Source organism: Bacteroides sp. AM07-18 (assembly GCF_003602695.1).
GTDB classification, from domain to species: Bacteria; Bacteroidota; Bacteroidia; order Bacteroidales; family Bacteroidaceae; genus Bacteroides; species Bacteroides uniformis.
In genome coordinates, this window is record NZ_QTLM01000002.1 from 173014 (window position 1) to 228624 (window position 55611).

Below are 55611 nucleotides of genomic sequence, written 5' to 3' on the forward strand. Positions count from 1 at the left end.
TTCAGAACAACACTGATAAGGATTTAGGATTCAACATCTTTGAAGAACGGCAGAACACGTCTAATGAAAGCGTGGTGAATTCTTTTTCATCTATATTTGATGCGGAGCTACGGTTCAATGACAAGTGGAAGCTGACTTCCCAGTTTGGCTATCAGTTGGAAAAGACTTCCAGAGAAGAAATAGCGGACTGGGAAAGCTATGCCATGCGCTATTACTATAAGTTGAGCGAATACTCCCAGGGCGGAGAAACCAAACACTTCCTGCCCGAAGGAGGTATGCAGAAGTCTTATGAAAACTCCAATTCACAGATTACTTGGAAGGCGATGGGAGAATATCGCGACAGTTTCAATGATATTCATGAACTGGAAGTGATGGCGGGTACCGAGCTGCGCAAGACCTGGTATGAAACCTTGTTTTCGGCAGGGTATGGCTTCGACCGCAAGACGTTGACGACCAAACCGGTGATTTTCCCCAACGAAAGTTACGCCACGTCTTTCCCGCTCCATCAGACGACGTATAAGGAGAATGCTTATGTATCTTTCTACTCTACGGCCTCCTACTCTTTATTGAATCGCTACACGGTGGGAGGAAGTATCCGTTTTGACGGTTCCGATCTTTTCGGTGTGGATAAGAAGTACCGCTATCTTCCTCTTTATTCTGTCAGTGCCTTGTGGCGTCTGTCGCAAGAACCGTTTATGCAGCAGGCCAAGTGGGTGGATAACCTGGTGTTCCGTGCATCTTACGGTCTGCAGGGAAATATTGACAAGAATACTTCTCCGTTCCTGCTGGGTACATATCGGTCGGAGAGTATTTTGCCCGGAGTATCGGAAGATGTAATTATCATTAATTCCGCTCCCAACAAGAAGTTGCGTTGGGAAAAGACGCAGTCTGTCAATGCCGGCTTTGATTTTTCTGTATTGAACCAGGCTATCAATCTGAGCGTGGACTATTATTACCGTAAGGGTACCGATTTGATAGCTTTGCGCATGCTTCCTCTGGAGACGGGCTTTACTTCGATGAACGTCAACTGGGCAAGTATGGAGAACAAAGGTGTGGAAATCAGCTTGTCTACCCGTAACATAACGACAAAGAACTTCTCCTGGTACACAAATTTCAATTTTGCCTATAACGGTAATAAGGTATTGCAGGAAAACATACCGGAGCAGCAGACCACTCCGGGACGTGAAGGCTATCCCGTAGGGGCAATTTTCGCACTGAAGACTGCGGGAGTGAATAAGGAAACCGGTAATATGATGTTCTATAATCCGGAGGGAGAGAAAGTGACCTTGAAGGAGCTTTACCGCCTGAAGGACGAGTGGGGGATAGGTATTGCCTCTTCCGATGTAACTGCAGCCGAAGAGAGAACCTTTTATTCGTATATCGGGAGTAGCGATGCTCCTTATACGGGAGGTTTGATTAATACCTTCAGCTATAAAAACTGGGAGCTGAATGTCAATTTCTCTTTGACGTTTGGCGGGTATGTACGTACGCAACCCTCTTATGACATCATCAATCCGGATTATGGCAAGAACTATAATGCGGATGTGCTGAACCGCTGGACTCCGGAAAACCCGAATGCGGAGCTTCCGGCATTTATGCTGAGTGCTTCCAACCCGGAAGAGTACTCCTGGTATGATTCTAAAACCATCTGGAGAGATTTGGATATCTGGGTGAAGAAGCTGAACTACGTACGTTTGCAGAATCTGCGTCTGGGTTACCGTATCCCTGAGCTCCTGACAAAGCGTTTGGGAATGAACTCGGCAACGGTATCTATTGAAGGACGCAATCTCTTCGTGTTTGGTTCGGGATATAATAACTACATGGATCCGGAGTCGATGTACAATCCTTATGCAACTCCCGTACCCAAGTCGGTTACATTCAGTTTGAACTTGAATTTCTAACTTCAAAAGCAGAAAGAAAATGAAGAAAACAATAAGTCTGATGATAATGGCCTGCATGCTTCTGCTTGCGGCATGCGACAACTATCTGGATATACAGCCTACCGGTAGTGTCATTCCCAATTCTTTGGCTGAGTATAGAGCGTTGCTTGCCCGTTCTTATAAGGACGTGAGTAAATTCAGTGACCGGGGAATGGCTTGTTTCCGTTCCGACGAGATGCAGGTTCGGGATAATGAATATGACCAAAATTATTATATGGATATAGAGCGCTGGAACGACCTTGCTCCCAATGCCTATACCTCATCGTTTGAATGGGCCAAGTATTACAATGTGCTTTTTATTGCCAATCACGTTATTGAGAGCAGAAGTGATATTAAGGAAGGCACTGAGGAAGAGATAAATCAGCTTGTAGGAGAAGCGTATATGCTCCGTGCTTATGTACATTTCTTATTGGTAAATCTTTATGGACAGCCCTATACTAAGGAGGGAGCTTTGGATACCAAATCGGTACCGCTGAAATTGGATACGGATTTAGAGAAAGTCCTGAAACGCAATACGGTGGAAGAAGTTTATACTTCCATCCAAGCAGATATTGACGAGGCACGCAAGCTGGTCATGAAGGCAGAATGGGAACAGAGATATTCATATCGTTTCAATGCGGCTTCGGTAGAGGCGTTTCAATCACGCGTATCCCTTTATAAGGGCGAGTGGCAGGCGGCTTGGGATGCTGCTGAGGCAGTGCTTGCCGTGAAGTCTGTATTGGTAGATTTGAATGATGCCGCTGCAACTCTTCCTAACAGTTATAATTCCGTGGAAAATATTACTCCACTGGAGACACCTCTGAGCAGTACAATCAATGGGGCTGCTCTGGCTACTCCGGTTTTTCTCTCCCTTTATGCTGAGAACGACCTTCGGCTGGACAAATATTTTGCTGAAACGGATGAAAAAGGTTTCCGGAAGAATAAGAAGGCGGGAAGCAATAACTACTTGTGTACTTTCCGTGTGGGTGAAATATATCTGACGGCTGCTGAGGCTGCTGCCCGACTTGGAGAACTGTCTCAAGCACGTACTCGCCTGCTGGAACTGATGCGGAAACGTTATGCACCGGAGGCCTACGAAGCGAAATCCGTTGTTGTCAATGCCATGGATAAGGAAGCGTTGGTACAGGAAATATTAGATGAACGTGCCCGTGAACTTGCTTTTGAAGGACATCGCTGGTTTGACCTTCGTCGTTCCACCCGTCCGCGTTTGGAGAAAGTGCTTGATGGTACGCGTTATGTACTCGAAGAGAATGATGCCCGCTATACATTGGCCATTCCGAAAGAAGCCATAGAAGCCAATCCGGGATTGCTGAACTGATAAAGATAAAACTCCCCGATTCTGTATTGACGAGAATCGGGGAGTTTTGTCTTTATGTGGATTGGATATGTATTTTTTACGTACCTTTGCACCGTTTTTTGTAATAGACAGTATAAGATGATACAGAATCAGAGACCTCCTATCCGTAGAATTGCTTTTCCTATTCTTATAGCATTGAGTATTTCGCATTGTTTGAACGATATGCTGCAATCGGTTATTTCGGCAGTATACCCTTTGTTCAAGGAGGATTTATCCTTGAGTTTTGCCCAGATTGGTCTGATTACGTTGGTGTATCAGATGTCGGCGTCCGTGTTTCAGCCTCTAATGGGATTGTTCTTTGATAAGCGCCCCATTGCCTGGTCATTGCCGATAGGTATGGGCTTTACTTTGGTCGGTATCATGAATCTGGCTTTTGCTACTAATCTGTATTGGTTGCTGGCTTCGGTATTCATTGTGGGTATCGGTTCGTCTGTACTCCATCCGGAGGCGTCACGTATTACTTTTCTGGCTTCCGGCGGAAAACGCGGACTGGCGCAGTCTCTATTTCAGGTGGGCGGGAATTTGGGTGGCTCGCTTGGACCGTTACTGGTGGCTTTGCTGGTAGCTCCTTACGGGAGGCATCACATTGCCTTGTTCATGGTTTTTGCCTTGATTGCCATCGTGGTGATGATTCCTATATGTCGTTGGTTCCGTTCCTACTTGAACCACATCAAGAAACGCCCGATGCTTGTGGCAGGAAAGATAGAACGCCCTCTTTCCTCAAAGATGACGGTGTTTGCCATAAGTATTCTGCTGATACTTATCTTCTCCAAATATATCTATATGGCAAGTTTGACGAGCTACTATACATTCTATCTGATCCATAAATTTGGTGTTACTGTTCAGGCTTCACAGCTTTTCTTGTTTGTCTTCCTGGTAGCCACTGCCATCGGAACATTGGTGGGAGGTCCCGTAGGTGACAGGGTAGGACGTAAATATGTCATCTGGGCTTCCATTCTTGGAACGGCTCCATTTAGTATGATGATGCCTCACGTAGGGCTTGCATGGACAGTAGTGCTGAGCTTCTGTGTCGGTCTGATGCTTTCTTCCGCTTTTCCTGCCATATTGCTGTACGCCCAGGAATTGCTACCCAATAAGCTGGGTTTGATTTCCGGGTTGTTTTTTGGTTTCGCTTTTGGAATTGCCGGTATCGCTTCGGCTGTATTGGGAGGTATGGCAGATAAGTATGGTATAGAGGCTGTTTATAATGTATGTGCCTTTATGCCTTTACTGGGGTTGGTGGCTTGCCTTCTGCCTAATTTGAAAAAGAGATAGAGATTTTTTATTCCCATTGTCAGCCATACGGAGAGAACGAAAGGTGCGGTCAATGTAATAATTCCCCAATTCATTCCCACAATTTGCAATACAACAGAGAGTAAAACGGAACATGCAGCCCATATACAGCTCATCCAGCTTTTACCTCCTAAAGCAAGGGCACACAATACGCCATTATATCCCATCAGACCCATATTCAAAGCTTCGGAATCCACTCCCAATAATGTGGCTAGGAGGAGGGGGAGAAGTGCTCCCAATATGGTATATACTGCTGCATTCCGGGAATTCACGAGAATGCCTGCAAGGAAAAATAGTCCGGTCATCATGTTTCCTTGAAACATCACCTGGCCTATGCCCATACTGAAACATTGTAAGTAATTTATGGAGGAAGAAGCGGGTGTTTCTGTATCAGAGACGAGTAGCATGTCAGGCATCAGCCAACTGCACAATCCCAGCAGCATCCATACAGAAAGGATAAAAGGGGTAGTGAATCCGGGCAACACGCGTTGCATGTTGAAAAACCGTGCAATGTAGGTAGATGCACACGAGGCAATAGCCATCAGCATCAAGGAACTTACAGTCAGAAGCATAAAGACCCCTACGGCTATTCCTACCAGTGTACCGTTAAAACCATATAATCCATTTTTTATATCATCACGGTCATATCCTGAGATACGGCCTGTCGATGTACTTATTATGTTGCCACTTACAGCCAATAGGCCCATTTGCCATGAATTCAAAAAGATTCCAATTAACATCAATAATCCGGACAATGCATTGTTTTGGAACATGACTTGCCCTATGCCACGTCCTAAAATAAGTAATGACTTGCGTGTAAAAGCTTCTTTCATGAGTTGTCGAATGAAAATGGACTATATGTAAATTTATAGCTCGTTAATGCGTACAAAAAAAACGATTAGACTAATCTAACCGTTTTAATTTTTGTGGAGCGTATGAGACTCGAACTCATCACCTCGACACTGCCAGTGTCGCGCTCTAGCCAGATGAGCTAACGCCCCGTTGCCAACGTTTGCAGGCTTGCTTTCGTTTTTGATGGTGCAAATATAATGCATTATTCTGAAATAATTGCTATGTTTGCGAAAGAATTTGAAAAAATAAGTTATGCTGATATATAATACCACTTATCATGTAGAGGAAGGAGAAGACAAAAACTTCCTGATATGGATGCAGGAACACTATCTTCCTGAGGTAGAAAAGAACGGAACATTGTATGCTCCACGTATAGCCCGTATCTTGAGTCATATTGAGGAAGGAAGCATCTGCTATTCTGTTCAGTTTGAGGTAGAAAACTCTGCCAAACTGCATCGTTGGCATCAAGAGCAAGGAGTGAAACTGAACGAGGAATTACTGAATATCTTTAAAGATAAAGTGATTGGCTTTCCTACATTGATGGAGGTGATAGTGTGATACAACCGGTCAAAGAGAAAATAATATTGGGTATAGACCCTGGTACCACCATTATGGGGTATGGAGTATTGCGTGTGGCAGGTGTCAAGCCGGAAATGATAGCCATGGGAATTATCGACCTCCGCAAATTTGGAGACCACTATCTGAAGTTACGTCATATTCATGAACGGGTACTGAGTATCATAGAGAGTTATTTGCCTGACGAGCTCGCTATTGAGGCCCCTTTCTTCGGAAAGAATGTACAGTCCATGTTGAAGTTGGGGCGTGCGCAAGGCGTAGCAATGGCAGCTGCTTTGAGCAGGGATATTCCCATTACGGAATATGCTCCTTTAAAAATAAAGATGGCCATCACCGGAAACGGACAGGCATCCAAGGAACAGGTGGCGGACATGTTGCAGCGTATGCTGCATTTTCCTAAAGAGGATATGCCTACTTTTATGGATGCAACGGACGGGCTTGCTGCTGCCTATTGTCACTTTCTGCAGATGGGGCGTCCCACGGTGGAGAAAGGCTATCATGGCTGGAAAGACTTTATTGCCAAAAATCCGGATAAGGTGAAGAAGTGATAAGAATTGAAATGTAGAATCTAAAAATAATATCATGAAATTGAATGAACTTGCTATCATTGGAGTGGCTGCAACGACGGTTGTAAGCTGCACTCCCGCGAAGACGGAGTATGCTTCGTACGAACTTTACCCTGTCCGTTCGGGTAGTCTGACAGAGATGGAATATACACCTGCTGCCACGCAATTCACATTGTGGGCACCTACGGCGGATGAAGTTCGCCTGATGTTGTTCGAAGCAGGAGACGGAGGGCATGCCTATGAAACTATTTCAATGGAATCCTCTGAAGAAGGAACTTGGAAAACTAAAGTTGAAAAGGACTTGATAGGTAAATTCTACACATTCAATGTGAAAATCAATGATAAGTGGTTGGGGGACACTCCGGGTATCAATGCCAAAGCTGTAGGGGTGAATGGAAAGCGTGCCGCCATCATCGACATGAAATCCACGGACCCCGAAGGATGGGCAGATGATAAACGTCCGGCATTGGCCTCTCCTGCCGATGTGATTCTTTATGAAATGCACCATCGTGATATGTCCATCGACCCGTCGTCGGGTATTGAGCATAAAGGAAAGTTCCTGGCATTGACAGAACAAGGAACGGTAAGTCCCGACAAGCTGGCAACCGGCATTGACCATCTGAAAGAATTGGGAGTGACACATGTACATCTCCTTCCGTCTTATGACTATGCCTCCGTTGATGAGACAAGGCTGGACGAGAACAAGTATAATTGGGGATATGATCCGCAGAACTACAATGTGCCTGACGGCTCTTATTCTACCGACCCCTACAAACCGGATGTTCGTATCCGGGAATTCAAGCAGATGGTGCAGGCTCTGCACAAAGCAGGTATCCGTGTTGTTCTGGATGTGGTGTATAACCATACTTTCAATACATCCGACAGTAATTTTGAACGTACAGTGCCGGGATACTTTTACCGTCAGCGACCGGACGGAACGTATGCAGACGGTTCGGCTTGTGGCAATGAAACTGCCAGCAACCGTCCGATGATGCGTAAATACATGATAGAGTCTGTATTACATTGGATTAATGAATATCACATTGACGGATTCCGTTTTGACTTGATGGGTATCCATGACATCGAGACAATGAACGAAATCCGTAAGGCGGCAACGTCTGTAGATCCGACTATATTTATATATGGTGAAGGATGGGCGGCATCGGCTCCACAGATGGCGGAAGATTCTCTGGCAATGAAAGCCAATACTTATAAGATGCCGGGTGTTGCTGCTTTCTCTGACGAAATGCGTGATGCTTTGCGCGGTCCGTTCAATGACAATCATCAAGGTGCTTTCCTTGCCGGATTGCCGGGAGGAGAGGAGAGCATAAAGTTTGGTATTGTAGGAGCCATCAGGCATCCGCAAGTAAATAATGACTCTGTGAATTATAGTAAGGCTCCGTGGGCGGAACAACCTACACAGATGATCAGCTATGTTTCCTGCCATGATGATATGTGCTTGGTGGATAGGCTGAAAGCAAGTATCCCGGGTATTACTCCCGTAGAATTGGCAAAGCTTGACAAACTGGCGCAAACAGCCGTATTCACTTCCCAAGGTGTACCGTTTATTTATGCCGGTGAGGAAGTGATGCGTGACAAGAAGGGAGTACACAATAGTTTTGAGAGTCCCGATTCCATCAATGCGATTGATTGGAGACGAAAGGCGGAGCATGCAGATGTATTTGCTTATTATAAAGGTTTGATACAGCTTCGTAAGAAGCATCCGGCTTTCCGTATGGGTGATGCGGATTTGGTGCGTAAGCATTTGGAATTTCTACCGGTTGACGGCAGCAATGTGGTGGTTTACCGTCTGAAAGAAAATGCCAACGGTGATGCATGGGGAGATATTATAGTAGTCTTGAATGCCCGTAAGGAGCCTGCCAAACTTACCGTACCCGAAGGTAAATATACAGTGGTCTGCAAGGATGGCTTTATCAATGAACAAGGTTTGGGCACACTGTACGGCCCCGAAGTTGTTGTTCCGGCCCAATCGGCACTGATTATGTATAAATGATGATTGGATGATGCAGCAACATACAATACACATAGCGGGGGGCGTAGTACGCAACCCGCTTGTTCGTTTGACAGAGCCTGTCACTCTTGATTTCCTGGCAGGAGAACACATTGCCATTGTAGGACCGAACGGAGCCGGAAAGAGCCTCCTGGTGGATATGCTGACGGGAAAGTATCCTTTGCGTGATGGTGAGCTTACCTATGATTTCTCTCCCTCCCTCACGAAAACTGCCTATGACAATATCAAATACATTGCCTTCCGTGATACTTACGGTTCTGCCGATGCCAATTATTACTATCAACAGCGTTGGAATGCCCACGACCAAGAGGATGCTCCGCTAGTACGCGAAGTGCTGGGAGAGGTAAAAGACGATGCCTTGAGACGGCAGCTATTTGAACTTTTCAGCATAGAGCCGATGCTTGACAAAAAAATCATTCTTCTCAGCAGTGGGGAGCTGCGCAAGTTTCAGTTGACTAAAGCTTTACTGACTGTTCCCCGAATTCTTATCATGGACAATCCTTTCATAGGGCTGGATGCGCCTACCCGTGAACTGCTTTTTAATTTGCTGGATCGGCTTACCCGGCTGGGCGAGTTGCAGATTGTCCTTGTGCTTTCCATGTTGGATGACATACCTTCATTTGTTACACACGTTGTGCCGGTAGAGGAGATGAAGGTGGGCGAAAAGATGGAACGTGAGGAGTATGTGCAGGCATTCTGTGCGGGCAATCAGATGCGTATTCAGGAAGAGGCCGGAGCGTTGGAGGAATTGCAGCGGCGTATTCTCGATTTGCCCTACGAACATGCGAATTTCACTTCGGACGAAGTGGTGAAATTGAACGGGGTTAGCATCCGTTACGATGACCGTACCATTCTGAAGGAGCTGGATTGGACAGTGATGCGTGGTGAGAAGTGGGCGCTGAGTGGCGAGAACGGTGCTGGCAAGTCTACCTTGCTTAGTTTGGTTTGTGCGGATAATCCGCAGTCATACGCCTGCGATATCAGTCTTTTCGGACGGAAGCGCGGAACGGGGGAGAGTATTTGGGAAATCAAGAAACACATCGGTTATGTCAGTCCGGAAATGCATCGTGCTTATCTGAAGAATCTGCCTGCCATAGAGATTGTCGCTTCCGGTCTGCACGACAGCATCGGATTGTATAAACGTCCTCATGCCGAACAGATGTCGGTATGCGAGTGGTGGATGGATATTTTCGGTATTGCAGCCTTGAAAGACAAGCCTTTTCTGCAACTCTCCAGTGGAGAACAGCGTCTGGCATTATTGGCTCGTGCTTTTGTCAAGGACCCGGAACTGCTGATATTGGATGAACCGCTTCATGGACTCGATACATACAACCGCCGTCGGGTCAAGAAGATAATAGAGGCATTCTGCCATCGTCGGGATAAAACGATGATTATGGTAACCCACTATGAGAATGAATTGCCGCAAACAATTACTAACCGTTTATTCTTGAAGCGAAACCGCTGACCGAATAATATTGCGTCAGGGAAAGATAATAAAGGACTAGCGGGAACCATTTATGATGTAAATCGTTATATTTGTAATATCAACCATCTAAACATTTATATCATGAAGTTTTTTATTGATACGGCAAATTTGGAACAGATTCGGGAGGCCTATGACTTGGGCGTACTCGACGGAGTTACCACTAATCCTTCGCTTATGGCAAAAGAAGGTATCAAAGGAGTGGAGAACCAGCGTAAGCACTATGTGGACATCTGTAATATTGTGCAAGGCGATGTAAGTGCCGAGGTGATAGCCACCGACTATGAAGGCATGATTAAAGAGGGTGAAGAATTGGCAGCCTTGAATCCGCATATCGTAGTGAAGGTGCCTTGCATTGCAGAAGGTATCAAGGCCGTTAAATACTTCTCGGGCAAAGGTATCCGTACAAATTGTACTCTGGTATTTTCTGTCGGTCAGGCATTGCTTGCAGCCAAGGCAGGTGCAACGTATGTTTCTCCGTTTGTGGGGCGTCTCGATGATATCTGTGAGGATGGCATTGCATTGGTTGCGAAGATTGTAGAGATGTACCGTTATTATGGATATACCACCCAGGTACTTGCCGCCTCTATCCGTCATACGGCACATATCATGCAGTGTATAGAGGTGGGTGCTGATGTGGCTACTTGTCCGCTTTCGGCCATTAAGGGTTTACTTAATCATCCGCTGACCGATTCCGGTCTGAGGAAGTTCCTTGAAGATTACAAACGCGTGAACGGATAAACTTAAAATATCCTATAAGCCTATCTTTCAATGTAATTATTGACTAATATTGGTGAGAAATAGAATAAAAAGATTTATTTTTGCGCCTTATATTTAGATATACAATAAGGCACCGATGAAAGATAGGCTCATAGGATTTATTAAGACATACTGCTTGTTTGTCTGCATTTTTGTGTTGCAAAAACCACTGTTTATGCTGTTTTACAAATCGCTGTACCCGGATGCCTCGTGTGCGGACTGGTTCAGTGTCATTTGGCATGGGTTACCTTTAGACCTATCTCTGGCTGGTTATCTGACAGCTATTCCCGGTTTTCTTTTCATAACCTCTGTATGGACACTTTCTAAATCCCTTCATCGCATCTGGTGCGGCTATTTCCTCTTCATTTCTGTTCTTCTATCCATTATTTTTACTGTAGATTTAGGATTATACGAGTATTGGGGATTTCGTTTGGATGCCACACCGTTGTTCTATTTCTTTTCTTCTCCTAAAGAAGCAGTGGCCAGCGTCAGTATCTGGATGGTGCTGGGGGGAATTGTTGCAATGGCTGTTTATGCTGTCGTGCTGTATGCTGTTTTCTACGGCATCTTGTTGCAGAAGAAACTGTTGCTGCAGATGAAACTGCCTTATCGTCGCCTGAAGGTGTCAGGTATATTGTTGCTGATGACGGGGCTGCTGTTTATTCCTATCCGTGGAGGCTTTACAGTATCTACCATGAATGTGGGGAAAGTCTATTTCAGTGCCGAGCAGCGTCTGAACCATGCAGCTATCAACCCTGCATTCAGTCTGATGGAATCTCTTGCCAAGCAGAAGGACTTTAGCAAGCAATACCGTTTTATGGAAGCTGCGGAGGCCGACCGGCTTTTTAAAGACATGCTTGAACCCGCAGTTGCCGGTGGTCAAACGGAAGAGACGGATTCTGTGCGGCAATCTGCCGATTCGCTGCATACTTTATTCAATACTCAGCGTCCCGATGTACTCTTTGTGATTCTTGAGAGTTTTTCCTCTAGGTTGATGACAGCTTTGGGAGGTGAGCCGAATATTGCCATTCATCTGGATAGCTTGAGTAAGGAAGGGGTGCTCTTTACGAACTTCTACGCCAACAGTTTTCGTACGGACCGTGGACTGGTGGCTATCTTGAGTGGCTATCCTGCCCAGCCCACTACGAGTATTATGAAGTATCCCCGTAAAACGCAGTCCATTCCTGCCATTGCAGGCAGCTTGCGGAAGGCGGGTTATGGTACCAAGTATTATTATGGCGGTGATGCCGACTTTACCAATATGCGTTCCTACCTGATGTCATCGGGCTTTGAAGATATTGTTTCCGACCAGGACTTTCCCGTAACGGAACGTTTAAGTAAGTGGGGGGCGCACGACCATCTCGTATTCAACCGTCTGCTGGAAGACTTGAAAACCGAAGCTGCCGAAGGAACTACAGAAGAGAAAACTCCTTATTTCCGTGTCTTGCAGACCTCCAGCAGCCACGAGCCTTTTGAAGTACCTTTCCGTCGTCTGGAGAATGACCGGCTGAACGCCTTTGCCTATACGGATAGTTGTGCAGGCGATTTTGTAAGACAGTTCCGTGAGCTCCCCCAGTGGAAGAATACGGTGATTGTGTTTGTTCCAGACCACTTGGGAGCTTATCCCGAACATATCGACAATTTGTCGGTAGAACGCTACCGGATACCTCTGTTGATGGTGGGCGGTGCCATCCGAGAGCCGAGGCGCATTGACGTCTATGGCTCGCAACATGACATTGCAGCCACGTTGCTGGCCCAATTGGCGCTGCCCCATGAAGAGTTTGTTTTCAGTAAAGATATGCTTAATCCCGCTTCCCCTCATTTCGCGTTCTTTACCGTACCCGATGCTTTCGGTATGGTGACAGCGGACAACCAGGTGATATTCAATTGCCAGGCAGGTGCTGTGGTAGTGGATGAGGGCACGGCAAAGGGAAAGAACTTGCCGTTGGGCAAAGCCTATCTGCAGAAATTGTATGACGATATAGCAAAAAGATAAAGGAAGATAATTAAAGTATAAGAGTATAAAGTATGACAGCACTTATGGATGTCTTGCAAGGGGCGATAGATATAGACACAAACATATTCCTTTTCATCAATGGGATGCACAACACCTTTTTCGATTACTTTATGAGTGCCTACAGCGGTAAGTGGGTCTGGGTGCCGATGTATGCTGCCATTTGGTATGTGATGCTGCGCAACTTCCATTGGAAAGTGACTTTGTTCTGCATGGTCGGTCTGGCACTCGTAATTACCATTGCCGACCAGACGGGGGCAACATTGATACGCCCGTATGTGGAACGCCTTCGTCCCGCCAATCTGGAAAATCCCATATCCGACATGGTGCATATCGTAAACGGACATCGAGGAGGGCGTTATGGATTCCCCTCCTGTCATGCTGCCAATACTTTTGGTCTGGCATTCTTTGTCTGGTTTCTTTTCCGTAAACGATGGCTCACTGTGTTTATGATGGGATGGGCGTTGCTGACCTGCTATTCACGTGTCTACTTGGGAGTGCATTATCCGGGCGATCTCATCGCGGGAACATTGGTTGGATTGATTGCCGCATACATTGTATATCGCCTTTTCCTGAAAGTCAGCGGGTATAAGACCATGAAGAAAGTCCCCCATATTTATGCTCCCATATTGGTGGGCGGATTGACGATAGTTGGGATATTGATATATTCCACGGTGATGATATTGCAGGCTCAGAACTGATGATTTATCGTCACCATTGCTTCCCTCGGACGTATATTTAGTCGTGAAGTGTAGCTTTGCGTGGTGGAATACGTTGTGTAAGCATACTCTTTTTTGTTGAACAGGTTGTTGAGGCTTGCTTCCAATCTCCATTTTTTTCTTTTATAGATAAGGGATGCATCTGCGAACACGGTGTTGAGATGTGCGTCCCCTCCTAAGTCATTCCGGTAATGCTCGCCGGATAGCCGTAGGTCTACCTGCCCGATACTGAATGTGAGATGTAGCCGTTGTACGAAGTCCAGTAACGGGGTGAGACGGGTATCACTTCCTATCTTACTGCCGCCATAGCCTAATGTGGCATGATATTCCGCTTCAAAAACATCTGCGGGAGACCAGATTATTTTAGGCTCTGCTTTCAGATAATCATAACGATAGGTCTGCAGAAGACTTTGCCGGTTACCCTCGCTGTCAGCCAGGCGGGTAAGCTGTTCGCCATTGCTGCGACTGAGTAGTAGGGTGAGTGAGGTTTTCAAATGCCAGTCGTATATACCTTTGGAGAAAGTACTGCTGAGATTCCAGCTATCGTTATGGTTCGGTAGTTCACGACGAGTGTAGACAATGGCATTTTCGGAAACACTCTGTTCGAAAAGAGTATTCCGGTTGCTGCGGCTGTAGGTTAGTGCGGCAGTGATGAAAAATTCCTGTACAGTGTTTTTGTACTCTCCGTAGAGATTGTAGGTTTGCGTGAGGCTGGTAGGGAAAAGTCCGTTGCCGTCTCGCCAGGTGCGGTAATCAGTTTGGTAGAGTCCCGGATACAAGTCGGAGAAGTCTTCTGCCGAGCGTTTCAGACTGCCATAAAGGGAGAACGTCCAATGATAATCCAGTTTATAGCGCAAATACATGGACGGATTGAAGAACAGGAACGAACGCTGTTGTGAGAAATACCGATCTGCTTTCAGAGGAAGCGAAAGTGTAGCCAGCCATTTTCCACGTTCCAGCTGGAAGTAGGGGGTAATATGCAATGACAGATGCGAAGCATTGAAATCATTGGGCTGTCTTGTCGGAGTATATTTCAGGGTAGCCCGTTCTCCTTGTATTCCTGCCTTATATTGTTGGGTAAATCCATCATACTTTCGTAGATATGCGGCACTGTTATCTGTGTAGAAGTTGTGCTGGTTGAATTTACTTTTTCCTTCTTCGAGTAGTAAGGATGCAGGCTGGTAAGCATACTGTGTCGTCGAACGAAATTCCCAGGTTCCGCTTTCCCGGTTTCGGATAAGATTGAAGTAGTTTCCGGCACTTAGCTGTGACGTTTGCAGAGTTTGTCCCAGTTCCTCCGAACGTCCGCGATTTATTTCTCCGTCTACGGTGAAGCGGTTGGATATATAATTCCGGCTGCTGTTGTCTTCATAACGCAGTTCCAGATTAGCGATGTCACTTCTCAGACGATAATGGTAGGTTTCGTCTATTTGTATGGTATCTGTCGGTTGATAATAGATTTGGGTATTTCCCCGTTGCTGTTGGATTAGCTCATGAGTATATCCGGCTTGCAGGCGTAAGCTGCGGTCATCATTCCATTTGTACATACGGTTGCCGTTCAGGGTGTGGGTTTCATTGAATAATAAGCGATTCTTGTCTAATGGTGCGCTGATGCCCGGCTGGGAGAGAAAACCGGAAAGCGGAACTTGTTGCTGGCCATTTCCGGTCAGTTTGGTTTGCTCGTTGCTGAGGTCCTTGCCATTGTTATTCGTCTTGTAATTATAGACACTCTGTTTTCCTTTACCCAGTTGAAGGGCATTCAGTCTGCCTTCCCACAGGATTTTGTTGTTCTCACTCCATCCGGTTCCCAGAGTACCGTTTGCTATCCATTGATCGCGTGCTTTCGGGTCGAGTTTCAGGTTCAATGCCACCTCATCGGAATTGATTTTTCCTTTCAAGGCCTTTACTGACTGATAGTTCTCCATGATTTCCGCACTCTTTACGGCTTTGGCGCTCAGATTGTTGTTGATTTGGTTATAACGTCCGCCTGTCACGTCCATTCCTTCCACAAAGTAGTGGTCGATGGCTTTCCCTTTATACTTAACCTGTCCGTTTTCATCTACATCCACGCCCGGAAGTTTCTTCAATACATCCTTTATGTGCACATCTTTAGATGAAGCAAACTGTGCCAAGTCATATCTCACCGTATCTTTTCGGGTATTGATACGTCCGGGACGTATTTGTACTTCTTTTAATACGATAGCTTCCGGTTGTAGGCTGAGATTCAGGATTCCTGCCGCATTGATATTCCGCATTTCTCTCTTATAGCCTAACAAAGAAATATTGAGTTGCAGCATTCCGCTATGCTTCCACGGCAAAGAAAATTGTCCTTTGGCATCGGTCAATGCATAGTCTATCGTTGTGTGTCCGCGTAATACACTAATCATTACAGCTTCCAGCGGTTGATTGGTTTCTGCATCTGTTATCTTGCCGCTCAACGTCTGGGCGTAGGTAGGCGACAAGAAACTAAAGAGAAACAGGAAAAATAGAATGATAGTTTTTTTATTCATACACTGCAATAATTGATTGTTTGGCAATTGAAGTTTGTTGAAATTTTTATACGATTATGGTGATTTCGTAATTTGTTGATTATCAATGCGTAAAAAGAGGATGTTTAAGTATACGACTGAATGGCATTCACTATACGACTGAATAGGGTTCAGTATACGACTGAAATGCATTCAGTATGCGATAGATTTCACGAATGCTTACGGGTGTGGAGAAATATTATCGTTCCAGTGGATTATAAGGAACGTTTTTCGGGTTCTTGGTTGCATTGCCGTGTTCATCACTAACCTTAACGGTGACGTTCGGCATGCTTCCGGTGATAAATCCTACCGGATCGGCATAATAACGTTCGTGCACTTTGTTGTATGCTTTGCGGTTCATCGGTTCGTGCTTCTTTCCGTCGAAAAGTATCGGCCGATATGTGTGGCATTGCTCTACACCTGTGGCAGTGAATGAATAATGCCCTTCACTGTCTTCGGCTTTCAGTATCAGTCCGGGCAGTCCGCAAAGCTTCCATGGACCTTCGCTTATGGGTATTTCTGCAGTAAACCATGCCGTCCATGTACGGCCTTTTAATTGACATTCGGCTTTGCTGCAAAGGTAGGAGAGGACACTATCGTTTTCTGCCAGTATCTTCCACTGCGGACGTTCATCCGTTTCTTCGCAACGCAGGCGGGATATGCCTGCCACTTCATCGAGAGTCGTTACTTTTCCGGCAGGATAACCTCTGAAGGTTCGTTCGCTCAGTTTGCTTGTTCCGTATTGTTTCAGATGTTCATTAATCGTTTCCTGCGAGGCTTTATTGGCGAAGTCTACTGCCAGTACAGAGTCGCAAACATACTTGGTGTAACTGTAGAACTTAGAGAGATTTTTACCGACTTCCAGCATCATGGTTTCTTCCGTAACATTTTCCGGCTTTTCCGTATTACTGATACAGCGCGTTTCATATTGCACAAGGATTTGTGCTTCACCGATGGTATCATTCTGTATTTTCGTTCCATCAGAAACGATGATTTGTGCCTTCGCTTGTGATGCGAACAATATAGCGAGACACAGATTGAGGAAAATAATTCTTGCACTCATAGTTTTTACATTTTTAGAGGTTTTACATATTGCTTCCAGCGATTATTGTACTGCAAAACTATGCGGATTTTGCTTCAGAAGAGGCTGAAAGTTATTACTGAAATATTACTCAATGCATAATATCTGCCTCGCACGTACCTATATTTGCAAGCTAACTTCTACCTTTGCCGGTACTAAATGAAAGTCTTTCTAAGTGAGACTAAAAAAGAACAATTATGGAACAACGGATTAAGATCGTTTGGATATTCTCCATCGCATCGATACTGCTTATTACCTGCGGACAGGTCTACTGGTTGCGTAATCAGTATCAGTATATGAATGATGAACAAATCAATGGTATTTATGATTGCATCTTGCAGACCACCCAACAGTATGACTCTATCCGTACTCCCCAACCCAAAAAGGTGCTTAGCAATACCAATATGTTCTTCTATCACCTGAGCAAATCCATTGATTTGGAAAAGCGGACCACTATCGACGAATTAATTTTGGGTGTTCTGAAAGGGCGGGACTTGGAGAGCTTGGGCCAAAAGAATATAGAAACTCTCAAAATAGAGCAGCAGGACTCTGCCAGTACAGATGATAAAGAGAGAGAGGCAAAGCGTAGGAAATGGGCATTGGCGTTAGACACCCTTTTGCCGGAAGAGCGGCTCATTGCGAAGGATTCATTCAAAATCAATATGTCCGATAAAGATGCTCCTAATTTGAACTCTATTATTAATCTTTATCGTTTGGAGTTGGATGTGCCTTTTGCGTTGCAGCAATTTGATTCCTTGCTTGCCATACGTTTGGACGAACAAACGTTTACTACGCATCTGGTGGTTTCCGAAGATTCCATTTACCAGTGGAATGCGGAACTGAAACGGCAAGGTACATTGTTCAATCCATATATAGAAGTAATGTATCCTTATAATCCCCTGAAACGCCAGTTTGTGCTTGTTTCCGTGAAGGTTTCACCTCATGTGGTACTTGTGCGTATGGGTTGGCAGTTAGTGGGCAGTACATGTCTGATATTTCTGCTGGGGCTTTGTCTGCTGTTTCAGATAAAAACCATCTTGAAGCAACGGCGGATAGACGAACTGCGAAAAAGCTTTGTAAACACTATGATACATGAACTGAAACGTCCCGTCCAGGCTCTGAAAATGTGTATCGCCTTTCTCAATGACAAGTCTATGCGAACAGATGAGAAAGCGATGGATGAAGTGATTCACGATTCCATGTCCGAGCTGGATAACTTGTCGGCCTATCTTTCAAAACTACGTGATATGACGCGTGCCGATGATGAATACACGCAGCTTTCCGTCCGTACATTTGATATAAAGACGAGTTTGGAAAAGCTTGTCCGGCTTTACCATGTTCCTGAGGGTAAGGATGTTGCTATTGAAACCCATTTCAGTTCGGAGACTCTGGTAACGGCAGACCCGGTGCATGTTTCTAATATTATCAGTAATTTGATAGAGAACGCCGTAAAGTATTCGGGCAAGTCTGTGCATATTGTTGTAGATTGCCTTTTGCAGGATCACCAATTGACGATACGGGTGTCTGATGATGGCATCGGCATTCCGGTTTCCGAACAGAACCGTGTATTCGATAAGTTCTATCGGGGCAGTAATCTTCCCGACCGTTCGTTGCCCGGCATTGGTCTGGGGTTGAGCTATGTAAAGTTGCTGGTAGAGGCGCATCATGGAAGCATTTCTTTAAATAGTCAGGCAGGCAAGGGAACAATGATTGAAATTAATATTCCTCAATAAGTCCGTGCTAACCCGCATAATCCCTACTCTAAAATAACCAATGATATGAAAGCCTTGAAAATACTTTTTGCCGATGATGATTTGAAATATTCAATGCTGCTGAAGCGCTTTCTTGAGAAGGAAGGCTATGAAGTGACTTATGCCGGAAACGGGAAAATTGCTCTGGAACAATTTCCGCTCATAAAGCCTGATTTGGTATTGCTCGATATCAATATGCCCGGTTACAATGGCTTTGAAGTGGCTGAACGCATCCGCGAGATGGATAAACACGTCCTGATCTTTTTCCTTTCCGACCGTAGCGATAAGGCCGACCGCCTGCAAGGATTCCAACTGAAGGCGAACGATTATCTTGCCAAACCTTTCTATCCGGAAGAGCTGACAGCGCGTATCCGCGAGCGTTTCACTTCGCAGTTGTCCGGCGTGGCGGAGGATGAGATGTATGCTTTCGGCCATTCCGTATTCAATTACAGTACGAACGAGATTCGTACGGGAAATAGTAAGGTGCTGATTACTTCCCGTCAAGCCGATATCCTTCGCTTGCTTGCGCTGAATGTGAATAAGACTGTCAGTCGCGATACGTTGCTGGATGCTGTGTGGGGCACTGCCTCGTATGCCAACTCCCTTGCCTTGAATGTACAGATGTCCTATCTGCGGCGGTCGCTAAAAAACGACCCGAGCGTGAGGATTGAGTCGTTGATGAAAAAAGGGTATATGCTTGCCGTTCTCTGAAAACATCTTTATCTTTGGATTGTTATACAAACAAGACACTTCAAAAAAAAGAGAGCTTATGATGAGTTTAGGAGGATGGATGAATAAAGTCCTGATAGGTTGGGGGATAGACCCGAAGTTTGCCGATATGTTTGACGAGACGATTATTGCACTGCTGATGGTGGGGCTTTCGATAGGGTTGGACTATTTGTGCCAGGCAATCTTCGTTGGCGGTATGAAGCATTATACCCGGCGCTCTCCCCATCAGTGGAATACGTTGCTGATGAAACGCAGGGTGATACACCATTTGATACATATTCTGCCGGGAATCCTCATCTACTACCTGCTGCCCATGGCCTTTGTGCGTGGAAAGGAGATGCTTGAGTTCTCACAAAAGGTGTGTGCTGTCTATATCATTGTGGCGGTGCTGCTTACTATCAACGGCTTGTTGCTGGTGATGCTCGATGTTTATAACATGAAGGACAAGCAGAAGAACCGTCCGCTGAAAGGCTTCGTGCAGGTATTGCAAGTGCTACTGTTTTTTATCGGAGGCATCATAGTGGTTTCAGTGCTGATAGGCAAGTCTCCTATGACCTTGTTTGCCGGTCTGGGCGCATCTGCGGCTGTACTGATGCTGGTATTTAAGGACAGCATTCTGGGGTTTGTAGCCGGCGTGCAGCTCTCTGCTAACGACATGTTGCGGATAGGGGACTGGATAGCGCTGCCGGGTGGCGTTGCCAATGGAGTTGTAGAGGAGATTACGCTGAACACGGTCAAGATACGCAACTGGGACGAAACCATCTCGACCGTACCGCCGTATACCCTGGTGAACAACTCCTTCCAGAACTGGCGCGGCATGCAGGAAAGTGGCGGGCGACGGGTAAACAAGAATATCTTTCTGGATATGACTACCTTGAAGTTCTGCACTCCGGAAATGCTGGATAATATCCGCAAGGAAGTCCCCTTGATGGCCGACTATCAGCCTGCAGAAGGAGAGGTGCCAACCAATGCGCAGCTCTATCGTATCTACATCGAACGCTATTTGTGCAGCCTGCCGGTGGTGAACCAGGAGATGGACTTGATTATCAGCCAGAAGGAACCCACGACGTATGGGGTACCCATCCAGGTATATTTCTTCTCTCGCAACAAGGTATGGAAAGAGTACGAGCGCATTCAGTCCGACATCTTCGACCACTTGCTGGTGATGGTACAGAAGTTTGACTTGAAACTGTATCAGTATTCCGACTAATATATCAACCGGAACTCCGCATATACAGGCAAGTGGTCGCTGTATCCTCCTTGATACTTCATCCCGTAGTAGGTGCGGAAGGGTTGCTGCCCTCCGTATTTCTTGTCTCTTGTCAGTAGGAAGGGCAGGCAGAATACGTCTGCCTTTGCTTCCTCTGTATATAGCGGTGCGTGTTCTTGCAGCAACGTACCCGATACGATGATGTGGTCCAGCAGTCCCCATTCTCCTTGATACTTGTAGCTGCCGAAGTGCTTGCGTGTCTTGGTTTTTCTTGCCAGTAGATGGTAAAGTTTTTGTGGATGTAGAGAGTCTTGCAATGTTGACGGTGCTGCTGCCTCCAACACCTCCTTTACCGATTTATTCTCCGGATAATCGTTGAAATCCCCTAAAAGGACTATTTGCGGATGTTGGCGTATCGTGTATAGGCTGTCTATGGCATGCTTCACCTTTCGGGCAGCCAGTAGCCGGTAGGGTTCAGACTCTCTTGCCCCTCCCGAACGGGATGGGAAGTGAGCTACCAGTACATCAAGCGTATCCCGGTTCAGCAACAATCCGCTGACGTGAAGAATGTCCCGTGTGGGACGGCTATTCTTCCGGGGCTTGTCTACGGGGAGGCTCTGATAGGAAAGCAGTTTGAAAAGATTACGTTGATAAAGCAGCGCTACGTCGATGCCGCGTTCGTCGGGAGATTGTGTCATCACATACCGGTAGTCTGCTTCGCGCAAGGCAGAGTAGCGGGTAAGGTCGCGCATCACACTGTCATTCTCCACCTCACACAAGGCAACAAGGGCGGGCGGCGTCCATCCTCCGGTGGCGATGATGACGCGGGCTATATTATCCAGTTTCTTTCTGTATTTAGAGTAGTTCCAATGCCGGGTGGCATCCGGCAGGAACTCGTAATCATTCTTTAGTGTGTCATGTCGGAAGTCGAATAGGTTTTCTACATTGTAGCTTACTATCCGAAACGTGAGGGTATCTCTTCCTTCTTGCCCGTACAGACTGATGTACGGGCAGAGAAGGAAGAGTATAACTCCTATCTTATGGATAACGTTCATACAAACTATTTCCGTTCCCCTTTAAGGAACGCGGGATATTTATTTCACCGGAATGTGCTTCAGTATATCCAGCAGATGGTCCCAGAACTTCTGTACGGTAGGAATCAGCATCCGTTCGTCGGGAGAGTGCACACCCTGCAGGGTAGGTCCGAAGGAAATCATGTCCAGTGCCGGGTATTTGTCAAGGAACAGTCCGCATTCCAGACCTGCATGGATAGCTTTTACCTTGGCATCTACACCGAACAAACGTTTGTAGGACTCAACAGCCACTTCCAGGATTTCTGAATGCGGGTTGGGCTTCCAGCCCGGATATCCGTCGCCGAAAGATACGGCTGCTCCACCCATTTCGAATACAGTACGCACCATATTGGCAATGTCTTGTTTGGAGGAGGCGGTAGAGCTGCGCTGGCTGGTCTCGATACGGATGATATGGCCGGATTTCATCTTTACGGAGGCCAGATTGGTGGAGGTTTCCACCAGCCCCGGAATGTCTTGGCTCATGGCATACACACCGTGAGGTGCGGCATAGATGGTTTGCAGCAAGCGCTTGGCGGTATCTTTGTCAATGGCTTTGGGACGGGCTGCTTCCGATTCGAGCACGAATTGGAGGTCCGGGTCAACGACGGCATATTCTGCCTCCACTTCGGCGGCAAAGACATTCAAGTCTGTGCGCAGGGCATGCTTGTCGGCATCGGGTATGGCAATTACCGCGTGTGCTTCGCGGGCAATGGCGTTGCGCAGGTTACCACCGTCTATTTCGCAAAGGTACATGTCGTACTTCTGGGATGCCTGGCTCAGGAAGCGGTTCAGCAGCTTGTTGGCATTGCCGCGCCCCAGGTGTATGTCGCCGCCGGAGTGTCCGCCTTTCAGCCCCTTTATCTGCACTTTGCAGCAGAAATATCCTGCCGGTACGTCCACTTCCCGGTAGGTGAATTCGGCAACGGAATCTATACCGCCTGCACAGCCGATGAAGAGCTCGCCTTCATCTTCGGAATCGAGGTTCAACAGAATGTCTCCGTTCATGAAGCCTTCTTTCAGGGCGAAGGCACCGGTCAGTCCGGTCTCCTCGTCCACGGTGAAGAGGCATTCGATAGGACCGTGCTCGATGCTGTCGTCGGCAAGGATAGCCAGTTCGGTGGCTACACCGATGCCGTTGTCGGCTCCCAAGGTTGTACCTTTGGCTTTCAGCCATTCACCGTCAATTTCGGTTTCGATAGGGTCGGTCAGGAAGTCGTGCTTCACGTCGTTGTTCTTTTCACATACCATGTCGATGTGCGATTGAAGTACGACAGTCTTGCGGTTTTCCATACCCGGAGTAGCGGGTTTCTTTATCAGAACGTTTCCGGCTTCGTCCACCTTCGTTTCCAACTTATGTTTTTCTCCGAATGCTTTTAAGTAAGCAATGATTTTCTCTTCCTTCTTCGAAGGGCGCGGCACTTGGCAGATTTCCTCAAAATAGTGAAATACACCAGCCGGTTTCAAGTCTTTTTTTTCCATAATTATCTGAATTAGCGGCTGCCTTACATGTGTTTATGCAGCCTTCATTATCAATTGTCAAATATCAATTCTCCATTAAATTAACCACTTATTGCTAAATATGGTTAAATTGATTGACTATTTTATTCCCCTTTCTCTTTTTTTAGAGTAAAAAAGGCGAGTTAGTCCAACCAAAGCCCTATATTTGCACCCACAAAAATAGTAAAAACACTATTTTCATGTAACAAAATTAATGGAAATGCTTGATACAATATTGATAACTCTGTTAATAGTTGCTATTTGCATTGTTTTATTGGGTGTAAAGGTCTTTTTTGTGAAAGGCGGCAGGTTCCCTAACGGGCATGTCAGTGGCAATAAGGCAATGCGCGATAGAGGTATCGGCTGTGCGCAGTCGCAGGACAGAGAAGCACAACGCAAATCCCGTTTTTCCATTGATGAACTGGAAAAAGCCTTAAACGATAGTATGAACTAATTTTAAAAAACAATATTTATCAATTATGAAGAGATTAAACTACCTCATGAACGGTCTGGCAGCTCTCGCACTGATCGTTTTATTTGCTCAATGTGCCGGCAATACTGATAAACAGACAACAAACGCTCCTGCACAAGCCGGCGGATTATCGGAAATGAAGATTGCTTATGTTGAAATAGATACGCTTTTGGCAAAATACAACTATTGCATAGACTTGAATGAGGCTATGGTGAAGAAGGGCGAGAATGTCCGTCTGACATTGAACCAGAAAGCCAGCGAACTGGAGAAGCAGAAGCAGGAATTCCAGACAAAGTATCAGAACAACGCTTATCTTTCTCAGGAGAGAGCGCAGCAGGAATACAACCGCATCGCAAAGTTGGAGCAGGATTTGCAGAACCTGAGCAACAAGCTGCAGTCTGAACTGATGAGTGAGAATGAAAAGAACAGCCTGCAACTGCGTGATTCTATCAACGCTTTCTTGAAGGAGTACAATAAGACAAAAGGTTACAGCATGATTATCAGCAATACGGGTTTTGACAATCTGCTCTATGCAGACAGTGTCTACAACATCACTCGTGAGATTCTGGATGGTCTGAATGCAAGATACTCTTCTCCGGTGAAGAAATAATATTTATCCTATGATATAAAAAAGGATGTACCGAAAGGTACATCCTTTTTTTATAGGTCTCTCCCCCGACCCCTCCCCCGTAGGGAGGGGAGTTTTGAAGTTGCTCTTGTTTGTATTTTGTAGGACTATCTCTGTCCCCCTCCCTACGGGGGAGGGGCTAGGGGAGAGGCTTTTAATGCTCCGATTGTACGCTTTACCCGCTCCGCAGTAGTGACGGTATGTGTATATTCATCAATATGTACCGTTCCTCCCATAGAGACGGCGGAATTATGATAGAGCATGGAGCTCTCGATATTTTCCCTGGCGGAGAAATGAAATTCGCGGATACCGGTTTCTCGGGCAATGTGGGCTATGTTGGCTTCATTCACCCCACAGCCTGCCAATAGGATGATTCGGTCTGATGCTTGTTGTTGGAGCTCTTTCAAAAGGGGAATGCCTTGCTCTGCTGTAGATTGCTGTCCGGAAGTTAGGATGCGGTTGCATCCTAATGCGATAATATCTTCTATTGCTTTTTGTGGATTTCTGCATACATCGAAAGCACGGTGGAAGGTGACGGACATCCCTTGTGAGGCTTTCATAAGCTGCTCCATCAATGGAATGTCTACATCTCCTTCTGCCGTCAGGCAACCGAACACGACTCCGTCAGCGCCTAGGCGGCGGGCATTCTCTATGTCTTTCAGCATGATGCGCTGTTCGGTGGAGGAGTAAAGGAAGTCTCCTCCACGGGGACGGACAATGATATGCAATTTGGTCTGCTGCAATACTTCCCGTGCGATGAGGATATCGCCGTATGAGGGGGTTGTCCCTCCCTCGGGGATGCCTGCGCATAGTTCCACCCGGTCTGCTCCACCGGCTTGTGCGGCAATACAACTCTCTACGGAGTTGGCACAAACTTCAAACTGATAATCTTTCATTTTGTAAAGTTATGGTTGTGGTGCAAAAATAAGAAAAGGGTGAATACGAATTCACCCTTTTCTGCATTTATTTTCTTTTCTGATGTTACTTTGCGTAGCTCACCGCACGTGTCTCACGGATAACGGTAATTTTCACTTGACCCGGATAAGTCATTTCGTCCTGAATCTTCTTGGCGATTTCACCGGAAAGGTTCTCCGTCTGTTTGTCGTCAATCTTGTCTGCACCGACAATGACACGCAGCTCACGGCCTGCCTGGATGGCATATGTCTTTGTCACTCCCGGATAGGACATGGCCAGTTGCTCAAGGTCGTTCAGGCGCTTGATGTAGGCTTCTACGATTTCGCGGCGTGCTCCCGGGCGTGCTCCTGAAATGGCATCGCATACTTGTACGATGGGGGCCAGCAGGCTGGTCATTTCCACTTCGTCGTGGTGGGCACCGATGGCGTTGCAGATGTCCGGCTTTTCCTTGAACTTTTCTGCCAGCTTCATACCATAGAGTGCATGCGGCAATTCCGGTTCCTCATCGGGTACTTTACCTATATCATGCAGCAGTCCGGCACGTTTTGCTTTCTTCGGGTTGAGTCCCAGCTCTGATGCCATCACAGCGCAAAGATTGGCTGTCTCGCGTGCATGCTGCAAAAGGTTCTGGCCGTATGAAGAACGGTATTTCATCTTACCGATAATGCGGATAAGTTCCGGATGCAGACCGTGGATGCCCAGGTCGATAGTAGTGCGTTTACCGGTTTCGATGATTTCCTCTTCTACCTGCTTGCGTACTTTGGCAACTACCTCTTCGATACGTGCCGGGTGGATACGTCCGTCTGTTACCAACTGGTGCAATGCCAGACGTGCAATCTCACGGCGAACCGGGTCGAAAGCTGACAATACGATAGCTTCCGGAGTATCGTCTACCACAATTTCCACACCGGTGGCAGCTTCCAGGGCGCGGATGTTGCGGCCTTCGCGACCGATGATACGTCCCTTTATTTCATCTGATTCGATGTGGAATACGGTTACTGAGTTTTCAATGGCTGTTTCCGTAGCCACGCGCTGGATGCTCTGTATCACGATGCGCTTGGCCTCTTTGCTTGCCGTCAGCTTGGCGTCGTCCATGATGTCGTTAATGTAGGACTGGGCCTGCGTTTTGGCTTCTTCCTTTAGGGATTCTACCATGCGCTCTTTGGCTTCTTCGGCAGAAAGTCCGGAGATAGCTTCCAGTTTTTCTATTTCCTGGCGCTGCATGTGCTCCAGTTCTTCTTTCTTCTTGTCTACGATGGACAGCTGGGCTTCCAGATTTTCTTTCACGGCTTCTGCTTCCATCTTCTTGCGCTGGATTTCTTCCTGGCGTTGGTTCAGTACCAATTCACGTTGTTTCAGCTTGTTTTCTGCCTGCTGTATCTTTTGGTTACGTTGGGCCACTTCTTTTTCCAAGTCCGCCTTCTTGTTCAGGAATTTTTCCTTTACTTCCAGCAACTTATTCTTCTTAATCACTTCCGCTTCCGCTTCCGCATCTCTCAGGATACCGTCGTATTTGTTTTTCAGCCCGTGCTTGAAGAACAAGTACGAGGCAAACCCTCCGACAATGAAGCAGGCAATGGATAATACTATTGTAACTACTGTCATTTTATTAATTTGTTTTTAGTATATAAATAAAAAAGCACTGCATAAAAGCTTGCTTTGATGAAGGGCAAACTTTTGTACAGTGCGCGAATTTCTCTCTTTTACCGACCCGACGGAGGGATTGCAGCTTATTGTTCCTTGAAATAGGTCTCCAATACCTCTGTCAGTTCCTTTATTTTAGCTGTATAGGGTTCAGTATCATTACGGTCCTTCAACTGAAGGTTTTCTAAAGCGAACTGATAGGCCACCATGGCTATAATTCTCTCTAGAGACACATTCTGATAATGCTCCCGATACGCATTGAGCCTGATATCTACCTGCTTAGCGGCTTCTCTTACCATTTCCTCGTCCTCACGGTTGATTGTGAGAGGGTAGGAGGCTCCTGCCATCTGCAGGTTTATCTTTATCTTATCGTTCATACATCCTCTTCTCTTTATTCATTCAACAAAGCGATGCATTTATCGACTTCACGCACTAATTTGGACAATCGCAGTTTCGTCTCTTTCACGTCACTGCCGTTAAGGCTGATTGTCGTAGCTGTTTTTAGGTTCGTGTAGTTAAGTTCCAGTTCCCGGTATTCAGCTTGTACCTTCCCGTATTCCTCCTCTTTGGCTTCAAGAAGTTGCTTTAGCTCAGCATTTTCGCGTTTTAATTCATCGTGCAGATAGATTAAATGCCGCAGTCTGGCTTCAAAGGTACTTAATAGCTTCTTTTCTTCGTCTGTCATCACTACACCAAAATTGTACACAAAAATACGATTTACTTGGAGATTACAAAAACTTTTCGGAGAAAATGTGTTGTAGAAGTGCCGAAATAACCGAAATGGCCTATGAAAGCTTGGTTTCGGGGGATTGAAAAGGGGCGGACTGTTTATCAAAAGATAGGATATGTGGATAGGTGTGGGACTATTGGTTTTCTGCAAGGATTCTCTTCCTTTCTTTTCAAACGCTTAGTATTTCTGTTGCTAACTATTAATCGTCCGACAGTTGTTGAATTATCGTCCAACAACTGTCGGACGATAATTAGACATATGTCGGACGATAATAAAACGGTTATCGGACGATTAACAGTTAGTAAGGCAGGAATTACTTTTTGCTGTTTTCGGAACTACTGCTTGGGAATGATTGGAATAACCTACAGTAAAGGAGGATGCAAAGAAATAAATAAAATAATTTATATAATAGTTTGGTTTATAAAATAAACTAATTATATTTGCAACATCTTAGATTGTCAATCGGGGAATATGTGCTGAAATGAATAAGAATTTAACTGATTAAAGATTATGGAAGATAAGATATTTGATATGGGGAAGCAGAAGCCGGTTGCTGGAGTGGTACGGGATAGTTGGCAGCATCAGCTTTGGTGGATATTTACTGTACTAACGGTGATGTGTTTGTATTGGCTTTCCAATATCGTGTTGTGGGTTCCCTGGAGTCATAGCCCCCGGTTGGGTATGTTGCTGATGCTTACTGTAAACCCTCTTTTCTGGGGGATAGGCATTTATGCTTGCTTGTCTTGTGGGAGTAATGCCGGGAATCTGATGAAGAAGGCGTTGTTTGTATCATTGGTTGCTGTGGGAATATCTTTACTTTCGGATTTTCTGTTTTTTGCAGTATGCATGGAGTCAAAGGATGTATGGCATATCACTACTTTTTATGGTTATGCCTGGTTGGTGATACTGGCTTTGGGTGAGGCTTTCTTTTTGCGTAAAAGCTTGTTGGCCAGATGTTATGTGGTGACGGTGAGAGTACTGCTGGTTTTAGTGGGCATTCTACTGTGTTTATGGATTCTTCAGTATACTCTTGTTTAATTCTGAAAGGAGGGAATATGGAAACCTGGTTTGTGTATATGCTTACGGCCAATTGGCTACTGATGCTTTTCTTGATATTGAATGTATTTGATGTTGAATAATAAATCTATTGGTTATGAATGACAGAGTGTTGAATGAGAAGGAGAGTTTGGAACTCATTGCTCAAATGATACAGAATACGAAGTCCCGGATGACTCGGAATTCCGGAGCTCCTTTTCTGATATGGGGATATACGACCATAATAGTGTCGTTATCGGTTTGGTTTCTGTTGAAGGAAACGGGAAATTATCATTGGCAATGGCTGTGGTTTTTGTTGCCGGCTATTTCCCTGCCTTCTACTTTATGGATTGAGCACAAACAACCGAAGATGATTAAGACTTATATTGACCGTATTGTAGGATATGTATGGGCGGTATTCGGATTAGGGGGCTTTTTTGTTTCCTGGGTTTCCATCTTCTTCTGGAATATGTCTGTCCTTTTTGTCATATTACTGATGATGGGAATGGGGACGGCACTGACGGGACTGATTATAAAGATGAAGGTAGTGACAGTGTGCGGAGTGGTGGGAGCTTTGGCCTCTGTGGGGTGTATCTATGTACACGGTTTCGACCAAATACTGGTTTTTGCATCGGCTTTTGTTTTTATGATGGTGATACCGGGACATTACTTAAACGGAATGGCAAAGCAGGATAAATAAATATTTATTGATTATGGAAGACAAGAAACTGAACGAGAAAGAGAGTTTGGAACTCATCACTCAGATGATACAGAATACGCGTCGGAATTTGGACACAGGTAGCGGAAACATGTTTTTAGTGTGGGGATATGTGAGTGTATTGGTGACATTGACGGTGTTGGCGGGTGTGTACTTTACAAAGAATCCTCTCTGGATGTGGGGATTTTGGGGAATTCCCGTTATCGGGTATTTACTGACATTTCTTTTGATGCGTAAGCGTCAGAAGATGGTAAAATCTTACATTGACAAGATTTTAGTTCAGGTTTGGAGGATGTTTGGACTGATTTGTATGATATTTGTATTGATGGCTACGGATCTTGAACGGTATGAGGTTATTCTTCCTATGGGGGCTATTGTCATGTCGATGGGAAGTATCATTACGGGTTGCATCATTCGTTATACTACATTTTTTATCTTTCCGGCTATGGGGCTTATGTGGGGTATGAAGAGTTTCTTTGATGCACTGAATTCCGGAACGTCATACGTGTCTTTGGTTTGGTTTACCGGTGTGGTGGTCTTTGCCATGATTGTTCCGGGGCATATTTTGAACTATAAAGCCCGGAAAGAAGTTCACAACAGAAAGTGAGGTATAAGATGAAGACAATAAATAATGTTTTGGACAGATTTCTGCTCTCCTGGAAATTTATGGTATGGATGATTGTTTTGCTATTCATTTTATTTCCGGTTGCAATAAAAGAAGTTCAATGGGAATCTGTTGGAAATATGGTATTCTATACGTTGGGACATGCTTTTATTGGGGCTTCCTTTGTTGGGAATATCTCTCTATGCATTGTTGAAAAATAAATGGAAGAATAAAATTTGATATGTTTAAAGAACTGAACCCTTTGCTCCACAGTGAACTGCGGCTTGCGGTGATGTCGTTGCTCATCAGTGTTGAGGAAGCGGATTTTGTCTATATCCGCCAACAAACGAAAGCTACGGCAGGAAACCTCAGTGTGCAGTTGGATAAGCTCAGCAAGGCGGGTTATGTGGAGATAACAAAAACTTTTAAAGGAAAAATGCCTTGTACACTTTGTAGGATTACTCCGCAGGGAGTGGATGCCTTTGAAGAATATATAGAGGCGTTGAAATCTTATCTGGTGGGAAAATTATGATTTTCCTGAGAATTTGATGGGATTGATGGAAAATGGCAGTGTCTGATTAAAAACAATGAGAAATTATGAAAAGGAGTATTGTTTTATTTGTCCTCTTGTCTGCATTTGTAGTAGGCGTATGTATGGTCAATGCGGCTTGTGGAGCCTCATTGTCAAGAACTGAATCTGATGATGTACTGGACGGCATTCAGAAAAAAATTGAACTGGCTATGAACAATTGCTTTGTTCAAAATACTGCAGCTCCGCTCGATAGTCTGTTTACAAAGCTGAACAAACTTGAAGATGGGAATGGTATGGTTCCGTATTGGAAGGCTTATATTACCTACTATAAAAGTGTTTTCTATTTGAAACTTGGAAAGAAGGAAGATAGTGGGAAAGTGATAAAGGAAGCCTCCGCTATTTTGAATGATATAGGGAACAAAACTTCTGAAACCTATGCCTTATTAGCGCTTGTGCAGAGTTTTTCCATTCAGTTTGCTTCGGGTATGGAGGCAGGAAGAATATCTGCTGGCATTCGGGAAAATGCTGGGAAGGCTTTGGAACTGGACTCTACCAATGTAAGAGGTTGGTATGTATTGGGCAGTAACGATTATTACACTCCGGCTAGTTTCGGTGGCGGGAAGAAGGTGGAATATTATTTGAAGAAAGCTACTTCATCTCCTGACAAGAATACAGATGATTCCAGCCTGCCTACCTGGGGAAGAGAATACGCCTATGCTCTCTTGATTCAATACTATATGCAGAACGATAGGACGGATGAGGCCAAAAATTGTTTGCTGATGGCAGAGAAGGAGTATCCGGACAGTTATTTTATCGGCGAATATAAAAGGAAACTGGACGAATAATTTATCATTCTTCTGGAACCACTGTGCATTTAATTGCCTCAAAGGTAGGAATCTTCAAAAAAAGGTTTCTACCTTTGTCTTTTCTTCAAGGAGTAATTTTTTGAATAGGTAGGAACTACAAACAATGAATTGATATGAGAATCTTGGTTACTTATGCCGTACAAGGCGAATTTACTGAATTGAAATTTCCCGGACTGATAGGGGAGGAAGAGGTGCAGGTTGGCTATCTCCGTACCGGTGTGGGAAAGGTGAAATCGGCTTTTTATCTTTCTGAAGCGATAAGCCATGCGCAACCGGACTTGGTGGTCAATGTGGGTACGGCAGGGACTATCCGTCACCAGGTAGGAGATATTTTCGTATGCCGTCATTTTGTGGACCGTGATATGCAGAAGCTGGTGGAGCTTAGTATGGAGTATGAGATTGATTCAATGGATTTGTTGTCCCAAAAAGGATATTGTTTACACTGGCCGGCAGGCGGTGTATGCAATACGGGGGATACTTTCTTGACAGAACTCTCGGATGTGTCCGGTGATGTTGTGGATATGGAAGCCTATGCCCAGGCTTTGGTATGCCGTGCCAAGAATGTTCCTTTCATTTCGGTGAAGTACGTGACGGATATTATCGGGCAGAACTCCGTGAAACATTGGGAAGACAAGCTTGCCGATGCTCGGAAGGGGTTGGGAGAATTCTTCGAAAAATTGGGAGGAGTTTGATTAATGTGCTAATATGCCAATGTGCTAATTGGCTGCGCTATGTGTATATTAGACTCTCACACCGCAGGTCATTGGCACATTAGCACATTAACCACATTAGCACATTCATTTATCTCAACGTCTTGAATGACAGTATATGCCAAGTCACCCCCACAGCGACAAGGAACAATACTATCTTTATTTCTGTTAGTGGAATCAAGAAGAAGATGCAGTAAACCATTGTTCCCCACATCAGCAGTAGGGAGATGATTTTGGCACGTAGAGGGATGGCTTTGTTCTCGCGGAAGCTGCGGATGTAGGGACCGAGGCATTTGTGGTTCAGCAACCATTGGTACAGTCTGGGTGAGCCTCTGAAGTAGAGTGCTGCCGTGAGCAGCAGGAAAGGCGTGGTGGGCAGCAACGGCAGGAAGATGCCGATGATGCCGAGTGCCAAAGAAACTGTTCCCAAAATGATGCAGACGGTTTTCATGCGGCAAATGTAGGAAAAATAATAATATAGATAATATGTATGCGAATAAAGTAAAGAAGGTTGTTGCCGTCCACGACTTGTCGGGAGTCGGACGGGTGTCTCTGACGGTGGTCATTCCCATCCTTTCGTCTATGGGTTTCCAGGTGTGTCCGTTGCCTACAGCCGTATTGTCGAGCCATACCCAGTATCCGGAATTCTCTTTTCTGGACTTGACGGATGAAATGCCGAAGATTATTTCCGAGTGGAAGAAGCTGGAAGTACAGTTTGATGCCTTTTATACCGGCTATCTGGGTTCTCCGCGGCAGATACATATTGTTTCTGACTTTATTGATGACTTCCGCCGACCGGACGGTCTGGTTGTGGTAGACCCGGTGTTGGGTGATAACGGACGGCTTTATGCGAACTTCCACGAGTCCATGATTGATGAAATGAAACATCTCATCACCAAGGCCGATGTCGTTACCCCCAATCTGACGGAGCTGTTCTATCTGCTGGGTATTCCTTATAAGGAGATGAATACGGATGAGGAATTGAAGTCATACCTTCGCCAGCTTTCCGATTGTGGTCCCGAAGTGGTGATTATTACCAGTGTGCCCGTACGGGATGATAAGCATAAGACGTCCGTGTATGCCTATAACCGGAACGGTAACCGCTACTGGAAGGTTACGTGTCCTTACCTGCCGGCCCATTATCCCGGAACGGGGGATACGTTTACCAGTGTCATCACCGGGGCACTGTTGCAAGGCGACAGTTTGCCCATTGCCCTGGACCGTGCCACGCAGTTCATTCTGCAAGGTATCCGTGCTACTTTCGGATACGAGTACGACAACCGTGAAGGTATACAGCTTGAAAAGGTGTTGCATAATCTCGACATGCCGATTCAAATCTGCAGCTATGAATTAATTTAAACCAATCTCATCTTATGAAAAAGAAAATATTCTTGGCAGTGTTTCTCTGTTGCGGCATGTTTGCAGCAATGGCGCAGACTGCTGCCGACTCTCTTGCCATCGTTTCTGCCGATTGGCAGACTGAGCCCCTGCAGAAAGGGATGCTTTATAAAAAGGCAGTATTCAGTTCTTTGTATGGAGTTCCTCAGGAAGTGTCTATTTTTGAAATATCCCCGAAGCGCTACCGTTTCGATGTGCTCGTCCACAATCCCAAGGAGGAGACCAGTATAGCCGCCCGGCATGCAGGTGCGGTGGCGGCCATCAATGGCTCCTATTTTGATATGAAAGCCGGAAATTCCGTCTGCTATCTGCGTAAGGACGGGGTGGTGATAGATACTACCTCTACCGGAGTTCTGGCAACAGTGTCCAATGGAGCTGTACTCATAAAGAAAGGCAGGCTGGAACTGATTCCCTGGAGCAAGCAGGATGAAAAGGCATGTACTTTGAAAAAAGGCACTGTGCTGGCTTCCGGTCCTTTGATGCTGAAGGACGGGCAAGTGTGCGACTTGTCCGGGACTAATCGGAATTTTGTAGATACCAAGCATCCTCGCAGTGCTGTGGCGCTGACAAGAGAAGGAAAAATCCTGCTTATTGTTGTTGACGGACGTCGGAAGGGAAAAGCGGAAGGTATCAATATACCCGAGCTTGCCCATATGATTCGTATATTGGGCGGGGAGGATGCGTTGAATCTGGACGGTGGCGGTTCTTCTACGCTGTGGAGTGGGGCGTTGCCGGATAAGGGAATAGCCAATACCCCGAGTGGCAGTGCAGAGCGTAAGGTTGCCAATTCTCTTTGTGTGTACGAATAAGATAGGGAAGTAAATGGATAAATCTTAAGTTTTTTGTAATTTTGCCGTCGCATCGAGGTGACATTAGATGCGGCAACTTATTATATTAATTAGCGTATTAACAATATGTACACAGTCATCAAACGTATGGAAGTGTCGGCTGCCCATAGCCTGAAACTTTCTTATCGCAGTAAGTGTGAGAATCTGCACGGTCACAACTGGATTATCACTGTCTATTGCCGTTCCAAAGAGCTGAATGCGGACGGAATGGTGGTAGACTTCAGTCACATCAAGCAGGTGGTAAAGGAACAGCTGGATCATCATAATCTTAATGAAGTGCTGTCCTTCAATCCCACAGCCGAGAACATAGCCCGTTGGATATGCGACCAGATACCCACTTGCTTCAAGGTAGAGGTGCAGGAGTCGGAATCAAACATTGCCGTCTATGAGGAAGATTAATGAGATATTCTACAGTTTGCAGGGAGAAGGATACCATACGGGTACCCCGGCTGTCTTTATCCGTTTTTCCGGTTGCAACCTGAAGTGCCCCTTCTGTGATACGCAGCATGAGGACGGCATACTGATGTCCGATGAAGATATCGTAACAGAAGTCAGTAAATACCCTGCCGCTACCGTGATACTGACCGGTGGAGAACCCTCCCTTTGGATTGACCGTGAATTTGTGGATTGTCTGCACCAGGCGGGAAAGTATGTCTGCATTGAAACAAACGGTACCCGTCCGCTGCCGGATAATATAGATTGGGTGACCTGCTCTCCCAAGCAGGGGGTAAAGCTGGAAATTACGCGTATGAATGAAGTGAAGGTGGTGTATGAAGGGCAGGATATTACTGTTTATGAGCAGTTGCCCGCCGGGCATTTCTTTCTTCAGCCTTGCTCTTGCAGCAATACGGCCGAAACGGTGGATTGCGTGATGAAGCATCCTAAGTGGAGACTTAGTTTGCAGACACATAAGCTGATAGATATCCGGTAGGCATTTATAAAACGAATAATGGCTGTAAGCAATGCTTACAGCCATTATTCGTTCATGCACGGGAGGAGAGGCTCGAACTCCCGACACCCGGTTTTGGAGACCGGTGCTCTACCAACTGAGCTACTCCCGTGTTTGCGGCTGCAAAGGTAATGCAAACTTTCAAATATGCAAGTAACAGACGTACTTATTTTATAAAGAAAGTTGCTTACAACATCTGTAAGTCCTGATACATAATGCGATACGCTGCTGCTTTTTTTTCCAGTGCCAGCGGGTAGGCTCTTGAGGAAGAAGGCATCCGGTAGAGGCGCATCGGATGGTTTTCGAAAAGAAACTCCGTGAAGTCGCCTACTTTGGGCTTGTCGATGGAAAACTGCGTGCACAGCGTGTCCGTTGCCTTCTCGCCGGTGGTGACGATAGCCTTGCATTGCGGTATCCGGTGCAGTAGGGCAGGAATGTCCGTAGGCTGCACTACTTCCAGAAACTTGTCCGAGGCATTGTCCTGCAGGCGCCGGATGGCAGAGGCTGTGTCGAACAAGGCAATACCCTTTTCCTGCAGGAAACTGATGAGGCGTTCTTTGCAGAAAGCCTTCTTCGTCTTGTCTACAAAATAATCCTTGTCATTGAAGAAAAGGAACCCGGTAATCCTCCACATGTCATTGTTCCAGTTGGGGTAGTAAAACTCCATGGACCACCGCTTTTTCTGCGGAGGAAAGCTTCCCAGCATCAGTAGACGGGCGTTGCCGGGAAGGAAGGGTTCTAAAGGGTGTTGTTCTATTTCCATACTTTCCAATTTCATTGTTCTGCCTGCAAAAGTACGGAATATATCTTGGATATGCTATCCTGCAATGTCCTGATTGCTCATTCTGTCGGTGATTTGGAAGGGGAAATCAGGATATTCGTAGAGGCTGAACCGGGATTCCGTCTTGCCTTCCGTATAGTTCCAGATGGTGGCATATTCTTCGGCGTCTTCTCCCATGGCTTGCAGCTGACGGAGGTAGGAGGCTATGGACTTGTTTTCTACGATATATATTTGTCCCAGCCGGTCTATTATAGGGCTGTGGCGCCGGGTGCCGTCATGGTCGAAACGCAGGATGCGCTTGCCTTCGGGAGTGATGCCTACCATGTTGAAGGTCATGCTCTTGCCGATGGCGGGCAGGTTGAGCACATTGCGGTCGGTGGCGAGGAAAGGCAGGTGGTGCGTTTTCAGGAAACGCCGGATGCAGGCTGCCGGGTCATGGACGGTTCCAAGCAGTACGGACAGATTATGGGCATCTTCCTTGGTCAGCTTCCCGAAGCACTTTTCTTCCCGTTGCTCTTGTACGGAACGGCTGTTGGGGGTAAACACGGCATTGTTTTCTTCAAAACCTTTCACGGAGAAGGTGTAGTAGCAAACCACTCCCAACTGATTGAGCACTTGGCGCAGGCGGGTGGTATGCCCTCGGCGGGATGCAGCTACGTTGTATACCAGTTGGTTATCAATGAGCCAGCCTGCCGCCAGCAGTTTGCGTATTCCTTCGGCAGCTTCCGGAGTGACTTCGAGCGGGGTTTGGAAATGTGTCTGGATAATGAACTGGCGGATGCCGATGGTAGACGCCTTTTCCTTGAATTCCCTTAGAATCTCCACCAGCCCGTCATTGATGCGCATGGGCAGGTAGGCGGGGAGGCGTGAGCCGAGGCGTACACGTTGCAGCTCTGCATACTTTTCTCCCTCGGGCCGTTCCTGATTGGCTTTCCGCTTGCGGACTGCCATGCGGTAGACGGCGTCTAATATGTTGCCCAGCGTCTTGTTTTGGCTCATCAGTGCGTCACCGCCGGTGATGAGAATGTCCCGCAGTTGCGTGTCTTCCTCAAAATAGGCCATCAGCCGGCGCAGCTTCTTTTCCCATGTCTCCTTGGGACGCAGGGTGTCAAACTCAAAATTGAGCCGTTTGCTTTGAAAGTCGTACATACGCTGACAAGATGCGCAGAGTCCTCCGCAGGCGCGTCCCATGGTGTCGGGGATGAGGATGGCCACTTCCGGATAACGGCGGTGGATGTTATGCCCGTCGGGCAGCAGCCAGCCGGCGGCGTTGGGTTTACCTGGTTCTACGATATCCTCCCGTTCCCAGGCACGTATCTGTCCGTAGGTTTCCACCAGTTGGGGTGAATAGAGTATATAGCTGCGCAGGGCCTCGTCGTCGTATCCGCTGCCGGTGCAGTTCAGCAGTGACAGATAATAGGGGGTGGCGAAGAAAGGCATTCCCTTCTTGCGGGCTTTTGAGAGCAGGTACATGGTTTTGGCAGAAAGGGAGTTGCCGAGAAGACGGTTTAGCTCCGTAGGGCTTTTGACGGCCATGGCAAGATGGAAACGGAAGTCATTCCACCATTCGCTGACGAGGTTGAACTTCTCCTCGTAGCTGAGTCCCTCTTCGAAATGGAAGCGGGAAGCCGGGTTCTTGCGGTGCTCAATCTTCTGCACCAGTGCATGCAGGATGCGTTCCTTGTTCTTTGCACGGATATGCTGCACGTCTTCATCCAGTCCGCTGGGCCAGCGTTCGGTCAGGGTTTTGATTTTCTGTGCGGAGGGCAGGGTGGGGGCTGGCTGGTGGAGGCGTTTGAACTGCTGGAACAAGTCGATGAACAGGTCCGTTTCCGTTTCCTCTTCCCATTGTCCTGTGAGGAAGGAATGCAGCATTGATAAAGTTGATATGGGCAGCTGTTCTCCGATGGAGAGCTCGTGTACTTCCTGCCCGTCAAATTCAATCAAGAGTCGAATTTGCTTACCGGCCTCGTTGTCCACTTCCGGATGTCCGGCAATGTACTCCGTCAGGTTGGCCTTGAAGGCTTCCGCATCGTCGCTTTGAACGGCGATGCTGACCAATTCAGGGAGTTCGTGCCGATAAAGTTGTTCCAGTTGTGATAGAGTGAGTGCAAGCATTTTCTTTTGTTTCATAAGCGGTTGTTTTTTTGAAGTTAATATTTATGATGGTTGACGCGGGGTGCGTCCTTGTGTTCCGTGAGGGGAAAATGATTTCATTTGCTAAAAATAACAAAAAAAGCGGGAAATTTCTTTCCCGCCTTCTTGTTTCTAAAGTTCTTTAGAATTCTTTTTCTTTTATTTCTCTTCGTTGGCTTTCTGTTTCGGTTCCTTTTTGGCCAGCATCACTACGTTGTAAACGTACTCGGTCATCCATTGTTCCGAATATCCCAGACGCTCTTTGTACTGGCGTACTGCCGCTGCCGTCTTGTGTACATCGTCCTTTTTCCATACGGTTTTTGTACAGACGTCGTGTACGGTTTTTTCGGTCATGCTGCGCAGTGCTCCCTTGAAGATGGAAGGCATGCGGAATTTCCACTGCATCAGGTTTCCCATCAGCATCATCAAGTCATTGGAGAAGCCTTGATACATAAAGAGATAACCTTGTACGTCGTTCTGCGTACGGCAGTGCTTCTTGACGGAAGTATCAATTTCCTTGAAGAAGTTTTCACTGATGCCGTAGTCCTGCATCAGCATCTTGCGCGAAGCGGCCTTTTCCGCTTGTCCCAGGCGGCCTCCCTGCGTGGGGATTTTGAACAGACGCTTGAAGTTGGCTACATCCGGCACAAAGCGGATATTGGTGATGCCCAGGTTGGCGGCTATTACAGACTGGAAGTAGACGCGTGTCAGTGACACGAAGTCTTCCACATTCTTCGAAGATACTTCTCCGGTATTCTTGTTGAATAGTTTGGCAAATAAACTCATATCAAATTACGAATTACTGATTACAAATTACAAGACCGCAGGTCATCCGGCGGTTCCGGCTGCAAAAGTACGAAATAAGTTGGTTATCACCAGCACTCTATGTCTTTTTCTACCTCTTTCAGGCGGTTCTTGGTGAAAACGGGGTCTTTGATACCGGCGCTTTTCTGTGCGCGGTAGTCTTCAAGCAGCCTGAAAGCGTATTTTCCGAGCAGGCTGATGGCGATAAGATTGCAGAGCGCCATGAGTCCCATAGTGACGTCGGCAAGGCTCCATGCCAGGTCGAAGGTGGCAACAGCACCGAACATGACCATGCCGCCCACCAGTATACGGTAGATGTTGAGCACCCATTTACGGTGGGTAAGGTAGCGCACATTGGCTTCTCCGTAATAATAATTTCCCAGAATGCTGCTGAATGCGAAGAAGAACAAGGCTACCGCAACGAAGATGGCTCCCGAAGGTCCTATCTCGTTGGTCAGTGCATGCTGGGTAAGCTGTACGCCGTTTGTGGAACCATCCAGTGGAGCACCGCTGAACAGAATGATGAAAGCGGTGCAGGTACATATAATCAGCGTATCGGTAAATACTCCCAGCGTCTGAATCAAGCCTTGCTTCACGGGGTGGCTGACGTGTGCGGTTGCCGCCACATTGGGGGCGGACCCCATACCGGCCTCGTTGCTGAACAGCCCGCGTTTGATGCCCTGCATCAGCGCCATGCCGACACCCCCTCCCAAAGCCTGCTCCCATCCGAAGGCGTGGCCGACAATGAGTGCCAGGACTCCCGGCAGCTCTTTGATGTTCAACAGAACGATGATAAGTGCCAGTGCAATGTATCCCAACGCCATGATGGGGACGATGATGCTGCTGACTTTGGCTATGCGCTGTACGCCTCCAAAGATGATTGTCAGCGTGAGTGCGGTGATGATCCCTCCCACAACGGCATGGTCGAACCCGAAAGCGCCTTCGAAAGCGGCACACAGTGTATTGCTCTGTACCGAGTTGAATGCAAATCCGAAGGTAATGGTGATAAGTACGGCAAACAGTGCCCCCATCCACGGCTGTTTCAGTCCCTTACGCATATAGTAGGCCGGGCCGCCGATAAAGGAGTCTTTGCCCTTTATCTTATACAATTGGGCCAGTGTAGATTCTACAAACGAGCTGGAAGCACCCAGGAGGGCAATCACCCACATCCAGAATACAGCGCCCGGACCGCCTACTGCAATGGCGGTGGCAACCCCTGCAAGATTGCCCGTACCTACACGGCTGGCAATGGAGATGGCAAATGCCTGGAACGATGAGATATGCTTTTCCTTGGCATCGCCTTTCCCGCCCGAGTCGCCCAGCAGACGTACCATTTCCTTTATCATCCGGAACTGTACAAAGCGGGTTCTCAGCGTAAACCATACGGCGCATCCCAACAGTAGGGCAACGAGGATGTAGGTCCAGAGCAGGTCGTTTATCAGATTTATTATTCCCATAATGTATATGTACAGTTATCTATTTGTAGTAAAAAAAACTCACACAAAACAAGTGCTACCCTCTGTCGTTATCTAAGGTGGTCTCTGTCGTTACTTTAGGCTGCCTCTGTCGTTAACTGAGATAGACTCCTTGCAAGTTGATGATAATCAACGTGATATGAACTCGTGTGCTGCAATTTGTACCATGGACAAATCTGGACAAACTTGACGGAATCTCCTTGCCTATTTCAGCCTGAAGTGAAATTTGTGTCCTTCAAACACCGGTTCCACTATGTCATAACGAACAAACTTTGCCAGCAGATGTTCGGCGGTGCGTCGGGAAAGATGCGCCAGGCGGCAGTAACGGTTCAGTGAAAGGCGGTCGTTTTCTTCCAGCAGATTGAGCAACAGTTGTTCCCGTTCGGTATATTCTATCAGTTCTCCTTTCGGACTTCCGCTTTGCTGCCAGACGCGCAGATGGACGGGAGTAGCCAGGATGTTTTCATCCTTGATGCGGAGATAGGCCAAGTATTTTCCTGTTTCGTCCTTGGCATATACCGGCTTCCGGTCACTTTCCTCGATTTGTACCACCAGCACACTGCGGCCTTCCACCAGATAGGTCTGCATGGTGTAGTTCACTTCGGGGCTGCAATAAAGTCCGGCAGCCGCTTCTATCATATATTGTTCTTCGTCCGAACGGACACCGGCAATTTTCCCGTTATCTTTCACTCCGATGAGCAGTTTTCCACCGTCTGTATTGGCAAAGGCTGAAAGGGTTTTGGCTATCTTGCGGGCGTCGGATATTTCGAACTTGAAATCCTGCTGTTGGTGCTCTCCTTCGGCTATGAGAGCGTGTATATATTCGGTGTCAGTAAGCGTTTTCATGCTTGCAAAAGTAGATAAAAAACGCGTAAGAGCCCCTTTTTGCGGCGATTTTACCGAATATTTCAAAAAAAATATCGTTTTTCTGCATTTATTTCAAGAAAGAATGTATTTTTGCCAGACATTATTAACGAAGTAATTTAAAAAGGATTATGAAAGAATTAGTTGAAAAAGTAGCTGCATTGTATGCAGACTTCTCAAAAGATGCAAACGCTCAGTTGGAAAACGGTAACAAGGCAGCAGGAACTCGCGCTCGTAAGGCTTCTTTGGAAATCGAAAAAGCTATGAAGGAATTCCGCAAAGCATCTTTGGAAGCTTCTAAGAAGTAAGAAAAAAAGCATATTTGATGCTGCGAAAGACTGCCACTACTGGCGGTCTTTTTTGTTTTTGAAAAGTATTATTGTTACTTTTGGCGCAGGTATTATGGATGAAAACGTTCTCAATAAATTGAAGATACTGGCAGAGTCGGCAAAGTATGACGTCTCTTGTTCCTCCAGTGGTACGGTGCGCTCCGGCAAGGCGGGTATGCTGGGGAACACTGTGGGCGGTTGGGGTATCTGTCACAGCTTTGCCGAGGACGGTCGGTGCATTTCCCTGCTCAAAGTGATGCTTACCAATTATTGCATCTACGACTGCGCCTACTGCATCAACCGCCGCAGCAACGACCTGCCGCGTGCCACGCTGTCGGTGGCCGAGCTTGTAGACCTCACCATGGAGTTCTATCGCCGCAACTATATCGAAGGGCTTTTCCTGAGCAGTGGGGTGGTGCGTAATCCCGATTACACGATGGAACGCCTGGTGCGCGTTGCCAAGGACCTCCGCACTATCCATCGTTTCAACGGATATATCCATCTGAAGAGCATTCCCGGTGCCAGCCGCGAACTGGTGAATGAGGCAGGACTTTATGCCGACCGTCTCAGCGTCAATGTCGAGATACCGAAGGAGGAGAACCTGAAACTGCTTGCCCCGGAGAAAGACCATAAGAGTGTATATGCGCCTATGCGCTACATCCAGCAGGGAGTCCTTGAAAGTTCGGAAGAACGCAAGAAACACCGCCACGCTCCTCGTTTCGCTCCTGCAGGACAAAGCACACAGATGATAGTAGGCGCTACCGCCGAGACGGACAAGGATATTCTGTATCTTTCGTCGGCCCTCTACAAGGGACCTACGATGCGGCGTGTCTACTATTCGGGCTATATTTCCGTCAATACCTACGATAAGCGCCTGCCGGCATTGAAGCAGCCCCCTTTGGTACGTGAAAACCGGCTCTACCAAGCCGATTGGTTAATGCGTTTTTATCAGTTCAAGGTGGAGGAAATAGTGGATGATGCCTACCCGGACCTTGATTTGGAGATTGACCCCAAGCTGTCCTGGGCTTTGCGCCATCCCGAGCAGTTTCCGGTCGATGTGAACAAGGTGGATTATGAGATGTTGCTCCGCGTGCCGGGCATCGGCGTGAAGTCGGCACGGCTGATAGTGGCTTCCCGACGTTTCTCCAAGATAGGTTTCTACCAGTTGAAGAAGATAGGGGTGGTGATGAAGAAGGCGCAGTATTTCATTACCTGCTGCGAGTTGCCGATGCGCACGGTCAATGAGCTGACTCCGCAAGGGGTACGCAGTCTGCTGTTGCCCAAACCGAACAAGAAAAAAGTGGATGAGAGGCAGTTGATGCTTGATTTTGGCGAATGAATATCTTTTTATACGATAAGACTTTTGAGGGATTGCTGACTTCTGTTTTTGAAGCCTATTCCCGCCGCATTTTCCCCGATACACTGTTGTTGGAGGGAGAGCCTCTACCATTGTTCTACGATGAAATATTTACAGTGATAACCGATGAGGAGAAGTCCGGTCGCGTCTGGCGCGGATTGCAGAAGAAGCTGTCGTCTGCGGCACTTGCCTGCCTCGCCCAGTGCTGGCTGGCCGAGGAGCCGGAAACTCCCATGCTCCTTTTCCGCTATATCCGCAAGGCAATAGATGCTCCTCGTTCCATTGAAACAAACTTTGCCGACCCTGATGTGCTGGAGTTCTCCCGTATGTGGAAGCGGGTGGATTGGGAGCGTATACGCCTGCTTCAGTTTGTCCGTTTCCAGAAAGCTGCGGACGGTACTTTCTTTGCGGCTGTCAAGCCCGAGAAGAATGCCCTTCCCCTGGTGACGGAGCATTTCAAGGACCGTTTTGCCGACCAGCGTTGGCTGATTTATGACATCAGACGAGCCTATGGGTACTATTACGACTTGAAAGAGGTGCGCCAGGTGACTTTTGGTGAGGACAGTCGCGAAGGACATCTTGTCACCGGCATGCTCGACGAAAGTCTGATGGACAAAGACGAACGGCTTTTCCAATCTCTCTGGAAAACCTATTTCAAGGCAATCTGCATCAAGGAACGCCTCAATCCCCGGAAGCACAAGCAGGACATGCCCGTGCGATATTGGAAATATCTGACGGAAAAACAGCAGTGATTCCCTTTATTCGATTTTCTCCACTGTCACTTCGGGAAATTCCTGCATCAGTTGCAGCAAATATCCCTCATCATAGCCTTTCTTGGATTTGATGACCATGGTCACTTGATAGTTGGTGTACTCTCCCTGCACTTGCCGGTCCAGGTTGTAGGACACCACCAGATAGTCTTTGGAGTTGAATCGCCGGGACACTTGCGGCAGTATCTCTTTACTGGAAGTGGAAAAGGTTATCACGGAACTTTTCATGCCAATGCTTTTGAAAATAAGGCTCAACAGTTCGAGCCCTGCCAGAGTCAGCAGGGTGGCGGCAATGCTGATGGCGTACATTCCTGCACCTACTGCCAATCCGATGCCTGCAGTAGCCCATATTCCTGCGGCTGTTGTCAGTCCCCTGACTATCTGTTTCTGGAAAATGATGGTACCCGCACCGATGAATCCGATACCGCTGACTACTTGTGCGGCAACACGGCTGGGGTCCAGCGTCACACTGCTTTCCTTGATGATTTCTTGAAAACCATATTGGGATACAATCATGATGAGCGCGCTTCCCAATGATACCAGGAAATGGGTGCGGTAGCCTGCTTCTTTGGCACGGTATTCCCGGTCCAGTCCGATAATGGCACCCAATATTCCGGCTACCAGCAACCTGAGCACAAAATCAAAGTTTAACATCATCATCGTATCCTCTCTTTCTTTTTTATTAATTGATGACCCAATTCTTATTGTGGGGCACTGTTTTCTTGGGGTTGTAATGCATTCCGGCTTGTGTCGGTATTTTTAGTATGTATGTACGTCCGCTTTTATTCATCAGCGAGGTATCCCGCAGCCACGGATTGGCATCTTTCAGTTGGGCATAGGTGATGCCTTTATCTTTGGCAAACTGTGCCAGGTTGCCGATGCCCGTTGTGACGGTCACTTCCGTGTAGGGGATGGGCGGATAAAGATGTTCCCGTTTCAACAGAAAGCCGTACTGCTGCGGATTGCTGATGACTGCTTTGGCTGCCAGCAGGCGGAACATGTAGCGCGAAGTCTCTTCTACCAGCCATAAGTCGACAGCCTGGTCCACCATTTGCTTCTGCAGTTGTGTGGAGATGCGTCCTTGCCCGGCATTGTAGGCAGCGGCTACGCACAGCCAGTTCCCGTATTTCTGATAAGCATCTTTCAGGTACTTGCAGGCTGCTTTGGTCTCTTTCTCTATATGGTATCGTTCGTCAATGTTGCTGTTCACCTCCAGTCCGAATTCGCGTCCGGTGGCAGGCATGAACTGCCATAGGCCGGCGGCACCCGCAGGCGATTTGGCAAGCGGGTTCAGGTTGCTTTCTATCACAGCGAGGTACTTGAAGTCATCGGGCAGGCCGTTGGCTTTTAGTATAGGTTCTATGACGGGGAAGTAGCGGTTGGCACGCTTCACCATGAGCATGGTGGTGGAGTGCATGTAGGTGAAGGACATCAGTTCGCGGTCCATACGTTCGTGGTGGTCGTAGCGAAGCAGGTCAATAGCTTGTCCGGCAAAAGTGATCTTGTCCGGTACGCTGGGGGAGGTCACGCAGTAGGGAACTTCGGATTTCACGGAATCGCGTTCGGGATTCAGCGTACTGCTGCCTGCGAGGAAGGGGAGGCTGGAACCTGCGCACAGTGCAATGGCAGCGGTAAGCACGATATATTTTGAATTTTTCTTCATGTCTGTATGTCTATTTCTGTTTGGAGACGTGAAGATACGAAATCAATTCGTTATAGGCAACCTTTCCCATAGCCATCGTGGAATCATACGCCAAAAAAATACCAGTACCCGGTAGCGTCCGTCAATGACAACTACCCGTCTCTTTTCTCTTAAAGCCTTGATTATGTGCTGTGCTACACGGTCTGCTTTCATCAGCATCGGGTATTTCCCGCTTTTCAATAAATCGGTGGCAACAAATCCCGGACGGATGTCGGTGAAGTGTATATCAAGATGCTGCATCCGGGCAAGTTGTGCCAGCGCTTCGATATAGGTATTCTGGAAGCGTTTGGTGGCAGAGTAGGCCGGTGCAACGCCCAGTCCTTTAGTGCCTGCAATGGAACTGATGACAGCAATATGTCCGGAGCCTTTTTCCTTGAAATAGTTGAAGGCGGCAGTCACCATGCGGGTAAATCCCTCTACATTGGTACGTGCCGTGTTCAGTTCGATGTCCGGTTGTAAGTCCCGGTTTTGATGTCCCACGCCGGAACTGAGGAAAAACAGGTCTATGCCTCCCAGCTTTTTTATCAGGTTATGGAGGTGTAGAGTCGCTGTCTCTTCCGTAACGTCCAGCTGTTCCGTGACTATCCGGTCGGGTGCGGTGGCTTGCAGGGCATGCAATGCTTCCTCTCTTCTGCCGGCAATACCTATATGCCAGCCTTGTTGTACAAGTATCCTGGCTACTTCTTGTCCGATGCCTGAAGTGGCACCGATGATGATGGCTTTCTGCATGATGATAGGGGATTATCCGATGACGGTTGCTACAATTCTTCTTCCTCCGCCCCGGTTGCGGAACTCGCAGAGATAGATGCCTTGCCAGATACCTATGTTCAGACGCCCATTGGTGATGGGGATGGTGAGGCTGGTTCCGCTGAGGGTTGCCTTGGCATGGGCGGGCATATCGTCATCGCCTTCGCATGTATGTTGGTAATAAGGTTCCCGTTCTTTTACGAGGCGGTTGAAGATGGCTTCCATATCTGTCTGTACGTCAGGGTCTGCATTCTCGTTGATGGTGAGGCCTGCGCTTGTATGCTTGATGAACAGATGCAGGATTCCGGCAGACGGAAGCGGTGGAAGGTTGCGTATAATCTCCTCTGTCACCAGGTGAAAGCCACGCCGGCGAGGGGTTAGGGTAAATTCTTTCTGTGCGGTCATAAATCATTGTTTTTCGTTTGTTGTCAGGATGGTCTTGTCCGGCAGGGCAGTTCCACGGTGAATGTGCTTCCCACTCCCATTGTCGAATCTACGGTAATCACTCCATTCATTTTCTCAACGATGGATTTGCAGATGGAGAGTCCTAATCCGGCACCTTGGGCAAAGGAGTCCACCTTTTCGAACCGTTCGAATATCATTCCCAGTTTTTCGGGGGGAATACCGCATCCAGTATCGGAAACACTGATTCTTATGCTGTCTGTGTCCATTTCGTAGCACACTTCGATATGTCCCTGCACGGTGTTTTTCAGTGCATTCGATATGAAGTTGTTCAGTATCTGTTTGATGCGCATCGGGTCGTGCTCTATCTGGCCGGGGGCTGCCGGATACCTGGCAAAGAGTTTCACTCCTGCCGGAACGTTCCGTTCGTACTCGGTAATACTTTCCTCGATGAGTTCTGCCGGATTGAACCATTCGGAATGGAGCTCTATGTGTCCGGCCTCTATCTTGGAAAGGTCCAGAACGTCGTTGATTAGTTTGAGCAACAGTTGGTTGTTGTGGTTTATCAAAGAGATGTACTGTTCCCTTTCCTGCTCGTTTTCCACGTAGTGCAGCAGGCTGGAGAAACCGATAATCGCATTTAGCGGCGTGCGGATTTCATGGCTCATATTGGCAAGGAAAGCGGATTTCAGCCAGTCTGCCTCTTCGGCCTTTTCCTTGGCTTGTATCAGCATTGCCTCCGTCTGCTTTAATTGGGTGATGTCGTAATTGATGCAGATAATCTCTATGATGTTCTGTTCAGGCATGTAGCGTTCTACAATGATGTTGACGTGGGTCCACATGAAAGAACCGTCTTCTTTAAGAACACGTACTTCCCGGCTGAGCTTGTGTGCCAGTCCTCTCTTTACGTTCTGTAGGAAGTCAAGCATGATAGTACGGTCGTCTGGGTGGAGATGATTGTAGGTTCCGATGATTTCGGACAACGGTGTTTCTGTTTTCTCACCCAAGTTCTTGTACCAGCTGCGTTGGGCATAGCCTTGCTCATTAAGAAGGTCATAATTGGCATATCCCACTTTGGCATAGTCACCTATAAGCTCAAAGTGGCTCTCGAACTCTTGTATTTTGTTGTAAGCGACGGTCGTTTCCGTTTTGTCTGCGTTGATTAGCAGATAGTTGGTCAGGTTGTGATTATCGTCGTAAAGGCTTGTGACTTTGGTTACAAGGTCTATGGTGCCCGTCTTCTTCTGTGTCTTGTAGTAATTGCCTATTTTAGAGAAGTCATACCGGAAAGTGAAGTCTGCATTTTCATGTTTTCTTAACTTGCTTTTCATCTCTTCCGGGAAAATCGGATTCTCGAAAATATTAATTCCAAGTAGATCTTCTTTCTGTTTGAGATGGAACATTTCCTGCTCTTTGTCATTCATATCTATCAATATTCCCTCTCGGTTATAGAGCTCAATTCCTACCGGAAGATATTTATAAATATTATGGAGGAGACGGTTACGCTCTTGTAAGGCTTGGGATGCCGATGACATGTCGGGACCGTCTTGTGTTTCGGCAATGCCGTAGATTTTGACATTATCGTTTTCGTCGGTTCTCTGTAGGCATACCTTGCTTCTTATCCACGTTGGTCCTTTTGTTGTATTGAGCAGATATACGGCCTCTTGTGTCTGTCGGATGTCGTCGAAGGAATGTGTGGTAGTATGCCGTTGTTCCTCTTTTAGGATATGTTTGTTGAAATCTTTAAAGCTGATGGTTCCATCCTCATCCAGTCCCAGCAACCGGGAGATATATTCGGAGCAAATGTAGCTTTCGGTCTTTAAATCAGCTTCCCACCATCCCATATTGGCATTGGTCATCATTGCTGACAGTAAGTCATAATCAAATTTAGAATTCATACCGGAATCTTTAATAGTGATGTTTTTGTTCTGTCACAACAATTAAGATATTGACAAAGATACATTATTTCCAAATTAATCTGTGATGAACGGAAATAAAAATAAGGGTTATATATGTTTTTGGGGAATGGGAAAAAGATACCCGAGTTTTTGTACTTGCCGGAATAAGACGTATATTTGTTGCAATTTTTACATCCTAACAAGAAAATGCCATGAAGCGTATTGGACTCTTTGTAATAGTTTTTTTCTGCATATCACTCTTACTCCATGCAAGCGGCCCGCGTGTCTTGTTTATCGGAGATTCTATCACGGACGGTAACTGGGGAAATGCCTGCGGGATGCCCAAACCGACTGCGGAGCGAAGCCTTTGGGATATGAACCATATTTACGGTAGCGGCTATATGTATTTGTGTGCAAGTCATTATCAAGGAGATTTTCCGGAAAAGGAATATGCTTTTTTTAATCGTGGCATCAGTGGAAACACTCTCCGGGATTTGGAGAAACGCTGGGAAGAGGATGTCATTGGAATGAAACCGGATGTGCTTTCCGTCTTGGTGGGGACAAACGATGTACATTACTATCTGCAGGGTGACAAAAAAGAGCCTTTTGATTTTGAAGGATGGGAGAAGTGTTACCGTTCCTTGCTTGACCGTTCTTTGCAGGCCAATCCGGAATTGAAGATAGTGCTGGGCACTCCTTTTGTTGCCAATGTCGGCAATATGCGTAAGAGTGAGGACTTTGCAGAACGTGATAGTCTGGTGCGTCGCTGTGCCGCCATCGTAGAGAGGATAGCGAAGGACTATCAGACGGTATTTCTTCCTTATAACGTGATGTTCGATGAAATTCTGGGTACTGCTCCGACTTCTCAAGACACCTATTGGATTTGGGATGGTATCCATCCTACTCCTGCAGGGCATAAACGAATGGCGGATATGTGGATAAAGCGCGTGAATTTATAATTTATCAATAAAATAGAGAGTAATGGAAAAAGTGATTATCAACTCGTACGAGGATTTTGAAAAGCTGGTAGGCCAGCAAATCGGTGTTTCGGAATATGTAGAGCTTCCTCAGGAGCGTATCAATCTGTTTGCTGATGCGACATTGGACCATCAGTGGATACACGTCGATACGGAACGCGCCAAAGTGGAAAGCCCTTTTAAGAGCACTATTGCACATGGGTATCTCACCTTGTCCATGTTGCCATATCTGTGGAACCAGATTATTGAAGTGAACAACCTGAAGATGATGATTAATTATGGTATGGACAAGATGAAGTTTGGTCAGGCGGTATTGTCCGGACAGAGCATCCGACTGGTTGCCCATTTACAATCTCTGTCGAATCTGCGCGGCGTAGCAAAGGCAGAAATAAAGTTTGCCATCGAAATACAAGGTGAAAAGAAGAAGGCATTGGAAGGGGTGGCTATATTTTTGTATTATTTCAATTGATGATGCGTAAGATGGTATGCCCCCAATGCAAGGTGGGGGCATTTTTTGTGATGAACGGACAAGGTGAGCGCCTGCCGGTCTACATCTCTGACAAAGGCGAGATTGTGCCTAAAGACAGCACCTCTTCATTGGAAGGATACGACCTGGATACGGTTTATTGTTTGTGCTGTTCCTGGCGCGGAACTCCGAAACGTTTGGTGAGATACTGATGGACATATTCCTGCCACAAATGGCAGAGTGCCGCCACGGGATGGTATAACAGCATCCGTGGTCCGGCATACCGCATGACTTTACGCATCCGTTCTTTCATTTCGGGCTTGTAGCAGTGAATGCTGCATTGCCTGCAGGTGGATTTATTCTCACCGAAAGGACAGCGTGAAAGACGAATGCGGGCATATCCCAGCAATTCCTCGCATCGGGGACACAATTGCTTGTTACCTTCCTTTTTCCGGCAGTAGAGGCGGACCATCCGTTCTACTGTCTGTTTTTCCTGCTCGATACGGGATGGCATGTTTATTGTTTGGACTGCCAGCGTTTCAAGGTCGGGAAGAATTCTTTCATACCGGCAATGGCTTCCTCTTTAGTGAAATTCATTCCGGAATCCTTGTTGAATTCGTCGGTGAACTGTGCACAATGTTCTATCATTTCGTCCATAGTGCAGTCTTGTGCAAAATTGCCGTGCTGGTAGCAATAGGTGCAATATTCCTCGTTGAGGCTACCGTCGGCATTGGTTCCGAGTACTTCTGCAGATGACAAGGGCATTCCGCAGCTTTGGCAAAGTTTAGCTTCCATAATGTGTGGAGTTAAGTGATATGCAAATATAGGATATTATTTTGGTTGAAGCGTTCTTTTCAGATAAATCATGTCTTTCAGTTGCTTGCCTCCTTCAAATATGGGGTGGTCGTAATTATCGATAAAGAAATCGGGTACCCGGTGTGAGTATGCAAATCCGCAGCTTTCATAGAAGGGGATGGTTAGCGGACTGTCTCCAGTGCCGACAAGCATAGTATGGCACCGGTCTTTATAATGTTCAAGAACGAATGCTATCAGTTGTCTTCCATATCCCTGGCGCTGGTATTCCGGATAGACAGCTATGCTCTTTATTTCGTAGATTCCTTTATCCTCGCAGGTGATTACACAAGACGCTTTGACTGTATCATTATCGGATAGGATGAACATCTCTCCCCGTTCCAGATAACGGTCAATCATGGACTCTTGTTCGTCGGCAAGCAGCAGCAGGTCAAGATATTGCTTTTTGTTGCCGGATATGGGATGTATTCTTATCATATTTCTGAATTTCTGGTGTAAAGTTAGTCATTTGCCGCTGGATTACCATGGAATATCATTTTAACTTGTAGAAAATGAACTTTTTTTCTATATTTTATACTATTTGGATTTTAAAGAGTATCTTTGCATTGTGTCGATAATAAAATATATAATGGTTTTGCTGTGTCTACTTCTTGCAGGATTTTCTTTACCTGCTCGGGCACAGAACAATCCGTATAAGATTGATGATTCCTTATATATTATTTATCAGCGGGCAACAAGATGGAATACCCTTCCGCAAGGGTTGCTTATAGCTGATACTCTATATGCTGAAGCTACCAAGAAGAAAGATAAGAAAGCCCAATGCCTGGCACTGACCATTCCCGTACATTATTATGCTGCCGCCAATAACTATGATATGTTGGAGCAGTCTGCCGAAAGGTTAAGGCTCGAGGCGAGGAAAAATGACTATTTACAGTATTATTATTTTGCTTGTACAATTGAGATTAATAAGCTATTGAACAATGGCCGTACGTTGCGTGCACTACAAAAGGCTGAAGATATGAAGAAGCAAGCCTTTGAGGATAAACATGATTATGGAATCTTTTCTTGTATTCGTACCTTGGGAAACATTTATCGTGTTCGTGGAAATGAAGCATTGGCTGCGGAATACTATCAGGAAGCTTTGGTGTATATGCAAGAGCATCTTCCGGAGCAGGACCCTACAACACTTTACCAGGCTCTCATCAGATATTATCGTGGTAAAAAGGAGGAAGGATATGATAAGGCATTGGAACTGGCGGAGAAAGGTATAAGAGAGGCAAAAACGTCCGGAAGCCGTATTGGGGTCATGCGGGAGAAGTGTCAAGTCTTATACTGGATGCGCCGTGATGATGAATTCAGGACTTGCTATGACGAATGTCTGCGTCAGATGAAACAATATGGGATTGGATGGAATGAAACGGCGAGGAGACTTCGTGTATACAGGCTGGTTTTGGATAAGGACTATGAGCAGGCTCTGAAGGCAGCTGACTCTGTGGGTAATAAAATGGAGGTGTATCGTTTGCGCAGAGAAATATATGTGAAGTCCGGAGACTATGAGCAGGCTTATTTGTATGCCTCTGTATACAATAATTATAAAGACTCGTTGAGCCGGCTGGTGCAGTCTTCAGATTTGGCCGAATTGACAGCCCAATTGGATAACGAGCGTATGAAACTGGAAGCCAAAGTGCTGGAATACAAAAATACGAAGTTGAGTCTGGCCAATACACAGTTGGCATTGGAACAGAGCCAGTCGCATGCCGAATTGGAGAAAATCAATGCCGAGAACAGTAAGTTGGTGCTGGAGAACCGTAATCTGGAACTGGCCCGCCTCAATGTGGAAGCCGAGCGGCAGAAAGCCATTCTGAAGGAACAGCAGGTTGTGTCGCAGCACCAAATTGTTGTACTAAGCCTGGTAGCCTTGATTTTATTGCTGTTTACTTGTTTTCTTATATTCTATCTGTACAAACGTCGCAAGTCGATGGCTGCCTTGCAAGAGAAGAACCAGGAACTGACAGTGGCCCGCGACCGTGCCGAACAGTCGGATAAGATGAAGATGTTCTTTATACAGAACATGAGTCACGAAATCCGGACACCGCTCAATGCCATTGTCGGATTCTCCCAGATGCTGTCTTTGCCCGAAATGGAGTTTACTGAAGAGGAGAAGAGCGAGTTCAGTCTCCGCATTCAGCAGAATTCCGATTTGCTCACCACGCTGGTAGACGACCTTCTTGATCTTGCCAGTTTGGAAAGCGGTAAATATACCATGCGTTTGGAACCTCACAGTTGTAATGCCGTTTGTCAATCTGCCATTGTTACCGTAGAACATCGTAAACCGGAAAATGTGAAGCTGTATTTCACTTCGGATGTGGCGGATGATTATCTGATTGTAACGGATGAGAAGCGTCTGGAGCAAGTGCTTATCAATTTCTTGACCAATGCAGAGAAACATACCGAGCAGGGTGAGATTCATCTGCATTGTTCTCTCTCGGAGATTGCGGGAAAGATTACCTTTTCTGTTGCCGATACGGGTTCGGGCATTCCCGAAGATAAGGCCGACAGCATCTTCGAACGTTTCAATAAATTGGATGCGTTCAAGCAAGGTACGGGATTGGGATTGAATATCTGCCGCATTATCGCTGAAAGGCTGAATGGGGAGGTGAGGCTGGATAGAAACTATACCGGCGGGTCACGTTTCTTGCTGATATTGCCACTGAATGGTTGGGAGTTGACGGCCGGGAATTGCCGGTGAACAAAATCTACTGTACGTCGTTCTTCTCATAACATGATAATCTGATGAAGTTATGAGTAAGTTGAAATTCTCTTTTCTGGTTTTGATGCTGATGGTATCAGTCTCGGCTTCTGCCGATTGGGCACCTGCTGATGTACAGGCTGCACTGAAGAAAATGTATCCTACGGCAGATGGTGTTGCCTGGTCGCATGATGAATCTTATTATGTGGCAGATTTCCTGATGAACGGTTTTGATACGAAAGTCTGGTTTGACGGGCAGGCGCAATGGGTAATGCAACAGACGGACTGGGAGACAATGGACGAAGTGCCCCCTGCCGTTTACAATGCTTTTGCCGCCAGTGAATATTCCGGAGGGATGGTGCAGAATGTCACTTGGGTACAGTTTCCCAAATGGCAGTCCATCGTGGCGGTAGAGGTAGGGATGGCAAATCTCCAGACGAAATATCAGATATTGTTTACCCCGACGGGCGAAATCATCCGTGCCCGTAATGTCACCTATACATACAATCCGCTCGGCGCAGCCACTTTCTTGTAACGTCTGTTCGCATACCTGCTGAATTTATCATATCTTTGCCTTCCCAAACCAGACTTTTATGGACAAAGACACTTTTCAGCAGGAGGTTTATAATGTAGTGGCCGCAATCCCTCCGGGGCGGGTGGTGACGTACGGACAGATAGCCTATCTTGTCGGAAGACCTCAATGTTCGCGCATGGTGGGACATGCTATGCACGATGTGCCCGACGGCATGTGTCTGCCCTGCCATCGGGTAGTGAACAGCCAGGGCAGGCTGGCACCGTGCTGGGCGGAACAGCGGGCTTTGCTGGAGGCAGAGGGCGTGACGTTCAGAAAGAATGGGTGTGTGGACATGAAAAAATGCCAGTGGGAATTCATGAAAGAGCAAATACAATAAGATTATGAAATTTATAGGTGCACATGTATCGGCCAGTGGGGGAGTGGAAGCGGCTCCCGTCAATGCCAGTGAGATAGGGGCAAATGCTTTTGCCTTGTTTACCAAGAACCAGCGTCAGTGGGTGGCAAGGCCGCTGACGGAGGAGAGTATCAGGGTGTTTAAGGAAAATTGTGGGAAGCTTGGCTTCGATTCCCGCTATATCCTGCCTCACGACAGTTATCTGATAAATTTAGGGCATCCCGAAGAAGAAGGGTTACAGAAAAGCCGTGCCGCTTTTCTGGATGAGATGCAGCGCTGCGAACAATTAGGGCTGAAGTTACTGAATTTTCATCCGGGCAGCCATCTGAATAAGATTTCCGTGGAAGAGTGTCTGGACAAGGTCGCTGAATCCATTAATCTTATATTGGGCAAGACGCACGATGTGGTGGCTGTCATAGAGAACACAGCCGGGCAGGGTAGCAATGTGGGAAATGAGTTCTGGCAGCTGGGACATATCATTGACCGGGTGGATGACAAGTCTCGCGTTGGAGTTTGCCTTGATACCTGCCACACGTATACAGCAGGCTATGATATAGTGAATGAGTATGACAAGGTGTTTGAGGAGTTTGACACAGCGGTAGGTTTCGGCTATCTGCGCGGTATACACCTGAATGACTCCAAGAAAGCACTCGGCTCCAGAGTAGACCGTCACGACAGCATCGGCAAGGGGCTGATAGGTATGGATTTCTTCCGGCGCTTTATGCAAGATGTGCGTTTTGACGGTATACCTATTATTTTGGAGACGCCCGATGAATCGCTTTGGGCAGAGGAGATAAAACTGTTGAGAAGCTTTGTCTCCTCTGATTGAGAGACTATGCCCTGAATACACATTCTATACGGTTACCGTCCGGGTCGAGGACGACACTTTCAAAATATCCGTCG

Annotated in this window: 60 protein-coding genes and 2 tRNA genes (2 of these 62 cut by a window edge); 36 read left to right on the forward strand and 26 right to left on the reverse strand. The window is 46.7% G+C overall.

Features of this window, described 5'->3' with window-relative positions; genetic code table 11:
- The 3 genes from DW096_RS04175 to DW096_RS04185 form a co-directional block, all read left to right on the forward strand.
- A protein-coding gene (locus tag DW096_RS04175; RefSeq protein ID WP_016273198.1) for a SusC/RagA family TonB-linked outer membrane protein crosses the window boundary here: on the forward strand, positions 1 to 1901 show its 3' portion. 1393 nt of this gene lie to the left of the window's left edge; 1901 of the gene's 3294 nt are visible here — the last part of the coding sequence; its start codon lies beyond the left edge, outside the window; its stop codon occupies positions 1899 to 1901.
- Between the two features lie 19 nt (positions 1902 to 1920).
- Positions 1921 to 3258, forward strand: coding sequence for a RagB/SusD family nutrient uptake outer membrane protein (locus tag DW096_RS04180; RefSeq protein WP_005826376.1), 1338 nt, complete (start codon positions 1921 to 1923; stop codon positions 3256 to 3258).
- 117 nt (positions 3259 to 3375) lie between these two features.
- Positions 3376 to 4572 (forward strand): MFS transporter, encoded by a 1197-nt coding sequence (locus DW096_RS04185; protein WP_118930934.1) that lies wholly within the window; start codon positions 3376 to 3378, stop codon positions 4570 to 4572.
- On the opposite strand, the gene DW096_RS04190 is transcribed toward DW096_RS04185, so the two are convergent.
- Together DW096_RS04190 and DW096_RS04195 are read right to left on the reverse strand one after the other, a co-directional pair.
- Positions 4500 to 5423: an urea transporter gene (locus tag DW096_RS04190; RefSeq protein ID WP_118930933.1), complete on the reverse strand. Its 924-nt coding sequence runs from the start codon at positions 5421 to 5423 to the stop codon at positions 4500 to 4502. The two genes, DW096_RS04185 and DW096_RS04190, sit on opposite strands and share 73 nt — an antisense overlap.
- Positions 5424 to 5517: 94 nt before the next feature.
- Positions 5518 to 5591: transfer RNA gene (locus tag DW096_RS04195), tRNA-Ala, on the reverse strand.
- Positions 5592 to 5694: 103 nt separating this feature from the next.
- Between DW096_RS04195 and DW096_RS04200 the strand changes: the two genes are divergently transcribed.
- From DW096_RS04200 to DW096_RS04230, 7 genes are all read left to right on the forward strand, one after another.
- Complete coding sequence (locus DW096_RS04200; RefSeq protein WP_005826379.1) at positions 5695 to 6000, forward strand: DUF4286 family protein; 306 nt, start codon at positions 5695 to 5697, stop codon at positions 5998 to 6000.
- Positions 5997 to 6566 (forward strand): crossover junction endodeoxyribonuclease RuvC, encoded by a 570-nt coding sequence (gene ruvC / locus DW096_RS04205; protein ID WP_005826381.1) that lies wholly within the window; start codon positions 5997 to 5999, stop codon positions 6564 to 6566. Before DW096_RS04200 ends, ruvC begins: the two co-directional genes overlap by 4 nt.
- 34 nt (positions 6567 to 6600) lie before the next feature.
- On the forward strand, positions 6601 to 8598 hold the full coding sequence (gene pulA, locus DW096_RS04210) for a type I pullulanase (RefSeq protein WP_005835788.1): 1998 nt from the start codon (positions 6601 to 6603) through the stop codon (positions 8596 to 8598).
- Positions 8599 to 8608: 10 nt separating this feature from the next.
- Complete coding sequence (locus DW096_RS04215; RefSeq protein ID WP_034523364.1) at positions 8609 to 10081, forward strand: ATP-binding cassette domain-containing protein; 1473 nt, start codon at positions 8609 to 8611, stop codon at positions 10079 to 10081.
- A gap of 102 nt (positions 10082 to 10183) precedes the next feature.
- On the forward strand, positions 10184 to 10840 hold the full coding sequence (gene fsa, locus DW096_RS04220; protein WP_005835793.1) for a fructose-6-phosphate aldolase: 657 nt from the start codon (positions 10184 to 10186) through the stop codon (positions 10838 to 10840).
- A gap of 115 nt (positions 10841 to 10955) precedes the next feature.
- Complete coding sequence (locus tag DW096_RS04225; RefSeq protein WP_057281763.1) at positions 10956 to 12854, forward strand: LTA synthase family protein; 1899 nt, start codon at positions 10956 to 10958, stop codon at positions 12852 to 12854.
- A gap of 32 nt (positions 12855 to 12886) precedes the next feature.
- Positions 12887 to 13573, forward strand: a complete 687-nt coding sequence (locus DW096_RS04230) for a phosphatase PAP2 family protein (protein WP_022401654.1) — start codon at positions 12887 to 12889, stop codon at positions 13571 to 13573.
- On the opposite strand, the gene DW096_RS04235 is transcribed toward DW096_RS04230, so the two are convergent.
- Positions 13564 to 16101, reverse strand: coding sequence for a carboxypeptidase-like regulatory domain-containing protein (locus DW096_RS04235; protein WP_009036599.1), 2538 nt, complete (start codon positions 16099 to 16101; stop codon positions 13564 to 13566). The genes DW096_RS04230 and DW096_RS04235 overlap by 10 nt on opposite strands.
- Positions 16102 to 16318: 217 nt before the next feature.
- Positions 16319 to 17182, reverse strand: coding sequence for a GLPGLI family protein (locus DW096_RS04240; RefSeq protein WP_057281764.1), 864 nt, complete (start codon positions 17180 to 17182; stop codon positions 16319 to 16321).
- 215 nt (positions 17183 to 17397) lie between these two features.
- Here DW096_RS04240 and DW096_RS04245 point away from each other — a divergent pair, with 215 nt between their 5' ends.
- Genes DW096_RS04245 through DW096_RS04255 form a run of 3 tightly spaced genes read left to right on the forward strand, consistent with a single transcriptional unit; the run spans position 17398 to position 20890 of the window.
- The gene (locus DW096_RS04245) at positions 17398 to 18933 is read left to right on the forward strand and encodes a sensor histidine kinase KdpD (protein WP_044467700.1); all 1536 of its coding nucleotides are present in this window, start codon (positions 17398 to 17400) and stop codon (positions 18931 to 18933) included.
- Positions 18934 to 18978: 45 nt separating this feature from the next.
- Complete coding sequence (locus tag DW096_RS04250) at positions 18979 to 19662, forward strand: response regulator transcription factor (protein ID WP_005835806.1); 684 nt, start codon at positions 18979 to 18981, stop codon at positions 19660 to 19662.
- Between the two features lie 58 nt (positions 19663 to 19720).
- Entirely contained in the window at positions 19721 to 20890 is a 1170-nt protein-coding gene (locus DW096_RS04255) for a mechanosensitive ion channel family protein (protein ID WP_016273209.1), read from the forward strand.
- Here DW096_RS04255 and DW096_RS04260 read toward each other — a convergent pair.
- Together DW096_RS04260 and DW096_RS04265 are read right to left on the reverse strand one after the other, a co-directional pair.
- The gene (locus tag DW096_RS04260) at positions 20887 to 21945 is read right to left on the reverse strand and encodes an endonuclease/exonuclease/phosphatase family protein (protein ID WP_057281765.1); all 1059 of its coding nucleotides are present in this window, start codon (positions 21943 to 21945) and stop codon (positions 20887 to 20889) included. The genes DW096_RS04255 and DW096_RS04260 overlap by 4 nt on opposite strands.
- A 39-nt stretch (positions 21946 to 21984) precedes the next feature.
- Positions 21985 to 23442, reverse strand: coding sequence for an aminoacyl-histidine dipeptidase (locus tag DW096_RS04265; protein ID WP_016273211.1), 1458 nt, complete (start codon positions 23440 to 23442; stop codon positions 21985 to 21987).
- 238 nt (positions 23443 to 23680) lie between these two features.
- Between DW096_RS04265 and DW096_RS04270 the strand changes: the two genes are divergently transcribed.
- A complete protein-coding gene (locus tag DW096_RS04270; protein ID WP_025832920.1) occupies positions 23681 to 23914 on the forward strand; it encodes a hypothetical protein in 234 nt (77 codons plus the stop codon).
- 25 nt (positions 23915 to 23939) lie between these two features.
- Positions 23940 to 24542, forward strand: coding sequence for an OmpH family outer membrane protein (locus tag DW096_RS04275; RefSeq protein WP_009036606.1), 603 nt, complete (start codon positions 23940 to 23942; stop codon positions 24540 to 24542).
- Between the two features lie 143 nt (positions 24543 to 24685).
- On the opposite strand, the gene DW096_RS04280 is transcribed toward DW096_RS04275, so the two are convergent.
- The 4 genes from DW096_RS04280 to DW096_RS04295 form a co-directional block, all read right to left on the reverse strand.
- The gene (locus DW096_RS04280) at positions 24686 to 25456 is read right to left on the reverse strand and encodes a copper homeostasis protein CutC (protein WP_044467444.1); all 771 of its coding nucleotides are present in this window, start codon (positions 25454 to 25456) and stop codon (positions 24686 to 24688) included.
- 85 nt (positions 25457 to 25541) lie between these two features.
- Complete coding sequence (rny, locus tag DW096_RS04285) at positions 25542 to 27080, reverse strand: ribonuclease Y (RefSeq protein ID WP_005835816.1); 1539 nt, start codon at positions 27078 to 27080, stop codon at positions 25542 to 25544.
- A 125-nt stretch (positions 27081 to 27205) separates the two neighbouring features.
- A complete protein-coding gene (locus tag DW096_RS04290) occupies positions 27206 to 27496 on the reverse strand; it encodes a cell division protein ZapA (protein ID WP_005826408.1) in 291 nt (96 codons plus the stop codon).
- A gap of 14 nt (positions 27497 to 27510) precedes the next feature.
- Positions 27511 to 27804, reverse strand: coding sequence for a hypothetical protein (locus DW096_RS04295; protein WP_008663836.1), 294 nt, complete (start codon positions 27802 to 27804; stop codon positions 27511 to 27513).
- A gap of 555 nt (positions 27805 to 28359) precedes the next feature.
- Here DW096_RS04295 and DW096_RS04305 point away from each other — a divergent pair.
- The 7 genes from DW096_RS04305 to DW096_RS04335 all read left to right on the forward strand — a co-directional run bounded on the left by DW096_RS04305 (position 28360) and on the right by DW096_RS04335 (position 32296).
- Entirely contained in the window at positions 28360 to 28887 is a 528-nt protein-coding gene (locus DW096_RS04305) for a hypothetical protein (RefSeq protein ID WP_034528592.1), read from the forward strand.
- A gap of 115 nt (positions 28888 to 29002) precedes the next feature.
- A complete protein-coding gene (locus tag DW096_RS04310; RefSeq protein WP_057281766.1) occupies positions 29003 to 29584 on the forward strand; it encodes a hypothetical protein in 582 nt (193 codons plus the stop codon).
- A 13-nt stretch (positions 29585 to 29597) separates the two neighbouring features.
- On the forward strand, positions 29598 to 30209 hold the full coding sequence (locus DW096_RS04315) for a hypothetical protein (protein WP_034528593.1): 612 nt from the start codon (positions 29598 to 29600) through the stop codon (positions 30207 to 30209).
- A gap of 8 nt (positions 30210 to 30217) precedes the next feature.
- The gene (locus tag DW096_RS04320; RefSeq protein WP_034523121.1) at positions 30218 to 30427 is read left to right on the forward strand and encodes a hypothetical protein; all 210 of its coding nucleotides are present in this window, start codon (positions 30218 to 30220) and stop codon (positions 30425 to 30427) included.
- Positions 30428 to 30447: 20 nt separating this feature from the next.
- Complete coding sequence (locus DW096_RS04325; RefSeq protein WP_005835827.1) at positions 30448 to 30738, forward strand: transcriptional regulator; 291 nt, start codon at positions 30448 to 30450, stop codon at positions 30736 to 30738.
- 65 nt (positions 30739 to 30803) lie between these two features.
- On the forward strand, positions 30804 to 31583 hold the full coding sequence (locus DW096_RS04330; RefSeq protein WP_016273217.1) for a hypothetical protein: 780 nt from the start codon (positions 30804 to 30806) through the stop codon (positions 31581 to 31583).
- 134 nt (positions 31584 to 31717) lie between these two features.
- Positions 31718 to 32296, forward strand: coding sequence for a nucleosidase (locus DW096_RS04335; RefSeq protein WP_057281767.1), 579 nt, complete (start codon positions 31718 to 31720; stop codon positions 32294 to 32296).
- A 109-nt stretch (positions 32297 to 32405) separates the two neighbouring features.
- Here the strand turns inward: DW096_RS04335 and DW096_RS04340 are convergent, their stop codons facing one another.
- Complete coding sequence (locus DW096_RS04340) at positions 32406 to 32765, reverse strand: YbaN family protein (RefSeq protein WP_055288563.1); 360 nt, start codon at positions 32763 to 32765, stop codon at positions 32406 to 32408.
- Positions 32766 to 32800: 35 nt separating this feature from the next.
- On the opposite strand from DW096_RS04340, the gene DW096_RS04345 reads away from it, so the two are divergent.
- The 4 genes from DW096_RS04345 (at position 32801) to DW096_RS04360 (ending at position 35491) form a co-directional block, all read left to right on the forward strand.
- Positions 32801 to 33673, forward strand: coding sequence for a pyridoxamine kinase (locus DW096_RS04345; protein WP_005826422.1), 873 nt, complete (start codon positions 32801 to 32803; stop codon positions 33671 to 33673).
- Between the two features lie 14 nt (positions 33674 to 33687).
- On the forward strand, positions 33688 to 34521 hold the full coding sequence (locus DW096_RS04350) for a phosphodiester glycosidase family protein (protein ID WP_044468344.1): 834 nt from the start codon (positions 33688 to 33690) through the stop codon (positions 34519 to 34521).
- Positions 34522 to 34626: 105 nt separating this feature from the next.
- Complete coding sequence (queD, locus tag DW096_RS04355) at positions 34627 to 34959, forward strand: 6-carboxytetrahydropterin synthase QueD (protein ID WP_005826426.1); 333 nt, start codon at positions 34627 to 34629, stop codon at positions 34957 to 34959.
- Positions 34946 to 35491, forward strand: a complete 546-nt coding sequence (locus DW096_RS04360) for a radical SAM protein (protein WP_009036617.1) — start codon at positions 34946 to 34948, stop codon at positions 35489 to 35491. Before queD ends, DW096_RS04360 begins: the two co-directional genes overlap by 14 nt.
- A 57-nt stretch (positions 35492 to 35548) precedes the next feature.
- Here the strand turns inward: DW096_RS04360 and DW096_RS04365 are convergent.
- The 6 genes from DW096_RS04365 to DW096_RS04390 form a co-directional block, all read right to left on the reverse strand.
- Positions 35549 to 35621: transfer RNA gene (locus DW096_RS04365), tRNA-Trp, on the reverse strand.
- A gap of 75 nt (positions 35622 to 35696) precedes the next feature.
- A complete protein-coding gene (locus DW096_RS04370) occupies positions 35697 to 36272 on the reverse strand; it encodes a uracil-DNA glycosylase family protein (protein ID WP_009036618.1) in 576 nt (191 codons plus the stop codon).
- Positions 36273 to 36326: 54 nt separating this feature from the next.
- Positions 36327 to 38423, reverse strand: a complete 2097-nt coding sequence (locus DW096_RS04375; protein WP_057281769.1) for a KamA family radical SAM protein — start codon at positions 38421 to 38423, stop codon at positions 36327 to 36329.
- A gap of 162 nt (positions 38424 to 38585) precedes the next feature.
- Positions 38586 to 39212 (reverse strand): hypothetical protein, encoded by a 627-nt coding sequence (locus DW096_RS04380; protein ID WP_005826441.1) that lies wholly within the window; start codon positions 39210 to 39212, stop codon positions 38586 to 38588.
- An 86-nt stretch (positions 39213 to 39298) separates the two neighbouring features.
- Positions 39299 to 40687 (reverse strand): sodium:alanine symporter family protein, encoded by a 1389-nt coding sequence (locus DW096_RS04385; protein WP_005835842.1) that lies wholly within the window; start codon positions 40685 to 40687, stop codon positions 39299 to 39301.
- Positions 40688 to 40909: 222 nt separating this feature from the next.
- Complete coding sequence (locus DW096_RS04390; RefSeq protein WP_118930931.1) at positions 40910 to 41551, reverse strand: helix-turn-helix domain-containing protein; 642 nt, start codon at positions 41549 to 41551, stop codon at positions 40910 to 40912.
- A gap of 149 nt (positions 41552 to 41700) precedes the next feature.
- On the opposite strand from DW096_RS04390, the gene DW096_RS04395 reads away from it, so the two are divergent.
- The 3 genes from DW096_RS04395 (at position 41701) to DW096_RS04405 (ending at position 44007) form a co-directional block, all read left to right on the forward strand.
- Positions 41701 to 41877 carry a histone H1 gene (locus DW096_RS04395; protein WP_005826447.1) on the forward strand — a complete coding sequence of 59 codons (177 nt, stop codon included), beginning with the start codon at positions 41701 to 41703 and terminating at the stop codon, positions 41875 to 41877.
- A gap of 94 nt (positions 41878 to 41971) precedes the next feature.
- Complete coding sequence (locus DW096_RS04400; protein ID WP_057252776.1) at positions 41972 to 43237, forward strand: putative DNA modification/repair radical SAM protein; 1266 nt, start codon at positions 41972 to 41974, stop codon at positions 43235 to 43237.
- Positions 43234 to 44007, forward strand: a complete 774-nt coding sequence (locus tag DW096_RS04405; RefSeq protein WP_057281770.1) for a TIGR03915 family putative DNA repair protein — start codon at positions 43234 to 43236, stop codon at positions 44005 to 44007. Before DW096_RS04400 ends, DW096_RS04405 begins: the two co-directional genes overlap by 4 nt.
- Positions 44008 to 44013: 6 nt before the next feature.
- On the opposite strand, the gene DW096_RS04410 is transcribed toward DW096_RS04405, so the two are convergent.
- Genes DW096_RS04410 through DW096_RS04430 form a run of 5 tightly spaced genes read right to left on the reverse strand, consistent with a single transcriptional unit; the run spans position 44014 to position 48774 of the window.
- Positions 44014 to 44682 (reverse strand): MgtC/SapB family protein, encoded by a 669-nt coding sequence (locus tag DW096_RS04410; RefSeq protein WP_057281828.1) that lies wholly within the window; start codon positions 44680 to 44682, stop codon positions 44014 to 44016.
- A 25-nt stretch (positions 44683 to 44707) separates the two neighbouring features.
- Positions 44708 to 45688: a lytic transglycosylase domain-containing protein gene (locus DW096_RS04415; RefSeq protein ID WP_044467371.1), complete on the reverse strand. Its 981-nt coding sequence runs from the start codon at positions 45686 to 45688 to the stop codon at positions 44708 to 44710.
- A gap of 42 nt (positions 45689 to 45730) precedes the next feature.
- Positions 45731 to 46456 (reverse strand): SDR family oxidoreductase, encoded by a 726-nt coding sequence (locus DW096_RS04420; protein WP_005826453.1) that lies wholly within the window; start codon positions 46454 to 46456, stop codon positions 45731 to 45733.
- 12 nt (positions 46457 to 46468) lie between these two features.
- A complete protein-coding gene (locus tag DW096_RS04425; RefSeq protein ID WP_005826454.1) occupies positions 46469 to 46879 on the reverse strand; it encodes a secondary thiamine-phosphate synthase enzyme YjbQ in 411 nt (136 codons plus the stop codon).
- A gap of 23 nt (positions 46880 to 46902) precedes the next feature.
- The gene (locus DW096_RS04430; protein ID WP_057281771.1) at positions 46903 to 48774 is read right to left on the reverse strand and encodes a PAS domain-containing sensor histidine kinase; all 1872 of its coding nucleotides are present in this window, start codon (positions 48772 to 48774) and stop codon (positions 46903 to 46905) included.
- A 212-nt stretch (positions 48775 to 48986) separates the two neighbouring features.
- Between DW096_RS04430 and DW096_RS04440 the strand changes: the two genes are divergently transcribed.
- Genes DW096_RS04440 through DW096_RS04450 form a run of 3 tightly spaced genes read left to right on the forward strand, consistent with a single transcriptional unit; the run spans position 48987 to position 50429 of the window.
- Positions 48987 to 49733 (forward strand): SGNH/GDSL hydrolase family protein, encoded by a 747-nt coding sequence (locus DW096_RS04440; RefSeq protein ID WP_057089178.1) that lies wholly within the window; start codon positions 48987 to 48989, stop codon positions 49731 to 49733.
- Between the two features lie 22 nt (positions 49734 to 49755).
- Positions 49756 to 50220: a MaoC family dehydratase gene (locus DW096_RS04445; RefSeq protein WP_005826461.1), complete on the forward strand. Its 465-nt coding sequence runs from the start codon at positions 49756 to 49758 to the stop codon at positions 50218 to 50220.
- 2 nt (positions 50221 to 50222) lie between these two features.
- Positions 50223 to 50429, forward strand: coding sequence for a hypothetical protein (locus DW096_RS04450; protein WP_009036627.1), 207 nt, complete (start codon positions 50223 to 50225; stop codon positions 50427 to 50429).
- Here the strand turns inward: DW096_RS04450 and DW096_RS04455 are convergent.
- The 3 genes from DW096_RS04455 to DW096_RS04465 are packed head-to-tail and all read right to left on the reverse strand — an operon-like array spanning position 50375 to position 51507.
- Positions 50375 to 50731 carry a nitrous oxide-stimulated promoter family protein gene (locus DW096_RS04455; RefSeq protein ID WP_009036628.1) on the reverse strand — a complete coding sequence of 119 codons (357 nt, stop codon included), beginning with the start codon at positions 50729 to 50731 and terminating at the stop codon, positions 50375 to 50377. The genes DW096_RS04450 and DW096_RS04455 overlap by 55 nt on opposite strands.
- Positions 50732 to 50733: 2 nt before the next feature.
- A complete protein-coding gene (locus tag DW096_RS04460; RefSeq protein WP_005835861.1) occupies positions 50734 to 51012 on the reverse strand; it encodes a zinc ribbon domain-containing protein in 279 nt (92 codons plus the stop codon).
- 36 nt (positions 51013 to 51048) lie between these two features.
- A complete protein-coding gene (locus DW096_RS04465) occupies positions 51049 to 51507 on the reverse strand; it encodes a GNAT family N-acetyltransferase (protein WP_005835863.1) in 459 nt (152 codons plus the stop codon).
- A gap of 151 nt (positions 51508 to 51658) precedes the next feature.
- On the opposite strand from DW096_RS04465, the gene DW096_RS04470 reads away from it, so the two are divergent.
- Genes DW096_RS04470 through nfo form a run of 4 tightly spaced genes read left to right on the forward strand, consistent with a single transcriptional unit; the run spans position 51659 to position 55537 of the window.
- Positions 51659 to 53779 (forward strand): HAMP domain-containing sensor histidine kinase, encoded by a 2121-nt coding sequence (locus DW096_RS04470; RefSeq protein WP_081028746.1) that lies wholly within the window; start codon positions 51659 to 51661, stop codon positions 53777 to 53779.
- 52 nt (positions 53780 to 53831) lie between these two features.
- Complete coding sequence (locus DW096_RS04475) at positions 53832 to 54314, forward strand: PepSY-like domain-containing protein (RefSeq protein ID WP_005826470.1); 483 nt, start codon at positions 53832 to 53834, stop codon at positions 54312 to 54314.
- 58 nt (positions 54315 to 54372) lie between these two features.
- Positions 54373 to 54690 carry an MGMT family protein gene (locus tag DW096_RS04480; RefSeq protein WP_005826471.1) on the forward strand — a complete coding sequence of 106 codons (318 nt, stop codon included), beginning with the start codon at positions 54373 to 54375 and terminating at the stop codon, positions 54688 to 54690.
- 4 nt (positions 54691 to 54694) lie between these two features.
- Positions 54695 to 55537 carry a deoxyribonuclease IV gene (gene nfo, locus DW096_RS04485; RefSeq protein ID WP_005835868.1) on the forward strand — a complete coding sequence of 281 codons (843 nt, stop codon included), beginning with the start codon at positions 54695 to 54697 and terminating at the stop codon, positions 55535 to 55537.
- A 4-nt stretch (positions 55538 to 55541) separates the two neighbouring features.
- Here nfo and DW096_RS04490 read toward each other — a convergent pair whose 3' ends face one another.
- Positions 55542 to 55611: the end of a VOC family protein gene (locus tag DW096_RS04490; RefSeq protein ID WP_005826473.1), read on the reverse strand. Its footprint extends 320 nt past the window's final position; only the last 70 of its 390 coding nucleotides appear in the window; its start codon lies beyond the right edge, outside the window; its stop codon occupies positions 55542 to 55544.

Excerpts from the sequence above, each read along its gene's own strand:
- DW096_RS04255 (WP_016273209.1), top strand. The coding sequence starts at position 19,721 with ATGATGAGTTTAGGAGGATGGATGAATAAAGTCCTGATAGGTTGGGGG.
- DW096_RS04425 (WP_005826454.1), bottom strand. The coding sequence starts at position 46,879 with ATGACCGCACAGAAAGAATTTACCCTAACCCCTCGCCGGCGTGGCTTT.
- DW096_RS04240 (WP_057281764.1), bottom strand. The coding sequence starts at position 17,182 with ATGAGTGCAAGAATTATTTTCCTCAATCTGTGTCTCGCTATATTGTTC.
- DW096_RS04275 (WP_009036606.1), top strand. The coding sequence starts at position 23,940 with ATGAAGAGATTAAACTACCTCATGAACGGTCTGGCAGCTCTCGCACTG.
- DW096_RS04475 (WP_005826470.1), top strand. The coding sequence starts at position 53,832 with ATGAGTAAGTTGAAATTCTCTTTTCTGGTTTTGATGCTGATGGTATCA.
- DW096_RS04460 (WP_005835861.1), bottom strand. The coding sequence starts at position 51,012 with ATGGAAGCTAAACTTTGCCAAAGCTGCGGAATGCCCTTGTCATCTGCA.
- DW096_RS04420 (WP_005826453.1), bottom strand. The coding sequence starts at position 46,456 with ATGCAGAAAGCCATCATCATCGGTGCCACTTCAGGCATCGGACAAGAA.
- DW096_RS04430 (WP_057281771.1), bottom strand. The coding sequence starts at position 48,774 with ATGAATTCTAAATTTGATTATGACTTACTGTCAGCAATGATGACCAAT.
- DW096_RS04225 (WP_057281763.1), top strand. The coding sequence starts at position 10,956 with ATGAAAGATAGGCTCATAGGATTTATTAAGACATACTGCTTGTTTGTC.
- DW096_RS04185 (WP_118930934.1), top strand. The coding sequence starts at position 3,376 with ATGATACAGAATCAGAGACCTCCTATCCGTAGAATTGCTTTTCCTATT.
- DW096_RS04360 (WP_009036617.1), top strand. The coding sequence starts at position 34,946 with ATGAGGAAGATTAATGAGATATTCTACAGTTTGCAGGGAGAAGGATAC.
- DW096_RS04190 (WP_118930933.1), bottom strand. The coding sequence starts at position 5,423 with ATGAAAGAAGCTTTTACACGCAAGTCATTACTTATTTTAGGACGTGGC.
- DW096_RS04180 (WP_005826376.1), top strand. The coding sequence starts at position 1,921 with ATGAAGAAAACAATAAGTCTGATGATAATGGCCTGCATGCTTCTGCTT.
- pulA (WP_005835788.1), top strand. The coding sequence starts at position 6,601 with ATGAAATTGAATGAACTTGCTATCATTGGAGTGGCTGCAACGACGGTT.
- rny (WP_005835816.1), bottom strand. The coding sequence starts at position 27,080 with ATGACAGTAGTTACAATAGTATTATCCATTGCCTGCTTCATTGTCGGA.
- DW096_RS04370 (WP_009036618.1), bottom strand. The coding sequence starts at position 36,272 with ATGGAAATAGAACAACACCCTTTAGAACCCTTCCTTCCCGGCAACGCC.
- DW096_RS04345 (WP_005826422.1), top strand. The coding sequence starts at position 32,801 with ATGTATGCGAATAAAGTAAAGAAGGTTGTTGCCGTCCACGACTTGTCG.
- DW096_RS04290 (WP_005826408.1), bottom strand. The coding sequence starts at position 27,496 with ATGAACGATAAGATAAAGATAAACCTGCAGATGGCAGGAGCCTCCTAC.
- DW096_RS04450 (WP_009036627.1), top strand. The coding sequence starts at position 50,223 with ATGCGTAAGATGGTATGCCCCCAATGCAAGGTGGGGGCATTTTTTGTG.
- DW096_RS04410 (WP_057281828.1), bottom strand. The coding sequence starts at position 44,682 with ATGATGTTAAACTTTGATTTTGTGCTCAGGTTGCTGGTAGCCGGAATA.
- DW096_RS04440 (WP_057089178.1), top strand. The coding sequence starts at position 48,987 with ATGAAGCGTATTGGACTCTTTGTAATAGTTTTTTTCTGCATATCACTC.
- DW096_RS04325 (WP_005835827.1), top strand. The coding sequence starts at position 30,448 with ATGTTTAAAGAACTGAACCCTTTGCTCCACAGTGAACTGCGGCTTGCG.
- DW096_RS04465 (WP_005835863.1), bottom strand. The coding sequence starts at position 51,507 with ATGATAAGAATACATCCCATATCCGGCAACAAAAAGCAATATCTTGAC.
- DW096_RS04310 (WP_057281766.1), top strand. The coding sequence starts at position 29,003 with ATGAATGACAGAGTGTTGAATGAGAAGGAGAGTTTGGAACTCATTGCT.
- DW096_RS04295 (WP_008663836.1), bottom strand. The coding sequence starts at position 27,804 with ATGACAGACGAAGAAAAGAAGCTATTAAGTACCTTTGAAGCCAGACTG.
- DW096_RS04480 (WP_005826471.1), top strand. The coding sequence starts at position 54,373 with ATGGACAAAGACACTTTTCAGCAGGAGGTTTATAATGTAGTGGCCGCA.
- DW096_RS04315 (WP_034528593.1), top strand. The coding sequence starts at position 29,598 with ATGGAAGACAAGAAACTGAACGAGAAAGAGAGTTTGGAACTCATCACT.
- DW096_RS04245 (WP_044467700.1), top strand. The coding sequence starts at position 17,398 with ATGGAACAACGGATTAAGATCGTTTGGATATTCTCCATCGCATCGATA.
- DW096_RS04415 (WP_044467371.1), bottom strand. The coding sequence starts at position 45,688 with ATGAAGAAAAATTCAAAATATATCGTGCTTACCGCTGCCATTGCACTG.
- DW096_RS04455 (WP_009036628.1), bottom strand. The coding sequence starts at position 50,731 with ATGCCATCCCGTATCGAGCAGGAAAAACAGACAGTAGAACGGATGGTC.
- DW096_RS04200 (WP_005826379.1), top strand. The coding sequence starts at position 5,695 with ATGCTGATATATAATACCACTTATCATGTAGAGGAAGGAGAAGACAAA.
- DW096_RS04405 (WP_057281770.1), top strand. The coding sequence starts at position 43,234 with ATGAATATCTTTTTATACGATAAGACTTTTGAGGGATTGCTGACTTCT.
- queD (WP_005826426.1), top strand. The coding sequence starts at position 34,627 with ATGTACACAGTCATCAAACGTATGGAAGTGTCGGCTGCCCATAGCCTG.
- DW096_RS04280 (WP_044467444.1), bottom strand. The coding sequence starts at position 25,456 with ATGAAAGATTATCAGTTTGAAGTTTGTGCCAACTCCGTAGAGAGTTGT.
- DW096_RS04350 (WP_044468344.1), top strand. The coding sequence starts at position 33,688 with ATGAAAAAGAAAATATTCTTGGCAGTGTTTCTCTGTTGCGGCATGTTT.
- DW096_RS04215 (WP_034523364.1), top strand. The coding sequence starts at position 8,609 with ATGCAGCAACATACAATACACATAGCGGGGGGCGTAGTACGCAACCCG.
- DW096_RS04445 (WP_005826461.1), top strand. The coding sequence starts at position 49,756 with ATGGAAAAAGTGATTATCAACTCGTACGAGGATTTTGAAAAGCTGGTA.
- DW096_RS04395 (WP_005826447.1), top strand. The coding sequence starts at position 41,701 with ATGAAAGAATTAGTTGAAAAAGTAGCTGCATTGTATGCAGACTTCTCA.
- DW096_RS04235 (WP_009036599.1), bottom strand. The coding sequence starts at position 16,101 with ATGAATAAAAAAACTATCATTCTATTTTTCCTGTTTCTCTTTAGTTTC.
- DW096_RS04400 (WP_057252776.1), top strand. The coding sequence starts at position 41,972 with ATGGATGAAAACGTTCTCAATAAATTGAAGATACTGGCAGAGTCGGCA.
- DW096_RS04380 (WP_005826441.1), bottom strand. The coding sequence starts at position 39,212 with ATGAGTTTATTTGCCAAACTATTCAACAAGAATACCGGAGAAGTATCT.
- DW096_RS04260 (WP_057281765.1), bottom strand. The coding sequence starts at position 21,945 with ATGAACGTTATCCATAAGATAGGAGTTATACTCTTCCTTCTCTGCCCG.
- DW096_RS04385 (WP_005835842.1), bottom strand. The coding sequence starts at position 40,687 with ATGGGAATAATAAATCTGATAAACGACCTGCTCTGGACCTACATCCTC.
- DW096_RS04305 (WP_034528592.1), top strand. The coding sequence starts at position 28,360 with ATGGAAGATAAGATATTTGATATGGGGAAGCAGAAGCCGGTTGCTGGA.
- DW096_RS04250 (WP_005835806.1), top strand. The coding sequence starts at position 18,979 with ATGAAAGCCTTGAAAATACTTTTTGCCGATGATGATTTGAAATATTCA.
- DW096_RS04390 (WP_118930931.1), bottom strand. The coding sequence starts at position 41,551 with ATGAAAACGCTTACTGACACCGAATATATACACGCTCTCATAGCCGAA.
- DW096_RS04265 (WP_016273211.1), bottom strand. The coding sequence starts at position 23,442 with ATGGAAAAAAAAGACTTGAAACCGGCTGGTGTATTTCACTATTTTGAG.
- DW096_RS04320 (WP_034523121.1), top strand. The coding sequence starts at position 30,218 with ATGAAGACAATAAATAATGTTTTGGACAGATTTCTGCTCTCCTGGAAA.
- DW096_RS04330 (WP_016273217.1), top strand. The coding sequence starts at position 30,804 with ATGAAAAGGAGTATTGTTTTATTTGTCCTCTTGTCTGCATTTGTAGTA.
- nfo (WP_005835868.1), top strand. The coding sequence starts at position 54,695 with ATGAAATTTATAGGTGCACATGTATCGGCCAGTGGGGGAGTGGAAGCG.
- DW096_RS04340 (WP_055288563.1), bottom strand. The coding sequence starts at position 32,765 with ATGAAAACCGTCTGCATCATTTTGGGAACAGTTTCTTTGGCACTCGGC.
- DW096_RS04270 (WP_025832920.1), top strand. The coding sequence starts at position 23,681 with ATGCTTGATACAATATTGATAACTCTGTTAATAGTTGCTATTTGCATT.
- fsa (WP_005835793.1), top strand. The coding sequence starts at position 10,184 with ATGAAGTTTTTTATTGATACGGCAAATTTGGAACAGATTCGGGAGGCC.
- DW096_RS04230 (WP_022401654.1), top strand. The coding sequence starts at position 12,887 with ATGACAGCACTTATGGATGTCTTGCAAGGGGCGATAGATATAGACACA.
- DW096_RS04375 (WP_057281769.1), bottom strand. The coding sequence starts at position 38,423 with ATGAAACAAAAGAAAATGCTTGCACTCACTCTATCACAACTGGAACAA.
- DW096_RS04470 (WP_081028746.1), top strand. The coding sequence starts at position 51,659 with ATGGTTTTGCTGTGTCTACTTCTTGCAGGATTTTCTTTACCTGCTCGG.
- DW096_RS04335 (WP_057281767.1), top strand. The coding sequence starts at position 31,718 with ATGAGAATCTTGGTTACTTATGCCGTACAAGGCGAATTTACTGAATTG.